The sequence below is a fragment of the Anaerobutyricum hallii DSM 3353 genome (assembly GCF_000173975.1).
Classification (GTDB): Bacteria; Bacillota; Clostridia; order Lachnospirales; family Lachnospiraceae; genus Anaerobutyricum; species Anaerobutyricum hallii.
On the sequence record NZ_ACEP01000090.1, the window covers coordinates 1 to 42,935 of the forward strand.

General features: G+C 39.1%; 32 protein-coding genes. 21 read left to right on the top strand and 11 right to left on the bottom strand.

The features are described 5' to 3' along the window. Positions 1-394 precede the first annotated feature (394 nt). From glmS to EUBHAL_RS08935, 4 genes are all read left to right on the top strand, one after another. Positions 395-2,236, top strand: coding sequence for a glutamine--fructose-6-phosphate transaminase (isomerizing) (glmS, locus tag EUBHAL_RS08920; RefSeq protein WP_005348269.1), 1,842 nt, complete (start codon positions 395-397; stop codon positions 2,234-2,236). Positions 2,237-2,488: 252 nt separating this feature from the next. Further along, positions 2,489-3,157, top strand: a complete 669-nt coding sequence (locus EUBHAL_RS08925) for a hypothetical protein (RefSeq protein ID WP_005348272.1) — start codon at positions 2,489-2,491, stop codon at positions 3,155-3,157. Between the two features lie 285 nt (positions 3,158-3,442). Then, on the top strand, positions 3,443-3,847 hold the full coding sequence (locus tag EUBHAL_RS08930) for a hypothetical protein (protein WP_147363015.1): 405 nt from the start codon (positions 3,443-3,445) through the stop codon (positions 3,845-3,847). 7 nt (positions 3,848-3,854) lie between these two features. Beyond that, on the top strand, positions 3,855-4,067 hold the full coding sequence (locus EUBHAL_RS08935) for a helix-turn-helix domain-containing protein (protein ID WP_005348280.1): 213 nt from the start codon (positions 3,855-3,857) through the stop codon (positions 4,065-4,067). 509 nt (positions 4,068-4,576) lie between these two features. On the opposite strand, the gene EUBHAL_RS08940 is transcribed toward EUBHAL_RS08935, so the two are convergent. Together EUBHAL_RS08940 and EUBHAL_RS17250 are read right to left on the bottom strand one after the other, a co-directional pair. Continuing rightward, complete coding sequence (locus EUBHAL_RS08940; protein ID WP_005348287.1) at positions 4,577-6,259, bottom strand: phospho-sugar mutase; 1,683 nt, start codon at positions 6,257-6,259, stop codon at positions 4,577-4,579. Between the two features lie 443 nt (positions 6,260-6,702). Next, positions 6,703-6,750, bottom strand: coding sequence for a hypothetical protein (locus tag EUBHAL_RS17250; RefSeq protein ID WP_353963082.1), 48 nt, complete (start codon positions 6,748-6,750; stop codon positions 6,703-6,705). On the opposite strand from EUBHAL_RS17250, the gene EUBHAL_RS17395 reads away from it, so the two are divergent. Continuing rightward, on the top strand, positions 6,739-6,840 hold the full coding sequence (locus EUBHAL_RS17395; protein WP_465220318.1) for a DUF6783 domain-containing protein: 102 nt from the start codon (positions 6,739-6,741) through the stop codon (positions 6,838-6,840). The genes EUBHAL_RS17250 and EUBHAL_RS17395 overlap by 12 nt on opposite strands. Here EUBHAL_RS17395 and EUBHAL_RS17255 read toward each other — a convergent pair. Further along, on the bottom strand, positions 6,828-6,881 hold the full coding sequence (locus EUBHAL_RS17255) for a hypothetical protein (protein WP_334294554.1): 54 nt from the start codon (positions 6,879-6,881) through the stop codon (positions 6,828-6,830). The two genes, EUBHAL_RS17395 and EUBHAL_RS17255, sit on opposite strands and share 13 nt — an antisense overlap. Here EUBHAL_RS17255 and EUBHAL_RS16860 point away from each other — a divergent pair. The 4 genes from EUBHAL_RS16860 to EUBHAL_RS08955 all read left to right on the top strand — a co-directional run bounded on the left by EUBHAL_RS16860 (position 6,858) and on the right by EUBHAL_RS08955 (position 9,978). Continuing rightward, positions 6,858-6,914, top strand: coding sequence for a DUF6783 domain-containing protein (locus EUBHAL_RS16860; RefSeq protein ID WP_334290891.1), 57 nt, complete (start codon positions 6,858-6,860; stop codon positions 6,912-6,914). The two genes, EUBHAL_RS17255 and EUBHAL_RS16860, sit on opposite strands and share 24 nt — an antisense overlap. Positions 6,915-7,077: 163 nt before the next feature. Continuing rightward, positions 7,078-7,824: a peptidylprolyl isomerase gene (locus EUBHAL_RS08945; protein WP_005348289.1), complete on the top strand. Its 747-nt coding sequence runs from the start codon at positions 7,078-7,080 to the stop codon at positions 7,822-7,824. 245 nt (positions 7,825-8,069) lie between these two features. Further along, entirely contained in the window at positions 8,070-8,939 is an 870-nt protein-coding gene (fba, locus tag EUBHAL_RS08950) for a class II fructose-1,6-bisphosphate aldolase (RefSeq protein WP_005348292.1), read from the top strand. A 517-nt stretch (positions 8,940-9,456) separates the two neighbouring features. Beyond that, entirely contained in the window at positions 9,457-9,978 is a 522-nt protein-coding gene (locus EUBHAL_RS08955) for a DUF6548 family protein (protein ID WP_005348296.1), read from the top strand. A gap of 177 nt (positions 9,979-10,155) precedes the next feature. Here the strand turns inward: EUBHAL_RS08955 and malQ are convergent, their stop codons facing one another. The 5 genes from malQ to EUBHAL_RS08980 all read right to left on the bottom strand — a co-directional run bounded on the left by malQ (position 10,156) and on the right by EUBHAL_RS08980 (position 15,935). Then, positions 10,156-11,637, bottom strand: coding sequence for a 4-alpha-glucanotransferase (malQ, locus tag EUBHAL_RS08960; RefSeq protein ID WP_005348298.1), 1,482 nt, complete (start codon positions 11,635-11,637; stop codon positions 10,156-10,158). Between the two features lie 117 nt (positions 11,638-11,754). Beyond that, positions 11,755-12,771, bottom strand: a complete 1,017-nt coding sequence (locus EUBHAL_RS08965) for a LacI family DNA-binding transcriptional regulator (protein WP_005348300.1) — start codon at positions 12,769-12,771, stop codon at positions 11,755-11,757. A 35-nt stretch (positions 12,772-12,806) separates the two neighbouring features. Then, positions 12,807-13,640, bottom strand: coding sequence for a carbohydrate ABC transporter permease (locus EUBHAL_RS08970; protein ID WP_005348302.1), 834 nt, complete (start codon positions 13,638-13,640; stop codon positions 12,807-12,809). Further along, positions 13,640-14,482, bottom strand: a complete 843-nt coding sequence (locus EUBHAL_RS08975; RefSeq protein WP_005348304.1) for a carbohydrate ABC transporter permease — start codon at positions 14,480-14,482, stop codon at positions 13,640-13,642. Before EUBHAL_RS08975 ends, EUBHAL_RS08970 begins: the two co-directional genes overlap by 1 nt. A gap of 133 nt (positions 14,483-14,615) precedes the next feature. Then, a complete protein-coding gene (locus EUBHAL_RS08980) occupies positions 14,616-15,935 on the bottom strand; it encodes an ABC transporter substrate-binding protein (protein WP_005348305.1) in 1,320 nt (439 codons plus the stop codon). Between the two features lie 493 nt (positions 15,936-16,428). Between EUBHAL_RS08980 and EUBHAL_RS08985 the strand changes: the two genes are divergently transcribed. The 4 genes from EUBHAL_RS08985 (at position 16,429) to EUBHAL_RS14845 (ending at position 21,140) form a co-directional block, all read left to right on the top strand. Then, positions 16,429-17,598: an ABC transporter ATP-binding protein gene (locus EUBHAL_RS08985; RefSeq protein WP_005348307.1), complete on the top strand. Its 1,170-nt coding sequence runs from the start codon at positions 16,429-16,431 to the stop codon at positions 17,596-17,598. Between the two features lie 314 nt (positions 17,599-17,912). Further along, positions 17,913-19,214, top strand: coding sequence for a transaldolase family protein (locus EUBHAL_RS08990; RefSeq protein WP_005348311.1), 1,302 nt, complete (start codon positions 17,913-17,915; stop codon positions 19,212-19,214). 67 nt (positions 19,215-19,281) lie between these two features. Beyond that, positions 19,282-19,929 carry an HAD family hydrolase gene (locus EUBHAL_RS08995; RefSeq protein ID WP_049940651.1) on the top strand — a complete coding sequence of 216 codons (648 nt, stop codon included), beginning with the start codon at positions 19,282-19,284 and terminating at the stop codon, positions 19,927-19,929. Positions 19,930-20,282: 353 nt separating this feature from the next. Next, positions 20,283-21,140: a DUF6070 family protein gene (locus EUBHAL_RS14845; protein ID WP_005348315.1), complete on the top strand. Its 858-nt coding sequence runs from the start codon at positions 20,283-20,285 to the stop codon at positions 21,138-21,140. Between the two features lie 440 nt (positions 21,141-21,580). On the opposite strand, the gene EUBHAL_RS09005 is transcribed toward EUBHAL_RS14845, so the two are convergent. The 3 genes from EUBHAL_RS09005 to EUBHAL_RS09015 form a co-directional block, all read right to left on the bottom strand. Beyond that, positions 21,581-23,338 carry a [FeFe] hydrogenase, group A gene (locus EUBHAL_RS09005; RefSeq protein ID WP_005348317.1) on the bottom strand — a complete coding sequence of 586 codons (1,758 nt, stop codon included), beginning with the start codon at positions 23,336-23,338 and terminating at the stop codon, positions 21,581-21,583. Beyond that, positions 23,332-25,173, bottom strand: coding sequence for an NAD(P)-binding protein (locus EUBHAL_RS09010; protein ID WP_044922798.1), 1,842 nt, complete (start codon positions 25,171-25,173; stop codon positions 23,332-23,334). Before EUBHAL_RS09010 ends, EUBHAL_RS09005 begins: the two co-directional genes overlap by 7 nt. Positions 25,174-25,466: 293 nt before the next feature. Beyond that, positions 25,467-26,036 carry a biotin transporter BioY gene (locus tag EUBHAL_RS09015; RefSeq protein WP_044922801.1) on the bottom strand — a complete coding sequence of 190 codons (570 nt, stop codon included), beginning with the start codon at positions 26,034-26,036 and terminating at the stop codon, positions 25,467-25,469. A 263-nt stretch (positions 26,037-26,299) separates the two neighbouring features. On the opposite strand from EUBHAL_RS09015, the gene EUBHAL_RS09020 reads away from it, so the two are divergent. From EUBHAL_RS09020 to glgA, 8 genes are all read left to right on the top strand, one after another. Next, the gene (locus EUBHAL_RS09020) at positions 26,300-35,707 is read left to right on the top strand and encodes an InlB B-repeat-containing protein (RefSeq protein ID WP_044922804.1); all 9,408 of its coding nucleotides are present in this window, start codon (positions 26,300-26,302) and stop codon (positions 35,705-35,707) included. A gap of 231 nt (positions 35,708-35,938) precedes the next feature. Then, the gene (locus EUBHAL_RS09025; RefSeq protein ID WP_022169467.1) at positions 35,939-36,598 is read left to right on the top strand and encodes a CpXC domain-containing protein; all 660 of its coding nucleotides are present in this window, start codon (positions 35,939-35,941) and stop codon (positions 36,596-36,598) included. Positions 36,599-36,733: 135 nt separating this feature from the next. Further along, complete coding sequence (rpmE, locus tag EUBHAL_RS09030) at positions 36,734-36,940, top strand: 50S ribosomal protein L31 (protein WP_022169468.1); 207 nt, start codon at positions 36,734-36,736, stop codon at positions 36,938-36,940. A gap of 149 nt (positions 36,941-37,089) precedes the next feature. Next, positions 37,090-38,031: a DUF1385 domain-containing protein gene (locus tag EUBHAL_RS09035; protein ID WP_022169469.1), complete on the top strand. Its 942-nt coding sequence runs from the start codon at positions 37,090-37,092 to the stop codon at positions 38,029-38,031. Positions 38,032-38,033: 2 nt separating this feature from the next. Then, entirely contained in the window at positions 38,034-38,927 is an 894-nt protein-coding gene (gene prmC, locus EUBHAL_RS09040; RefSeq protein WP_005348346.1) for a peptide chain release factor N(5)-glutamine methyltransferase, read from the top strand. 238 nt (positions 38,928-39,165) lie between these two features. Continuing rightward, positions 39,166-40,245 (top strand): peptide chain release factor 1, encoded by a 1,080-nt coding sequence (gene prfA, locus EUBHAL_RS09045; RefSeq protein ID WP_005348348.1) that lies wholly within the window; start codon positions 39,166-39,168, stop codon positions 40,243-40,245. Between the two features lie 5 nt (positions 40,246-40,250). Next, positions 40,251-41,321: a histidinol-phosphate transaminase gene (gene hisC, locus EUBHAL_RS09050; RefSeq protein WP_005348349.1), complete on the top strand. Its 1,071-nt coding sequence runs from the start codon at positions 40,251-40,253 to the stop codon at positions 41,319-41,321. 71 nt (positions 41,322-41,392) lie between these two features. Beyond that, positions 41,393-42,844, top strand: coding sequence for a glycogen synthase GlgA (glgA, locus tag EUBHAL_RS09055; RefSeq protein WP_005348359.1), 1,452 nt, complete (start codon positions 41,393-41,395; stop codon positions 42,842-42,844). The last annotated feature ends 91 nt before the right edge of the window (positions 42,845-42,935 follow it).

Consider the following 42,935-nt stretch of genomic DNA (forward strand, 5'->3'; position numbering starts at 1 on the left):
AGGGAGGATGTCACTTAAACGGGTAAAAGTTATATGGTTGTTGTGAGTCTGTAATATGTTAAGTAATTTGGAATAAAAATAAGCAGAGGGAATAAGTTTTAATATTAGAAAAGTAGCTATTCAGAGAAAAGCAGTATTTATTAAAAAGGGATTACGGGCAAACTGCAAGTACTCTGAATAGCTGCATATATAACAATTGTAGAAATCCGACAGAACAAAGAAGAAAATAAATTAAAACCGGATACTAACCTAATAAAAATAACAAACTGTTTCCGAAAAAATCAGGAAAGTGAATTGGCGCGTAAAATCTTGCCTTTTCCCGATAGCCATGCTACACTTAAGGATGAAAAATTTAAATTGTTTCAATCATTTTAACTTTTAAAGGAGATTATATATGTGTGGAATTGTTGGATACACTGGTAGAGAGGCGGCAGCGCCAATTGTACTGAATGGTTTATCAAAACTGGAGTACAGGGGATATGATTCAGCCGGAGTAGCTGTTTTCAATGAAGCTGAGAATGACATAGACATTGTAAAGACAAAGGGACGTCTTAAGAATCTGTTAGAGAAGACAGACAGCGGAAAAGCGATGCCAGGTGGATGTGGTATTGGTCATACCCGTTGGGCAACACATGGCGCACCTTCTGAGAAGAACGCGCATCCTCATTGTAGTGATGACAAGATGGTTGTTATGGTTCATAACGGAATCATTGAGAACTATCAGGAATTAAAAGACCATCTCACACAGAAAGGTTATACTTTCTATTCTGAGACAGATACAGAAGTAGCAGTGAAGCTTATCGCTTATTACTATGAGAAGACAGATCATAACCCATTAGAAAGTATGTCAAGAGCATTACTTCGTGTTCGTGGTTCTTTCGCACTGGGTATTATGTTCAAAGATCGTCCAGGTGTTGTTTACGCAGCACGAAAAGACAGTCCATTAATCGTTGGACAGAATGAAGGTGGAGCATTTATCGCATCTGACGTTCCTGCTATCCTTTCTTACACAAGAAATGTATACTATCTTGATAACATGGAGATGGCAGAACTTCACGAAGACAGCATCCGTTTCTTTAACATGAACGGTGACGAGATTGAAAAAGAAATGGTTAACATTAAGTGGGATGCAGAAGCAGCGGAAAAAGGCGGTTTCGAGCATTTCATGATGAAAGAGATTCATGAGCAGCCAAAGGCACTCAAAGATACAATCAATACATATGTAAAAGACGGTAAGATTGATTTAAGTTCTGTCGGTATTTCACCAGAAGAATTTGCACAGTATCATAGAATTTGTATCGTAGCCTGCGGTTCTGCTTATCATGTTGGTATTGCAGCCAAATATGTGATGGAAGACCTCACAGGATTAATAGTAGACGTAGATTTCGCTTCTGAATTCCGTTACCGTAATCCAAAGCTTTCCCAAGATACATTAGTTGTCATTATTTCACAGTCAGGAGAGACAGCAGATAGCCTTGCAGCACTGCGTCTTACAAAAGAAATGGGAGTAAAGACATTAGCAATCGTTAATGTAGTTGGTTCCAGTATTGCAAGAGAAGCAGACCACGTTATGTACACTTTAGCCGGACCTGAAATTGCCGTTGCTACCACTAAGGCATACAGCACACAGTTAATTTGTATGTATATCCTCTCCATGTACGCTGCACAGGTAAGAGGAGAGATTGAAGAATCTACCCTCAATAGCATGCTCAAAGAGATCGTGCTCCTTCCAGAAAAGGTTGCAAGCATCTTAGCAGATAAAGAACGAATTCAGTGGTTCGCTAATAAATTTGCATCCGCACACGATGTATTCTTTATCGGTCGTGGACTTGATTACGCAATCTGTCAGGAAGGAAGCCTGAAGATGAAAGAAGTCAGCTATGTACATTCCGAAGCTTATGCAGCAGGTGAGTTAAAACACGGAACCATCAGCCTGATTGAAGATGGAACACTTGTAATCGGTGTTCTTACTCAGAGTCACCTTTGCGAGAAGACACTGAGTAACATGCAGGAAGTAAAGAGCCGTGGCGCATACCTGATGGGTGTTGCAGAGAACGGAAGTTACTACCTTGAAGACATGGTAGACTTTGTTGTATATGTGCCTAAGACAGATCCGCATTTTACAACGACACTCGCAATTATTCCATTACAGTTAATGGGATATTATGTAAGCGTTGCAAGAGGACTTGATGTTGATAAACCTAGAAACCTTGCAAAGAGTGTTACTGTAGAATAATTCTGGGTTACTGCAGGCAGGGAGAGACGCTCCCAAAAAGAGAAGATATCCTATATTTGTGACTCTATCACTGTGGGTTGAATGTTTGCCTTCGGGTTTACATTCAATCCTCGCTATAAGGCCACAAATATAGGATATCTTCTCTTTTTGGGAGCTGTTTTTGGTTTAGAGCGTGTTTGAAAAACCATTCCTCTAAGAGGGGGTCTGCTTTCCTGTGGCAAATTTTATATTTTAAAGGATAAGGAGATTATTATGGAGATAAAAACATTTCATGGATTTGAAGATTTCTGTGTAGAGAAGTTTGAAAATACTGATGAGTGGTATTACGGTATTTATCCAACGTGGATGTCTAATGTGGAAGTAGCGGAGGAATGTGGAAAAGGAAGAGAGTATGCTGGAAGTAAGTTATGCTTTTTTAATAAAACTGGCAAGGCATATGAGTCGATAAAACAGGAGAAAAATGTGTATCTGGAGGCTCCTGTGTATGACAAGGCAAGCAATTCTTTTGGGATTTTGAGATATGATTTTAATAAAAGAATCCTTCAGGCGATTGCCTATAAACCAGATGAAGAAAGTGTTGAAGTAATCGAAGAAATTTCGCTTTCGGAAATTGATGACTTAATGAATATCAGATTAATTGAAAGCCCCTTTATGATTGTACGAAATAGTATGGAAGAAAATGCCATAGAATTTTTGGCTCCGAAACGAAAAATATATCTGGAAGAAAATGAAAGCATTGAGTTTGTAGAAAACGAGAAAATGTATAGTTCTAAATGGAATGAGGATTTACTGGATGTATTGAATTATGGATATGGAGAAGAGGTCATCGTAAGAGATTTAGAGACAGGAAAGATTCTGGAAAGGTATAAAGGATATCTGAACAGAATGCCAGATGGGACAGCATGGCTTATGACAGAATAGAGTTGGAAAAAGTAAGTTTTAACTTGGTTATATCAATAAATTTATATGGAAAAGAGAAAATTAGATGTAGGTAAAGAATGCTTCTGGGTAAAATCAGAGGCATTTTTGAATATAAGATAGAAGATAAGTTTAAAATTTTAAATGGAATTAAGTTTTGCGCTGTTTTTAGGAAATTAAGCGAGAATTTCCGCCAATTCAGTTGCTGAGTAGTTCACCAATTTTTGAAGTAGGATAAGCTTAAAAAATAAATTGAGAATTTCCGGAAATTTGATTTTCGGCTCTGTTTTGTCTATAGGAGCATTAGTAGTGTTTACTGTGATACAGATTGATAGGCCTGACATTGTAACAACAGAAATGAAAAAGCTATCTTTATCATCACAGGAACCTTTTACGTTGTTTATATGCTTGCTTATTAATTGTATTAGTTTGTTTTTGGTAGCCAGGTTTACAAAGCAGATTTTTGAATGGATAGAGCTAAGTGAATCTCCATTTATCCCCCAAATATCAAATCAGATTAATAAAATATCGGCAGCGTTATTTGTTTATATTATTGTCCCAACTGGTTCAGTTAATGAAATTAATCTTTCTTCTGTAGTATTGGGAATTGTGATTGTGCTTGTTTTGTATTGCCTTTCGGCAGTATTCAAATATGGATGTAGTTTACAGAAAGAAGTAGATGGGATGTTGTAGGTGAAGTATGGCAATTATATTGAGATTAGACAGGGTAATGGCAGATAGAAAGATTAATTTAAAAGATTTATCTGAGCAGATAGGAATCGCCAATGTAAATTTGTCGAAGATTAAAACCGGAAAAGTAAGCGCAATTCGATTTTCGACGTTGAATGCTATTTGTAAAGCATTGGATTGCCAGCCTGGAGATATCTTAGAATATCAGGAGGATGAGGACTGATTTGTTAAGTTGGTATATATACGAGCTGGCGAAACAGATGAATCCTCACTCTCTGTAATATAAAGGAGAAAATTTATGAAAAAATATCTAAATAGAATCTACACAATACTCTTAATTATCCTTTGTGTAGTTTTATGTGTTTTACAAATACAGGCAGGGACATTATTGAGTACAGGTACAATAATAAGATTTGTGATTATATTTATAGCATATGGTCTGGGAATGGCATATAAGAAAAAATCCTGATTTGTGAGTCTGTAAAACAGACGAACTCCCGAAGATAAATGGTGTGCATCCCCATCAAATCTTTCTCAAAATAAATTCTGAGTTTGCATAGGCATCCAAAGACAGCTCACAGTAAATAAAAGAACCTATATTTGTGGCTTCGGAGCAAGGTTTGGATACGAGCGTGTATAAGCGAGTATTCCAACCGCCGCGACTAAAGTCACAAATATAGGTTCTTTTATTTACTGCGAGCGTCTCTTTGACTGCGGCAAATAAGAATTTAACTACTTAAACAGTGGAGCCAATGCAGCAGCTAATTCATCCTTTGTTGCCTGAGCGTCTGCAAGATCCTTTCCAAGTGTAGTAAAATATGTCTTAATCTTAGGTTCTGTACCAGATGGACGAACAACAACAGTTGCGCCATTATCAAGACCGTATGTAAGTACGTTAGCAGCTGGAAGTCCAGTAGCCTCTGCATTCTTATAATCTGTTACGCTGACAACCTTCTTATCTCCGATAGATGTAGGTGGGTTATCACGAAGTCCCTGCATGATTCCAGACATCTTATCCATACCTGTAAGACCTGGGAATTCAAAACTGTCTACAACATTTAAGTAACGGCCATATTCAGCATAGATTTCTTCGAGTCTTTCTTTGATGGAGCTTCCGATGCTTCTGTAGTAAGCAGCCATTTCACAGATGAGCATGGAGCTGATTACAGCATCTTTATCACGAACGTAAGGTCCAGCTAAGTAACCGTAACTCTCTTCGAAACCGAAGATGAAGCGGTCTACTTCTCCAGCAGCTTCTAAGGAAGCAATCTGGTCACCGATCCATTTAAATCCTGTAAGTACACTTCTCATCTCTACACCGTAATGAGCAGCAACAGCGTCTGCAAGTGGTGTGGAAACGATGGATTTCACTGCGACAGCCTTCTCAGGAAGTGTGCCTAATTCTTTGCGGCCTGCACAGATGTAGTCAAGAAGCAGAACACCCATCTCATTACCTGTTACAAGTTCATAAGAACCGTCTGGACACTTCATAGCAATACCAACACGGTCTGCATCAGGGTCAGTAGCGAGCATAAGATCTGCACCAGATTCTTTTGCAAGATCAAGACCAAGCTTTAATGCTTCAAAAATCTCTGGATTAGGATAACTGCATGTTGTGAAATATCCGTTAGGATATTCCTGTTCAGGAACGATAGTGATATCTGTGATACCGATGTCATTTAATACTCTTGTTACAGGAACAAGACCAGAACCGTTCAGTGGACTGTATACTAACTTAAGACCAGCAGTCTTGCAAAGACCTGGACGAACCTGACGTGCTTCGATAGCTTCATAGAACGCATTCTTACAATCATCTCCTACAAAACGGATGAGTCCCTGCTCAACACCTTCTGCGAAAGAAATGTATTTTGCCCCGGTAAGAACATCAGTCTTCTGAATCTCATCGTATACGATAGCGGCTGCATCATCAGTCATCTGGCATCCGTCAGGACCGTAAGCTTTGTAACCGTTATACTTAGCTGGGTTGTGAGATGCGGTAACCATGATACCTGCGTTACACTCATAGTAACGTGTAGCAAAAGAAAGTGCTGGAACAGGCATTAATGCATCGTAAATGCGAACTTTAATTCCATTAGCGGCGAGAACGGCAGCAGCAGTCTTGGCAAAAACATCACTCTTAATACGGCTGTCATAGCTGATAGCAACTGTCTGGTTGCCACCCTGTGTTTTGACCCAGTTGGCGAGACCCTGTGTAGCCTGACGTACTACATAGATGTTCATACGGTTTGTTCCAGCTCCGAGAACACCTCTGAGACCAGCAGTTCCGAACTTCAGTGCAACTGCAAAACGGTCTTTAATCTCGTCATCATTTCCCTCGATGCCGGCAAGCTCAGGATGAAGATCACTATCTTCTAAGTCAGCAGCAAGCCAGCGTTTGTACTCGTCTAAATACATATTGTAACTCCTTCCAATGTTAAATGTTAGTGCTTTAAAAAGCTCGTTTTATGTATCTAATTTTACCATATCAGGTACTATTTATCAAGATGAAATTATGTATACTTTTGGAAAAGAACACGAATCATTACAGATAAAAAGAGAAAATGAATTGTACAGAAATACCATTGTCGTATATTTGAGAAAAATGTAATTTTTTCTTTACTTTGTAGTGGGAATCAAAAATATTTTTGCAGAAATTCAAAGAAATAGTTCGCAAACATAAGCCGTTCTGTGTTATTATATACAATATGTGACATTTGTGGTATCACGGAAGTCACAAATTAAAAAGAAAAGGAGAGTCCTTCTTATTTTAATAGTATAATGAAGTTTCATAAGGCAGATATTTAGAGAACGGTACATTAGAGAATCAGAGATATACTTGAGAAGTGTATATAGACGTATCATTGTTGAAAATTTTGAATGAAGTTAGAGCGTGTTTGAAAAATCATTCCAGCAATCTGCACACCTCAATTTATGGTATATTTTGCCTTCATTTGGTTGACGTAGCCCATTACGCCGCTTTCATTCAGTTGACGTAGCCCGCTACGCCGCCCTCATTCAGGTAAAATCTCCCACAAATTGTGATGCACATCTTGCAGAAAGCATTTTTTAAACACGCTCTAGCGATACCTCATAAGTATATGTAAAGCATGCAGATCTTACAATAAAAAAGAAATCGTTTTGTTGTGATATTGTATGTTGAACGCTCATAGACAGTAATTTGTCTGCTTTTAATTTTATTTTAAAACTCTATTAGTATAGAAGGTACAGGAATCATGTCAGAGAAAATTATTGCAGTTTCCGCAGGAAGAGAAATCACAGAAACAGAATTTAATGAATTTTTAAGCAAGCTTCCAGAACAGCAGCAGGCTTATGTAGCAACAGAAGAAGGAAGAAAGCAGGCATTAACTCAGTATGCAAACTACTTCTTATTCGAAAAACTTGGATATGACAAAAAGTATGACCAGGACGAAGCTTTCCTTGCTACAATGGAAGCTGTTAAGAGAGAACTTTTAGGACAGTACGCTTTAACTCAGGAGATTAAAGATATCCAGGCAACACAGGAAGAATGTGAAGCATACTATAATGAGCATAAAGCAATGTTCGTAAAAGAAGCAAAAGCTACAGCAAAACACATTCTTACAGCAACAGAAGAAGAAAGTAAGAAAGTATTAGAAGAAATCGAGAGCGGTGTAAAAACATTTGAAGACGCTGCAAAAGAATATTCTACATGCCCATCTAAAGCACAGGGCGGAAGCCTTGGAACATTTGGCCGTGGACAGATGGTGAAAGAATTTGACGAAGCTGTATTTACTGCAGAAGTAGGCAAAGTAATCGGACCAGTAAAAACAGATTTCGGATATCACTTAATTCGTGTAGATGAGCTTACAGGTGGAGAACAGTCTGAATTTGCAGAAGTATATCCACAGATCATGCAGCAGCTCACAACAGAAAAACAGAACAAAAAGTATATGGCAGTACGTCAGGAAATGATCGAAAAATACGGTCTTGAATTTAAGTAAAAATTTAATATAATAATATAGGAAATCCCGTTCTGACAGGAATAAATCACCAGTAATTACCTGATTATTCAGGCTTCGTGAATTGCTGACGGTGGATTGAGATAATGATAATAATAAGATTATTGCAAAATTATCTTTATTTTTTTCTGAACTGGGGTTATAATAGGTTCGTATAACTTAGGGCGATGCTACCATACATCGACAACTGCGCAAGCAGATATTTATATTTATGGAGGTTAATAATTATGGCATTAGTATCAGCAAAAGAGATGCTTCAGAAAGCAAAAGCAGGACATTATGCAGTAGGACAGTTCAACATCAACAACCTTGAGTGGACAAAAGCAATCCTGTTAACAGCAGAAGAATGTAAATCCCCAGTTATTTTAGGTGTATCCGAAGGTGCGGGCAAATATATGACAGGATACAAAACTGTTGTAGGTATGGTAAACGGAATGTTAGAAGAGTTAAACATTACAGTACCAGTAGCACTTCATCTTGACCACGGTTCATATGAAGGAGCTAAGAAGTGTATCGAAGCTGGATTCTCCAGCATCATGTTTGATGGTTCTCATCTTCCATTCGAAGAGAACGTTGAAAAGACAAAAGAATTAGTAGCAATCTGTAACGAAAAAGGAATGTCTATCGAAGCAGAAGTTGGTTCTATCGGTGGAGAAGAAGATGGCGTTGTAGGAATGGGCGAATGTGCAGATCCTCAGGAATGTAAAGCTATCGCTGATCTTGGTGTAACAATGTTAGCAGCAGGTATCGGTAACATCCACGGAAAATACCCAGAAAACTGGGCTGGATTACAGTTCGACGTATTAGATGACATCCAGAAATTAACTGGAGAAATGCCTCTCGTATTACACGGTGGTACAGGAATCCCAGAAGATATGATTAAAAAAGCTATTTCCCTTGGCGTTTCTAAGATTAACGTAAACACAGAATGCCAGATTTCTTTCGCAGAAGCTACACGTAAATATATCGAAGCAGGCAAAGACTTAGAAGGAAAAGGATTTGACCCTCGTAAGTTATTAGCTCCTGGTGCAGAAGCAATCAAAGCTACTGTAAAAGAAAAGATGGAAATCTTCGGTTCTATCGGAAAAGCTGAATAATTATAGAATGTAATTGAGCTACTATAGAAATTATGGTAGTAACTATACTTCAAAAGAAAAAGGACTCTACCGATGGCGTGGTATCGTTTTTGGAAGATATACGGATATATCTTTCTTTATTCTACTACGTTTGTGAGGTAGAGTTCTTTTTTGTTTAGAATATTTCATTAAGAATAAATTATAAGTATTGTTGAATATGGGACAATATGGAAATATAATGTTTATGGTATCTTCATTCTCGTCAGGGAAAATAATAAATTGATATTAGAAAAGTTCTTTATTATTTAAAAGGAGTTAACTATTAAAATTGACAGCTCTTTAAGAAATATATACTGTATTATTTATGAGGAGAGATAAAGATGTGGCAATGGCTTTTCATGTAGAGTATAGTGAAAATAAGATTGATTAAAGACAAATTCTGTACAAGGAGAATTGCTGGTTAAAAAACTTGGAAGTCTTTGAGCAGTATAAAATGTATTACGGAGAATTTTCTGATAGAATAGAAGAAAGGTAAGAAATGACTAATTTAAATAATGATTTTATGGAATCTTATAAACATCTGGATAAAATATGTAAAGAAATTTTTAATAGTGAGAAAGGTGTTACTACATATATAGATACGATGAAAGAAGTAAATGATGGAAATAGATATGTCCCTTTATGGAATAAAACGCTATATAAGTTAAAACATTATAGACATATTAGAAATAATTATGTACATGAGGTTGGAACATCACAATATGATATTTGTACAAGAGACGATATAGAGTGGTTAAATAATTTTTATAAAGAAATTATGAAAACTACAGACCCTTTGGCTCGGTACAGGAGAGAAAAGAGTTCATATAAAGCTGTCGAGGATGTTAAATATATCAGATATACGGAAGGAGGAGAAGGGGAGCAACTACAATATCAGAATGTAAACTCTAAGAGCGATGATGGTGAAGGTTTACGACTTTTAAACATTATTTTAAAGTTTCTTATAATAATGGGAATCAATTTAGCTGTGGTTTTGTTTATAATGCTTATGATAAGTTAATGGAAGATAAAACTAAATTTGATTCTTCAATTTAGCAATAGAAAAAAACTGTGTAAAATAAAAAAATTTTATTTAAAGAATTGATGAAAAAACAGAAAAATAAAAGTATAAGTTAGAGACTGCTGGTACAGATTCTACCTTATACTTTTTATTTTTCGTCTGTTTTCTTCAATTCAATTAATTCAGTCGATCATATATTTTGGTTTCTTCATAGAGCCAGTCTGCCAGTTCATTATTATAATCTCCCGGCAGGCATCGCCATGTCCAGTTTCCGCCCAGCGTAGAAGGTGTATTCATCCTGCCTTCCACTCCAAGTCCAAGAAAATCCTGCATCTGCATAATCGCAGTATTGGCAACACTTGCCCAGGCACAACGCATCATACCAATATGATAACCTTCTTCTTTTGTAAGACGGAGGTAACGAATAGCATTGTTTTGGAATTCTTCCGGAGCGGTTTCAAACCAGCCAAGAATGGTATCATTATCGTGTGTTCCTGTGTATACAACGCAATTATTTGGATAACAGTGTGGAAGATAACCAGAACCAGTATCTCTGCTGTCAAAGGCAAATTCGAGGACTTTCATTCCTGGAAATCCAGTAGATGCCAAAAGCTGTTTTACGGAGTCTGTTAAGAATCCGAGATCTTCTGCAATGATAGGAAGTTTACCAAGTTTGTTCTCAATCGTAGTGAATAAATCCATGCCAGGACCTGGTTTCCAATATCCATTTTTGGCGGTGGAATCACCGTATGGAATGGCATAGTATTCATCAAATCCGCGGAAGTGGTCGATGCGGATCACATCGTAGATTTTTGACTGGTAAGCAATGCGGTTTACCCACCATTGATATCCAGTTTCTTTCATGTAGTCCCAGTTGAAAAGAGGGTTGCCCCAAAGCTGGCCGTCAGCGGAAAATCCGTCGGGTGGGCATCCGGCAACTTCGATTGGACAAAGGTTTTCATCAAGCTGGAATTCTTCCGGGTGTGCCCAAACGTCAGCACTGTCGTAAGAAACATAAATAGGAAGATCACCAATAATTTTTATATTATTTTCTTCTGCATATGCTTTTAATTTGTCCCATTGATAGAAAAACAAAAACTGAACCTTTTTCCAGAACAGGATTTCATCGGTAAGTTCCTGGCGGATGGCTTCCAGAGAATCTTTTTCTCTTTTCTGGAGAGTTTCCGGCCACTCCTGCCAGGATTGACCGCCGTAGTAATCTTTAATCGACATATACAATGCATAATCATTTAACCAGACGTTCTGTTCTTTACAGAAAGTCTGAAAACGTTCAGAAAGTACCCCGGATATGCGGGAACATGCTATTCTTAAGATAGAAAATTTATGGCTGTAGAGCAGGCTGTAATCTACTCTTGCTGGATTATCACCCCAGGAAATAGAAGCATATTCTTCTTCCTGTAATAGTCCTTCTTTTTTTAAGTCATCAAAGTCAATCATATATGGATTGCCGGCATAGGAGGAGAAGGACTGGTAAGGGGAATCCCCATATCCTGTTGGACATATCGGAAGTATCTGCCAGTATGTCTGTCCGGCACGATGTAAAAATTGTATAAAATCACGCGCACACTGTCCCAGTGTTCCAACCCCGTAAGGAGAAGGGAGGGAAGTGATTGGCATTAATATTCCTGCGGTTCTCATAAGAGACCTCCCGTTTTGTTTATATTTTTATTGTAATGTTAAACATAGTGCTACACTATCTTTTATTGTTTTATGAAATTGCTATAGTGTTCTGTCTTTTGAATTGGAAAATAATATTTATTTATCTCCGTTCAATTCCATAACACTTTCACCTTCAATCAAATGAAATGGTGTTGTTTTATGTGTTGCATGATAAGGATAATTAATTCGCTGCAGCATCAGGTCAACTCCCTTTTTAGCGAGCTGTGTTGTGTCCTGTTGTACAGTTGTAAGGCGGGGTACGCAGTATCTGGAAAGTGCGATACCATCATATCCAACGATGGAAATGTCTTCTGGTACTCTTTTTCCCATGTCATAGATTGCACGCATTGTTCCAAGGGCAATTAGATCACTCATTGCAAAAATAGCAGTGATAGCAGTATTACGGTTTAAAAGCCGCATAGCTGCCTGATAGCCCTCTTCCATGGAGAAGCGGCAAGGCTCATATTGCAGTCGCTGGTTAAATGAAAGTTTGCTGTTTTTAAATCCCCATTTTGCACCGGTAAATCTGCGGAAACTGATTTCTGTTTCGGTCAGATTACCGCCGACCACACCAATAGAGGTATGTCCCTTTTTAGCAAGATACTCAATGACGGACTGGGCAGCTTGTTCATCACAGGTTGTCACAGAAGAAAGATTGTCAAAGTCCAGATCACTGCTGTTGTTGGTCAATAAAAGGCAGGGGATGTGGATGTGTGCAAAATCTTCTTTAAAATATTCTAAGTTACCACCTAAGAAAACGATTCCCTTTGGGTTGCGGTCGCGGCAAAGCTGGATCGCATAGTTTACTTCATTGGCGTCTTCATCTATATAATAGGTAGAAACATTTTCTCCATTCTTTAAGAAGAGAGACTGCATCTGTTCTACAATGTCAGCAAATAGCAGGTTAGAAGTTCCTTTTACAATAAGAATCACAGAGGAACTGGACTGCATTTTCAGATGTCGGGCATTACTGTTTGGCTGGAAATTATTTTCTTCAATCACGCTCAATATTTTCTTTCTGGCCTTTTCGCTGACATCTGGGTGATTATTTAAAACCCGGGATACGGTTCCAATACCGTATCCCGATAAACGAGCAATATCTTTGATTGTCATACGCATTACCTTCCAAATAAATGATATGTAATATATTACCCTTTAACTGCTCCGGCCGCAACACCTTTAATAATATATTTCTGGCAGCTTAAGTAGAATACAATAACAGGGATAACTGCCATAATCAGGCATGCCATGATGGCACCCATATCTACTCGTCCATAACTTCCCTTCATGTACTGGATGATGATGGAGATGGTTTTGTATTTCTTAATATCAAGAATCAGGTATGGAAGAAGGAAGTCGTTCCAGATCCACATTGCTTCAAGAATACCTACAGAAATATAAGTTGGTTTCATAATTGGAAGGACAACAGAGAAGAAAGTACGGATAGGATTACATCCGTCAATCATAGCTGCTTCCTCGATTTCAACAGGGATAGACTTTACAAAGCCGCAGAACATAAATACGGCAAGTCCGGCACCAAACCCCAGATAAACAATAATGAGTCCCCATGGAGTATTTAATCCAAGTGTATCAGCAGTTCCTGATAAAGTGAACATAACCATCTGGAAAGGAATTACCATGGAAAATACGCATAAAAGGTAAATTAATTTTGTAATCTTGTTTTGTACGCGGGTAATGTACCATGCACACATGGAACAGCATACGAGGATAACGATAACAGAGAGAACGGTAATAAATACGGTCCAGCCTACTGCTTTGATAAAGTCGTATTTTGAGATACTGGTTAAATAGTTCTCAAGACCTACATAACTTTTTTCATTTGGAAGTTTAAATGGCTCTAAACTGATGAATGCTTTCTTTTTAAAGGAGTTCATCAAAACGATTAAAATTGGTGAGACAAATAATATGGAAATAAGGGTAAAAAATATAGTTGCAAAAATACCACTTGTTTTATTTTTCATTATTGCTGTACCTCCTTGCTCTTAGTAGCATAAAGCTGAATCATACCGATAGCGACAACGATGATAAAGAAGATAACCGCTTTTGCCTGACCGACACCTTCATATCCGACACGGCCGTAGAAGGTATCGTAAATATTCAGTGCCATCATTTCTGTCTGATGCATCGGTTCACCGCCTGTCAGGGACAGGTTCTGGTCAAAGAGTTTAAATGAGTTTGTAATTGTTAAAAATGTACAGATTGTAATAGAAGGCATCATGTTTGGAATCGTAACATGAATGAGACGCTGCCATTTATTTGCTCCGTCAATCATGGCAGCCTCATTTAAGGAGCCTGGGATTGCCTGAAGTCCGGCGATGTAAACAATCATCATGTAACCAATCTGCTGCCAGCATATTAAAATGACAAGACCCCAGAAACCAAGCTTTGCACTTAATTTCAGTGCCAGGTCAAATTTTTCAAAAATACCATCAAAGATTAACTGCCAGATATAACCGAGTACGATACCACCGATTAAGTTAGGCATAAAGAATATAGTACGGAAAATGTTTGTGCCTTTGATTTTCTGTGTCAGTGCAAGTGCGATAGCAAAGGCAAGAACGTTGATTAAAACTAAAGTTACAACAGCAAAAACTGCTGTAAAGCCAAATGCATGAGTAAATGTATTGTCTTTAAATGCTTCTACATAATTAGATAAGCCCACGAAAGAGGCATCTCTGATTGTAGTAAATTTGCAAAATGATAAGTAAATACCTTCGATGAAAGGAACGATGAAGCCGATGATAAATGCTGCGAATGTAGGAAGTACAAAAATCGGCCAGTATTTTTTAATGGACTTTTCCATAGTAGCAATAGCCTCCTTAAAAAATACAGGGAGGACGGTATGTCCACCCTGTATCTGAGATATGTTTATAAGTTTTTGTTTTAATTTGTTTCGAACTGTTTCAAATAGAGGAGTTTAAACTTGTTATAAAAAGTTATTTTGTAGCGGCAGCGGCTTCTTTAGCCCATCCGTCAACAAATGCATTCTGTACTAACTTCCAGTTTGCGTCTGTCTGATCTGCTGCATAAGTAGTAAGTGCAGAACCTAAGTCGTTCTTCCACTGTTCAGATGGCATTGTGGAGAATGTCCAGTCTACAGGAGTATAACCTTTTTCCATGTAGTCGTTTGCGATGTTAACCAGTGGGTTTTCAGATTTTAAGTTGTTTTTGAAAGGAATAACGAATCCCATTCCGTCTGCGCTGCACATCATCTTTGTACCTTCTTCAGAAGTTACGCACCAGTTTATGAAATCAAGTGTTGCCTGAATATCTTCTTTGCTTGCATTTTTATTTACACACCAGTAATTCTCTGTACCAGTACAAAGTCCCTGTTTCTCTTCGCCAGGAGCACCAATATAAATAGGAAGCATTCCAAGATTATCATTTCCGATATCAGCGATATCACCATATGCCCATGTACCATTCTGATAGAATACAGCCTGCTCTGTTGTGAATTCAGCTACAGCGTCATCACCAGTCTTCTTGCTTAACTGTTTTGCATCACATGTTCCATTGTTGATGTATAAATCCCAGATGTTACGGTAGTTATCAAGATAAGTACCTTTGATTGCTTTTGTATCTGTGATTCCGTCTTTCTGGTATTCATAGTAAATAGGAAGGTTTGCAAGATGTGTTTTAAATCTCCAGTCAGAAGAACCGTCCATACCAGCGGAAGTAAATGCGGAGAATCCTAATTCATCTTTTCTCTTTGTGATATCTTCAGCAACTTTCTTTAAATCTGCGAAAGATTTGATATCATTCTGTGTGTAACCAGCTTTTTTAAGAAGTGCTTTGTTGTAGATTAAACCGTAAGTTTCTGTACAGTAACCAACACCTGCGATTTCATCGCCGTTCTTTAATTCAAACTTATCACTTGTAAGTTCATTTAAAATATCAGAACCTGTTAAATCGTAGCAGTAATCTTTCCATGAAGCAAGACCTACAGGACCGTTAACCTGGAAAAGAGTAGGAGCTTCGGATTTACCCATCTCACTCTTTAAAGTAGTTTCGTACTGGTTTGCTGCTGCTGTTACTACTGTAACTGGAACACCAGTTTCGTCTGTGTATTCTTTTGCAAGTTCCTGCCACTGTTCATCTGCTTCTGGTTTGAAGTTAAGATAGTAAACAGAACCTTTGGATGAGTCCTTATCAGAAGATGCTTTCTTATCGGAACTTCCGCCGCCACATCCGGTGAGCATGGAACAAGCCATGATTGTTGCTAAGCCTGCTGCAAGTAATCGTTTCATTTTTCTCATAATAATGAATCCTCCTTTTTAAATATCCTTGCGTGTCTTGCGACTTAAGAGTATGTAACTATGTACTGGAACCGTTTTCGGAAATGTTTCCAGTCGCTTGATAAGCATATTATATAACTTATATGAGTAGAATTACAAGTATTTTTTGTCGAATAGAAAAAAATTGTTAAAAGTGATTGAAAAACATAACAAAAATTATACATATTGAACAAAGAACTTGACTGCAAAATGAATTTTTTTTAAAAGGGTATGGACAAACTAAAAAAAGTAGTGTATACTCAGCCTTAAATTACAGGGAAATCCTGTAAATTAAAATTTTTATTCCCCCCTGAACCGTCTCACTCCACTTTCTGAACGGTCAGGGCAAAGAGAAGGAGGATAACCGTCAGACTTGCGGTGCGGCAGTGTGGAGACCTGTCGTAATGTGGCGCGGAAGTAATCGCCGGCTGCGAGGTGATATCGTGCGGAGGCAGTATCACTAAAGTCTAAGAATATGGCAGAGGTAACATTAAAACATATTAAGAAAGTTTACCCAAACACAGAGAAGAAGAGCAAAAAGGGCCAGAAGAAGAGCAATCTTATGGTTACAGACGAAGGCGTATTAGCAGTTCAGGACTTCAATCTTGACATCAAGGACCGCGAATTCATCGTATTAGTAGGTCCATCCGGATGTGGTAAGTCCACAACACTTCGTATGGTAGCCGGCCTCGAAGAAATCAGTGGAGGAGAACTCCTCATTGATGGAAAGAGAATGAATGATGTAGCTCCAAAGGGTCGTGATATCGCTATGGTATTCCAGAGCTATGCGCTGTATCCACATATGACAGTTCGCGAGAACATGGAATTCCCATTAAAACTTCGCAAGATGCCAAAAGACGAGATGAATAAGAGAGTGGACGAAGTGGCAGAAATTCTTGATATTACACAGTATCTTGACCGTAAGCCAAAGGCATTATCCGGTGGACAGCGTCAGAGAGTTGCCATTGGTCGTGCGATTGTAAGAGAACCGAAAGTTCTTTTAATGGATGAGCCTTTATCAAACTTAGATGCCAAGCTTCGTAACCAGATGAGAGCAGAGCTTATCAAGCTCCGTCAGAGAATTGATACAACATTTATTTATGTAACACATGACCAGACAGAAGCCATGACACTTGGTGACCGTATCGTTATCATGAAGGATGGAATCGTACAGCAGGTCGGAACTCCACAGGAAGTATTTGACCATCCAGCGAACATCTTTGTAGCAGGCTTTATCGGTATGCCACAGATGAATATGTTTGATGCGAAACTCGTAGAACAGTCTGGGAAATACAGTGTAGAATTAGGTGGTGTTTCCATTATACTTTCCGAAGAAAAACAGGCAGCACTCGCTAAAAATAACGTAAAATCACAGGAAATCACCCTTGGAATCCGTCCAGAGCACATCGCTTTAGCTCAGCCAGGCAAAGATGCCATCACAGGCAAAGTGGACGTATCCGAGATGATGGGAAGTGCGATTCATTTACATGTCAATGCCTGTGGAAGAGATACCATTATCATCGTACAGACGATGGATTTAACAGGTGGAGAAGATTTATCAATCGGAAGTGAAATCTCTTTCGCATTTGGCGGAAATGCAGTCCATGTGTTCAATAAAGAAACAGGGGAGAATTTAGAATTCTGATTTGCTGAGGACTGTGTTTTGGATGGGGAGAAAAATAGAATTCACTTTTTTCTCTAAGTCTCTCCTATGAATCCCACGAAGTTGCCAGCAAACACACTATAAAGACAGATAAAGCATATTTTTGCGGCCTTGGAGCGAGTGTTCAACACTCGCTCCGAGGCCGCAAAATATGCTTTATCTGTCTTTATAGTGTATGTGTTCATTTTTTAACTCCATAAATTCAATATTGACATGTATATACAAGTATGATAATATAAAATCAACATGAAGCTCAGTTATTTAAAATCAAATTTTTATTATAGGAGGAGAAAAGTATGTTAAATGTAACGTTAGATTCCCTTGGATTAGAAACCGTACGCGGAGATGAGAGTTTTGTTTCGAGAGTACAGGATATGCCAGTTAGTAAAGAAGAGTTTTTCGATTTAACAAAAATGGCAAAGTACGTAGGTGTAACAGAACAGTTTAAGGATGTTATCAACACATTCCATACACCGGAAGGGGAAACTCCTGCAGGTTTTAAGCGAGAGCTTGTGATGGAAAAAGACGGTGTTGTAAAGGTTGATCTGGTAAGAGATATTTCTTATGATAAGAATGGTATATTAAGACCAACAAATGTATTGTTTTCTGCCGACAGTGCGAATCCATATGAAGTGGAACCAATCAGCCCTTTAATTTCCAATTTGACCTGTAACCCGGGAATCATTTACGATTTATTTATTAATAATCCAAAGGCTAATGTTGGAAATAAATATAAGAACCGTGATGAAGTTATGGCAGAAATCGGAAGAGTACTTGGTCCGGGATGTGATATCAGTGTGGAGCTGAACAATCCTTTTGAGCAGGATTTCAATAAGATTCTTGAAGAGGCAGAAAAATTTAGAGAAATGTTTTCTAGATATCGTGTAGTTATTAAAGTCCCTCATACAGGAGCCGTTACACCACAGAATGTAACCCAGCTTCTCAGTGAAAATAAAAAACTTGACAAGAGACCGGATCAGGTTGGAACAGAAGATGCACTTCGCGGGCATAATCTTGCATTGAAACTGCATGAACATGGATTCCGTGTAAACTTTACATTAATGTTTGAGCCGTTTCAGACTATGCTGGCAATGCAGGCAAGACCATACTTTATCAATACATTTTTAAGACATCGTCTTTTACAGTCTCAAAATATTAAAAAATATGTTGATATGTATGAAGTTTCAAAGGATAATAAGATTTTAGAGACATTAAAAGACTACTTTATCTCCTGTGATTATTATACAGAAGCAGATAGGGATATGGCATTGGCAGATGTTCTTGCATTTGGTAAAGATCTTCTTAAATACAGACATTTTGAAGATAAGCAGGGTCAGGATGGATTAGATGGTATGCGTCATAATCTGCGCGTATTAAAGAACTCCAATCTAAAAGACACACGTCTTATTGTATGTTCTATGGAAGGCCCTTACAACTATCCGGATATTGATAAACTCCTTACAGAACCAGAATTCCAGGATATGAATCACAAAGTCGTAATTACAGCAGAACCAAATTATCTTGCAAGATTTACATCTACGAATCAGGTAATCAGCTATCAGAGAAGATTTATGAATGCTGCAAATGGACAGAGCTAAATAGAAATCATATTTTTTTAAAATAAGATGTATATACATGACTGGATATATAGAAGAGGGAAAAAGTATGGGGAAGGCAGTTATTTTTGATTTAGATGGTACATTATTAAATACTTTAGATGATCTTGAAGATAGTGTAAATCATACCTTAAACTATTTTAAATACCCGAAACGAACAAAAGCAGAAGTAAGAAGCTTCATAGGCGGTGGCGCAAAAGCCTTAATAAAAAAATCTTTGCCAGAAAATGTAACTGCAGAAAAATACGAAGAAGTATTATCCTATTTTCAAGCTTATTATAAAAAGAACGCTGATAAAAAAACAGGTCTTTATCCAGGGGTAAAAAAGCTGGTAAATAAGCTTTCTGATGAAAATTATTCTATAGGAGTTGTTTCTGCGAAAGGTGATATTGTAGTAAAAGAATTGGTAGAATCATTTTTAGGAGACAAAGTAAATGAGACTTTGGGAGAAAAAGAAGGCATAAAAAGAAAACCAGCCCCGGATTCTATCTTAATCATGATGGATACGCTAAAATGCAAACCAGAAGAAACTATTTACGTTGGAGACTCTGAAGTGGATGTGGAAGCAGCCGCCAATGCGGGAATTAGATGTGCTTCTGTCACATGGGGATTCCGCGATAAGGAAGACCTTGAGAAGATTAATCCATTGTATATAGCGGATAATGTACAGGAACTCTATGAATTAATAAAGGGATAATTCTGAGTTGCCGCAGGTAAAGTAGACGCACCCAAAGAGAGAAGATACCCTATATTTGTGACTCTATCACTGTGGGTTGAATGTTTGCTTACAGGCTCACATTCAATCCTCGTTCTAAGGCCACAAATATAGGGTATCTTCTCTCTTTGGGTGCTGTCTTTGGCTGTTGAAGTAAATTCAGAATTGGGAGTTTTAATTTCGTAAATCAGGTAAAAATTTAAATTTCTTTCGGCGTCTCCTTTGTCATTCAGCAAATCAGAATCTTATGGTAATTTTCATGAAATTAGAAATTTGCTTTTACCCCCGTAGCCTTGCTAAAATTATGTTTATGAAAAAAATCACGGGAGGCTGTAATGAGGGTTATGAGGAATAAGAATGATTGGATGCAAAAGAAGAGCATTATTATTATTATATTAGTGGTTCTTTTATTAGTAGCAATTTTAGCTGTGGCGGCAGAACTTGGAATGAAGAGTGGTGGCAGGCCGAATAAAATAATAGAAAAAATTACGAATGGAAATAATAATGAAGATAATTCTAATTCGGATTCCAATAATATGAAAGAGAAAGATAGCGAGAAAGAATTCGAGGATGATACGAACAGTGAATTGAATACGGGATATGGCTATGAGATGGATGTACTTTCTGATAAGAATAATTCAACGGAGGAAAAGACTGTCTATGAAAAAGGCTATGATCTTCCAGTAGATAAGCAGGAAGATAAAACAGCAAAAAAAGAATTACATGAGATGATGCAGGCTGTCTGGCCTATTTATGATAAAAGCGAAAAGGGTGATACCAGCAATGTAGTATTACCGAGTAAGACTATAAAAAAGATATTAGATAAAATAGAAAGCTGTTCTGTTCCGGCATTTTTTAGCGGAAGAGAAGAACATATGCGGAATGCAGATAAATTTGATGGATTTTTAAAGAATGCACAAAAAGGAGAAAAGGATAGTATCATAGTATATGAAGTTCACGAAGATGGCGGTGTTGGACGGAATAAATATATATTTGATGGACAAAATATGTATGTTTTATATGTCGGCTCCGTCTGGAACAATGATGAAGATGTAATCAGTATTGACACAACATATACGAGAATAAAAGAATGGAACTACACAAAAGATGGCTGGTTTACTGGAGAATTCTGCGTACCAGAACCACCGGAAAGATCTGAAACGGTAGATGGAAGGTTTAGGATTCTGGTTTAATTCAGTAAACAGATAGACGAAGCCAGGAAGCAAACGAATCTATATTTATGACTTTAGTCGCGGCGTGTTGAATGCTCGCTTTCGCGCTCGCATCCAACACTTGCTCCGAGGTCATAAATATAGATTCGTTTGCTTCCTGGCTTCTGTGCTATGGCGGTTGGAGTGAATTAAACCTAGAAACGGAGAGAATTTGAGGAAGAAGAGTATAAAGTCTAAGCCCATCTGGTGAATCCTCAAATCTCTCCCCAACGATAAATGGTAATAATTTCCTCTCTAGCCAAAGCACAGCTCTCTGGAAGATAAATAAAGCATATTTGTGACCTCGGAGCAAAGGTTGGATGCGAGCGCGAAAGCGAGCATTCAACCTGCAGCGACTAAAGTCGCAAATATGCTTTATTTATCTTCCAGAGGGCGTCAACTTTGCCTGCGGCACCCCCTATTTATCGTTTCTTCAACTTTGGAGCCAACGGCATATCCCACCCATGATGGTCAGTATGCAGCAGCTTATGAGACATACGAGAAAGAGGTTTCTCCAGATACTCTTCATAAGTCTTTAACACTTCCGGATTCTCATGCGAGAAACGACGTTCGTTCTGGGAATCAAGGAAGTAGAGGTTCTTGGAGCGAATCTCAGCCATTTCCTTCCCTTCGTGGATTGGCTGTCCACCACCGCCTACGCAGCCGCCAGGGCAGGCCATAACTTCTACAAAGTGGTAGAATACTTCACCGCGGCGAACGGCTTCGATTAACTTTCTTGCGTTGCCAAGTCCACTTACTACGGCAACTTTAACTTCTGTGCCGTTGATGTCGATAGCAGCTTCTTTCCAGCCGTCCATTCCTCGTACACCGTGGAATGCATCTGGGTCAGGGTTCTGTCCTGTTGCAAGATAATAGCAGCTTCTTAAGGCAGCTTCCATAACACCACCGGTTGTTCCGAAGATTACGGCAGCACCAGTTCCTTCTCCGCAAGGAGAGTCGAAGCGGTCTTCTGGAAGTCCGTAAACATCAATGTTGAGGGACTTCATATAGTCAACGAATTCGCGTGTATTTAATACAACGTCAACGTCAGGACCAGTTCCTGTACTGTCCATAGTAGGAAGTGCACATTCGGCCTTCTTTGCGATACATGGCATGATGGAAACGCTGAAAATGTTTTCAGGATCTTCATGAATCTTATCAGCAAAGTAGTTCTTGATGATGGCTCCCTGCATCTGTTGAGGAGACTTTGCAGTGGAAAGGCAGTCTACCATGTCAGGATACTGGGATTTTAAGAAACGAACCCAGCCAGGACAGCAGGAGGTAAACATTGGCCACTGGTAGTCTTCTTTATGTTTCAGTCGTTCTAAGAACTCGCTTCCTTCTTCCATAATAGTAAGATCGGCAGCGTAAGTTGTATCAAATACATAATCAAATCCCATCAGACGAAGTGCACCGGCAAGTCGTTCTGGGGAAGCAAACTTACGGGAAAGCTTGAAGGCTTCAGCCCATGCGGTACGAACGGCAGGAGCAACCTGAACAACTGTAGTTTTTCTTCTTGTATTTAACATACCGTTCTGAGAGAATACCGGACGTTTATCGTCACGGCCTGACAGAGCAGCAACTGGACAATGAGTGATACACTGTCCGCAAAGAGCACAGTCGGCTTCTTTAATATTTCTTCCAAGAGATACATTAACGGTGGTACGGGAACCAGTTTTGGCGATATCCCATACTTTTAAAGACTGTACTTTATCACAAATTTGGATACAGCGCATACATTTGATACATTTGCTCTCGTCACGGATAAGAGGAAAGTCCATGGGCCACTTCTCTTCTGTAATGTGTTGTTTGAAAGTACCACTTCCGAATTCAAGGTCGTTGGCAACTTTCTGAAGCTGACAGTTTCCGCTTCGAACACAGGTAGGGCAGAAGCAGTTGTGCTGTGAGAGAATCAGCTTAATATTGATTCGGCGGGCATCACGTACTTTTGGGGAGTTTGTGTAAATCTCCATTCCTTCTTTTACTGTATTGTTACAGGAAGTGACGAGCCTTTCGATACCTTTTATTTCCACAACGCAGACACGGCAGGCACCGATTTCGTTGATATCTTTTAAATAACACAAAGTAGGGACAATCATTTTTGCCTCTCTGCAGGCTTCTAAAATCGTAGTTCCCTCTTCAACGGAGATAGGAACGTCATTTATCTTAATATTTACCATTCTTCAACTCGTCCTCCTTTAAATACTCCATAACCAAAACGGTCACAGCGCAGGCAGCGGTGTGCTTCCTGATTGGCCTCTTTGCAGGTCATGCCGTTCTCCACGATATTGAAATCCTTTTTACGTTCTGTAGTATTTCTTTCCATCATAGTAACACGTCCGCAAGGTGTCTTGTTCTCAATACGAGGTTCTGGAACAACAACGCCGCTTTCAATCTTATGATTGAATCCGAGGTAATTGTCGATGTTGGCAGCCGCTACTTTTCCGGCTGCGATAGCACGGATAACGGTAGCAGGTCCGGTTACACAGTCTCCGCCGGAAAATACACCATCTTTTTCCGCAATAGAGCTATCCTTCTGTGCTAAGAAGCGTCCACGCTTTGCAGGGATGCCTGCACGTTCAAATGGTTCAGAAACGATATCCTGTCCGATTGCAACGATAACAATATCACAAGGGATATGTATAGGTTCTCTTCCGGAATTTGCAGGAGAAGGACGACCGCCAGTAATCAGGCCGATAATCTTAGGGTCAGCAACCATAGCAGTTACATACCCTTTTTTATTTGTTTCGATTGCCTGAGGGGCATGGAGTTCAAGAATCTCTGCACCCTCTGCGATAGCAGCCTCGATTTCGTCCATGAGGGCAGTCATATCAGCCTTTCTGCGTCGGTACATAACACTAACGTTTTTAGCTCCAAGACGGATAGCAGAACGGGTAGCGTCCATAGCCACGTTACCACCGCCGACAACGATAACATTTTTGCCTGTAAAATCAGGTGGATTTCCATCTCCGATATCACGCAACATCTGAATAGCGGAAATAACACCCTTAGCATCTTCGCCAGGAATACCAAGCTTCTTATCTGTATGTGCACCGATAGAAATATAAACTGCATCGTAGTTTTCTTTTAACATCTTAAAGGAAATCTCTCCATCTCCATCACCGATGCAGGTATTCATCTTTGTCTCAACACCTGTAGCAAGAATGTTCTGAACATCTTCAGCAAGACGCTCTTTTGGGAGACGGTAGTTAGGAATACCATAGTAAAGCATTCCGCCGAGTTCTTTTCTCTGTTCAAAAACAGTACACTGATGTCCCATCTGCTGTAAATAGTAAGCAGCACTTAAACCAGAAGGACCGCCACCGATGATAGCAACTGTTTTACCAGTAGGTTCGCAGCATTCTGGAGGTGGCACAAGACCACAGTGGTCAGCGGCGTAACGCTTGAGCCCGCGGATATTTACCGCATCATCCACGAAGTTACGACGGCACTTTGTCTCACAAGGATGTTCACATACGAGTGCACAGGAAGTAACAAATGGGTTATCTTTACGGATTAACTTAACAGCATCTGCATAACGTTCATCTGCGATAAGAGAAATGTAACCAGGAACGTCAACACCGGCAGGACAAAGAGCAACACAAGGAACCGGCTGTTCCAGATGACAGGAACAATGTCCGTTCGTGATGTGTTCAATGAAATCTTCACGAAAACCTTCTAATCCTTTAAGAACCATTCTTCCGGCCTCATAACCAATGGCACAGTCGGCACTGTCATAAATGGCTTTTGCAGTACGTTCAATTAAACTAAGTGTTTCTAAAGTGGCTTTTCCATCCAGTACATCTTCTAACATATCTTCAAGAACGCCCAGGCCGATACGGCATGGAACGCATTTTCCACAAGTCTGTGCATGAAACAGCTTCAGGAAAGAAGCAGTCATATCAACAGGACACAGTCCGGGAGGACTGGCAATAATTCGGCGTTCCAGATCTTCGTATAGATTGTCAACGACTAACTGGGCCTTGCTTTTTTTTCTGACCTCAAGTCTACTCATAATCTCCTCCATTCACAGGGGTATTGCCCCGATAGCAAAAAATAGTCTCAATGACGCGATTATATCATATGAGAAAAAATTTGAAAAGAAATGATAATTTATTATCATTACAATAAAAATGTTATAATAATAACAATTTGCAAAAGAAAGCAGGAAGAGAGTATTAATTTATAAAAAAGACAGAAAAAACCACATCAAATGATAAAATATCATCGATAAATGTGGTTTTTCTTTGCATTTTCTTCAAAAATGTATAGCAAAATATTTTGAAAAAGTATTAGAAAAAATAGTGCTTACAAAAGAAAGCCGCCAGATTGTAATCTTTTTTTAACAATCGGTCCAGCAAGGACAACGAGAATGATTTTCACAAGGTCACCAGGGATATATGGAATTACTCCGGCAAGCAATGCCTGGTAAAAGGTAAGGTGTGCCTCGATGGCAAGCCATGCCGTACCAAAAATGTAAGCAACAATAGTACCGATGGCAAGACCGACAATCTGCATACCGTGGTTAGAAAACTTTTCAAAAGCAAATCCACAGATGATTGTCATTGGAATAAATCCGATCAGGTATCCGCCAGTAGGTCCTAAAAGCTTTGCAAAACCAGAACTAAAACCGGAGAAAACAGGGAGTCCTGCAATACCAATAAGAAGGTAGATCAGATAACTTATTGTTCCAAACTTCCAGCCAAGCAGACATACAGTCAGGTAAATTGCCAGATTTGTTAAAGAAATCGGAACGGGGCTGATCGGAATCGGGATGGAGAGTGGTCCTAAAATACAGGTGATGGCAGCCATAACAGCGATGAGTGCCATCTGGAATGTTGTAAAAGATTTTTTCTTTGTAGTAGTAATAGCAGACATGATAATTTCCTCTCTAAAATGTATTGTTAAAAATAAAACTGGCTCCATTATAAAAGAAGTAGAACGAATTGTCAACCATAAATAAAAAATAAGTTAACAATGCTTTTCTGATTGACAGGGAGCTGACTTTGGCCTTTCTTTCGCCACACAAGTAAATTTTTTTCAAAAAACTGGCATTCTGCACAAATATATTGACATTTTTTGCGCTTTTTTGTAAAAATAAAAATGGGACTAAAAGTATCAAAAAGAAAGGGAGAGAAAGTATGAAGCAACGATTTTTAAGTATTTTTCTTGCGTTAGCCTTAATCATTCCATTCTTTCCGCAGGTAACTTTACCAGCGAAAGCAGCGGAAACGACAGCAAAAACGCAGGATGAGAACAGTAATGAAAACACGGATGCTTTTGGAATCAAGATGGATACAACCATTGATACCAAAAAGGAAAAAGCGAATAACCCTTATGGAACAGAAGGCTGGGTAAATCTTTTTACCGTACCGGAACTGTTTGTTTCACAGGGGTATGATGGCTACAGAAGTTTTGAAACCTATAATTATAATAATGACAGAGATCATAAAGAAGGTTCCATTGGAAGCATAACAGACGGAACTCGGATAGGTAAAAAAGAGGAAGGGAACAAAAACGGATTTACCATTATGGATACGGCACCTGTCGATGCAGAGGGTGAAGGGCAGAAGCGCTATGTGGCTGTTCTTGGCTACTGGCTTGGAGGAAAGCGTCTGGAGCTTTATATTGCAGATAAAGACGGAAACAGAGTAAGTAATACTTATGCTATTGGAGGGGAAAAAACTCTTGATTATCTGGAACAAGCAGATGCATTTGAAGATACAGGATTTGTTTCTGTAGCAGCAGGCGATTTTAACGGAGATGGAAAGGATACAGTTATAGGCTATGCTCCGTTGATGGAATCGGATAGTGAACAGCCTCAGTTGTGGGAGTTCTCTATCGGAAGTAATATGCAGTTAGAGAAAACAGGAACTGTCTGCAATATATTTGATATTTTAGGTACAGGGAATATAGCAACAAAACATTCAAATAACGGAAAAGTATTCAGAAATACACCAGTTGTTCAGATGACAACAGCAGATACAGACAAAGATAGCGTAGATGAGCTTGTTGTCACAGCAGGAATGAATAATACGAAGGCGGATGTAAATAACCGCCAGTCGAGAATGTTTATTTATGATAATATCACAGAGGAAGAAAAGTCTTACTGGAATAAAACTTTTGAGTTAGATACCAAAGGATATAATAATGGTAATCAGAGACTCCGCTGGGCATCTTCTTCTGTAGGTAATCTTGTTATGACCGGCAGCGGTGCGGACTATCCGGAGATTATCACAGCAGGATGGGTAGATAAGAAAACAAATAAAGATGCAGATCTGACCCATGATATCGGTGCATATGTAACATCTTGTAGTAAAACAACTAAAAAAGGTAATTCTGCAATAGGAACGTATGCGAAAAGTGAAGTACCAGCAATAGGAAGTAATGGACAGCCACAGGTCAGTGGATTTACAAAGGATGGACATTACAGAGATGACGTGCAGTCCCTGGTCGTTGTAGATACCTTTGCTGCAGATGGTGTGAACGCAAAAGCCTCTGTACTGATTATGGATACGATATATACCTATGAAGCAGGGAAAGGTCTTAATGAGGAATACCGTACGGATTATTTTAATCACAGTGATAATGGAATTGGTACCTCTATCATTACAAATGGATTGGTACAGGATGCAGTATCCGGTAATTTTTCCGGCAATGAAGAAGGCAGGGAACAGATTGTATTTACAACCTGTCAGAAACGAGCATCAAAAAATCAATATTTCTATAAGACCTATACATACAAAAAGACAGGTAAATCTTTCTGGCAGTGTAACTCAACAGGATATCGTATTAGTAAGAAGGGGAATGCGTACACATCTTTATGTGCACCAGATATTGACTCAGACAGTACGATCGCAAGAATTAAAGACGTATCTTTAACATATACAGAGCCGGAAGTGCTTGCACTTCTTGAATCAACTCCATATTTTTCTGAGGTAGACGAGGGAGATATCGGCAATAGTGAAACAGCTTATGGTAAGGAGAATGGAGAGGGAACTTCTGTATCAACAGCAGAGGGACTTACCACGAATATCGTAGCTGGTTTTGAGTGGTCTGTTGATGATATCTGTGCCGGCTTTGTATGCGGTGCCGGCTTTGAGACGAGTGTAGAACAGGGATATACCTGGGAGACTGCTACGAGTACGACAAAGAAATTTTCCTTAAATTACTCCAATGATACGGGAGAAAATCAAGTTATTGTTTACAGAAGACCGGTTACAACATATCGGTATGAAATTAAAGGAACAAAAGATACGATGGTACTTGCGAGACAGGGTACTCTGCTGACAAGTATGCTTCCGGTGGATGAGTATAATGAGGCAGCTCAAAGCTATGAACTGGAAGAAATCGCAGATGGAACACTTGCCACACCGGGCAATCCATTCTCTTACCGTTCAAGTACAGCGGGTCTTAATAATGTGGCAGAAAGCAAAATAACTACCCAGTATGGAAAGGAAGGAACGGTAACACAGGAATTTTCAACAGAGACAGAACAGGAAAAGACATTTACCTATGACCTGAATGCTTCGTTTACTGCTTATGGACTTGTATTTGGAGTAAAAGCAGGAGGCGGTGCCGGTACAACTTATTCGGAATCGCAGTCTACGATTAATACAGAGGCGATTACAAAGACGGGTGCAGTTACAGGTAAACAGGTAGAAGGTTATGATTTTAACTGGAAATTTGCACATTGGACAACAAAGGTAAATGGTACAGAAATACCGGTTCTTGGTTATGTGCTTACGAATGTTATCGCACCTCCGTCTCCACCGGAAAATCTGGCAGTAGAGAGTGTAACATCTGATTCTGCGAAGATTACATGGGATGCAGGAGAAAGAGGAGCTGATGAATATCGTATTTATCAGATTTATTCTGATGGAAGTGATATTCGGATCGGAACAGTCGATGGAACAGAGAGTACATACGAAGTTACAGGATTAAAACCAGATACATCCTATACTTACGCGATTAAGGCTTATAAAGAAGGAAAGAAAGGGGATGCGATCTCCGGAGAATCTGTTTTCAGTGAGAAGCTTATTGTTACGACACTTCCGGAGAAGATGGGAACTGTCACCATCACTAATCCAGAAAATGCAAGTGTAAAGATTGGCGGAAGTGCTGTATTTAAGGCGGATTTATCCAGTACAGCTTCTGATTACAGAGCAACTAATTACAAATGGCAGCGAAGAGAAAAAGGTGGTAAATGGCAGACGATTGACGGAGCAAAATCCAGTAAGCTTACACTTAATGATCTTACAGAAGCAGATAATAATACAGAATATCGCTGTATTTTCCGCGTAAGTTACACAAGTGCCAGCTCTCTTATTGAATATTACAGTAAGGCAGCGACGCTTACAGTTGGTGAAACTGCAGTTGCCCCAGAACTTACGATAACCGGACATGATAATACGGGAAATGGAACACTTGCCAAACCGTATGCCGGCAAGTCCAATTATAATAAGAAGACAGGTACAACAACGCAAGAGATAAAGACAACAAAGAATATTACGATAGAAAAATCAGGTACGCAGCCGGAGTTAACAGTGTATACAGATGGAGACCAAACGGCTCCGAAGTATTACGGTGTTGGAAAAGATGAGAATGACAATATAGTATATTATCAGGTGGCTAAGACCGGCGATACGTACACTGCAGGTGATAAGATTACAGTTGCTGAAAAATATTCCTATACGAATCTAAACGGCGCTGCAGTTACGGATGTTCCGGCAGAATTTAACAGTGGAAAGGATTCTGTAACTGTAACGAAAAATGATGTTACTTATTATCTTCAGGCGAAGATTACCGGAAAACAGAGAGCAGGTATCAATACAGGAAGCAGTGGAGTTACATCAACAGACAGCCGTCTGGAATCTATGACAAGAATCACATATTACTGGAAGTCAAATAATGGATATTATACATATGATTCTTCTGCACCGAATACGCCTGGAAGTGCTGTGACTTTATCAGATGCCGATAAAAATGTATTATATGATGTTTACCACAAGGCAGATACGAAAGTTGTTGTTGGAAGAAATGAAACCTATACAGTAAGTGATACAAGTACAGTGAATGGAAAGCAGGAGACTACTTATGAAAATGAGAGTCAGTACGGATTTGCTCTTGTAACGATAAGTAGTGGCGAAACGACAACATATACAATCACTTCTATTCAGGAGGATGTAGAAGAAACTTACACAGTAGGAGATACAGAACTTGCTGGTTTTGATCCGGCGAAGCTTACGCTTGTGACAAAGCAGGTTATTAATACAGTAGAAACACCTGTATATACGACACAGGCTGGGGATAGCTTAACTCTTCGTGCAAAAGTAACAGAAAAGGACAACAGTAAGGCAGCGGCAGGTGCATCTGTAGAATTTAAGATTGTAAATACACAGACGAATGGAGTAGAGACAATCAGTGCAACGACAGATGCCAATGGTGCAGCATCCGCAAAATGGACAGCAGCTACGAGTGGTCTCTACAGCATTCAGGTAAATGTTCTTGCCAAATCCGGTTATACAGCATCGGCAACGAAGGCACAGTATTATAATGCAGGTGGAACGTACGAGACAAACACAACAGAATACCGTCTTGTATTATCCAGTGCAGGAAAGACTTTGACAGGAACCATGACCTATGGTGGAAGTGTTAGTTATGAGCTTCAGGAAAGAGCCATTACCGTTTCCTCAGATGCGGCAAAGGCACAGACTGTTGGGGAGTGGAAGAAGTCAGAAAAGACTAATCTTACTTATACGGTAGAAACAACAGAAAAAGACAGAAAGAAAGTGGATGAAGTTAAACAGCCATTATCAGTGGCAAGCTATAATTTCCGCGTTTATGATGGAGATACGATTGATCCACAGAAAGAACTTGCAGCGGCAGCTTTACAGGTAACAAAAGCAGCAGTAACAATTACACCGGAAATTAAAAATGGTGTAACCCCGTCTAGTGCTTCTGACATTACTTTAAAGGTGGAACCGGAAATTTTGGGAGTGAACCTTAATGATGTTCTTAATGTGAACTGTGGATATTTTACCGATAAAACAGCGACCGGTAAGTTTGATGTTATACTTTCCTACAAGACGGACAGCAATGGTGCGGTAACAGATAAAGTAAAAGCATTCCAGAATAATTACACAGCAGTATTTGAAAGTGCAAGCTTTACTGTAAAACCAGATAGTGCACAGGTGAAGTTTTCCTGTGGAGAAAATGGTACGATTGTTGGACGTTATGCGGATAACTGGTATCCGATGGCATCTGGAAGTAACCAGACCAAAGGAACGAGACTTCGTTTTGCAGTGGCACCAAACAGTGGCTATGGCGTAGCTAAGTGGATTATCAACGGAACGGATTACGCAGTAGATGCAAAGAATCTACCAGAGGGAATGCGTATTTCTGAAGACGGAAAGATCTTAGATGTAGCTTCATTTAATCCGGCATCACAGACCGCATCAACAAATCCAGGTCATACAAAAGACGGCGTTCTTACAGTAGAAGTGAGCTTCAAGAGTACTTCTCATGAGATTACTTACAATGTAGATGGTAAAGGAGGAACCTTAACAGCCGTTAATGAAAATGATAAGAAGATTAATTCTGGAACTAAGATTACACAGGGAAGCAAGGTGACATTTACCGCAGAACCAGAAGAAGGATATATCGTATCTGGCTGGAAAGTAGATGGAAAGACTTACAAATGGCAGGACAAAGACGAGGATTATCTTGGAACAACATTAGTTCTTGAAGATATTTCCAAGGATGAAAATGTAATAGTAAGCTTTAAGAAGAGCACAGCTTCCTACAAAGTAATTACCAGTGTAGCAGATGAAGATGGAAAGACCGATACTTCTCTTGCGAAGGTAACAGCAATAAACGCAGAGACAAAAGAAGCGGTAACAGATCTTACTTCTATTAAAGAAGGAACAACACTTACCTTTACAGCATCTGTAGCAGATAAGACAAATCATATGGTAAAACTGTGGCAGACAAGTAAGGATGGTAAGACCTGGGAAGATGCAGCGTTAAGCGGCGGAAGTAATACATTTACCCTTTACAATATCAGTGGAAATCTGTATATTCGTCCGGTGATTACCATCGCCCAGAAATACAGCTTAAAGTATAAGGTTGTATTAGATGACGGCAAACCTAGTGAGACAATAGTAACAGATAAAAAGATTGCAGAACTCACAGCGACAAGCAATGGTCAGGAAATTGCAAGTGGGGAAAGTCATTCCGCATATATTCCGATAGAATTTGCCCTCACTTTAAACAATGATTACTATGTCACTGGCTGGAGTAAGAACGTGAAGGCAAGCGAAGATTTATCAGGAGCAAGCCTTGACGCACTTGACAGCAATACAGAAGTCGTTGTTACTATCAAAGAAAAACCGGTTGTGACAATACCATCCGGTATCTCGAATGGAACTCTTACAGTAATCTACAAAGATGCCGCTAACAAAGATATATCGGTATCAAATGGAGATCATGTTCCAAATGGTACACAGTTGCTTGTTACATTAACACCGGAAAAAGGCTATGTCGTTGATGAGGATGCGTTAGGTGCATCAGTAGAAACAGAATATACCGATGAAGATAAATCTGGAAACACAACAGACACGAAGTCTTACAAGGTAGAGAATGTAATAGCTAATGTAACCGTAAAAGGAGCATTTAAAGCACTTGGAACACATAAAGTAACTTATGAACCTGTAATTGCTTCAGGTGAGAGTGCAAACGGAACCTTAACCGCAAAGGCAGATAGAAAGCAGATGGACATTTACAAGATTGACAAGCTTACTACTGGCGAAAAGGTATATGAAGGAAGTACACTGACATTTACGGCAGCACCAGATCAGGATTATTCTGTTCAGGAATGGCGCGTTAACGGTAAGGTCTTGAAAGAAGATGGAATCAAAGTTACAGATTCCACATTAACGATTGCAAATGTCGAAAAAGACTATACAGTAACCGTACAGTTTAAGAAGTCAGGAAGTGACACAACAATCGCTGCCGGAGCAAACGGAAAGATTGTCAGTGCAGTAGCAGGAAAGGTAGATCAGATTGCCAATATTGAAACTGGATTTGTCCTTGCTTCCGGAGCAACGGTAGATATTACAGCACAGCCGGATACTGGATATAAGGTAGGCTGCTGGAAAGTAAATGGAAAGGTTGTTGATGGACAGACAGGCAATACGTATACTTACACAGCTGATGAGAACGGCACAGGAGCCGCAATCACCGTACAGTTCGTACAGATTGATTATGCAGTAAGCTGGAGCGCAGTAAACGGTACAGTGAAAGCAGAGGATACATCAGGTACAGAATATGAAGGCAATAAAGCCGATATACGTGGCGGAAGTAAGGTGACATTTAGTGCAACACCAAAAGAAGCTTATAAAGTAAGCTGCTGGAAAGTAAATGGAAAGGTTGTAGACGGAGAAAATGCAAATACATTTACATTTACTGTTCCAAGTGGTGCAAAAGAGACACCAGAAGTTGCTTCTTATAAAGTAGAGGCAGTTTGTGAGAAAGACCAGTTTACATTAACTTATGCACAGCCTTCTAATGGAACGCTCACAGCAAGGGGAGCGGCAGGCGAAGTTGCAAGTGGCGATAAAGTAAATGGCGATGAAAAATATACATTTACTGTGAAACCGGATGCAGACTATATCGTTGAAAGCTGGAAAGTAGACGGTCAGGTAATTGACAGCCACAGCACTTCCTATGAAGTGACAGTAAAGAAGAATACAGAAGTTTCTGTACGGCTTGTTCCTGCGTCTTATAAAGTAACTTATAAAGTAAACAATGAGCAGGGTAAACTTCTTGTTGGTAAAGATACAGAGGAAAAGACCGATGGAGAAATTTCAGCAGCATATGGAACAAGTATCAAGTTTACTGCAGTATCCAATAAATTCTGTCATATCAAAGGCTGGAAGCTTGATGGAACAGAAGTCACAGATACGACAGAGGGAATAAGCATAAGTGCAGATGGTTCTGAACTGACTCTTTCCGAAGTTAAGAAAGAGCATAGTGTAGAAGCAATATTTGATGCAGCTACAATGTATGAAGTTTCTTACGAAGTTGATGAAACAAGTGAAGGTGTTGCTTCTAATGCAGGAACTCTTAATGCGAAAGCTGGCAACACAGACCTTAAGCTTAAAAAAGATCAGACAACCACAGTAGAAGGTGGAAAAACTCTTACATTTACGGCAGTTCCAGTGAGTGCAGACTTTATGGTAGCAGGCTGGTATGTGAATGGTAAGAAAGTAGAAAATGAACTTTCCAATACGTGTGTCATTGAAAAACTCGACAAGAAAGTACATGTAACTGTACAGTTTACACAGTATAAAGGATACGCACTTCCAGTCAGTGGTGAAGGCTATGCACTTTCTGAGATGAAGAGAACACCAGATGATACAACACCAGACACGGAAATCCGTGAAAATGGAACGCTTTCCTTCAAGGTAGCACCAGATACAGATAATAAATATATCCGTATTGATAAGCTGGTTATTAACGGATATGACTGCCTGGCTGATAAGCTTTCAGAAGGAAAAGAACAGCCAGAGAACTGTACCTTAGTAGAAGTACAAAAGAATGAGGATGGAAGTTATGTGATAACCGTTTCAGGAATCACAGGAGAAATCCAGACAGATATTACTGCCCACAAACATACCTTAAAGAAGGTGGATAAGGTAAATCCAACCTGTACAAAAGCAGGAAATAAGGAATACTGGATCTGTGAGGATGAAAATTGCAAGGAAATGTTCTTAGAAGAAGCAGCTATGAAGGCGGTACAGTGGAAAGATATTTTACTTCCGGCAACAGGTCACAACTATCAGAATGGTATTTGCAAGAACTGTGGAGCTAAAGATCCGACATATGTAGATATTCATCCAGGAACGCCAAAAGTAAAAGCAAAAGCGAAAGGTGATCGAAAGATTAAACTTAGCTGGAGCAAGGCAAAAGATGCACAGGGCTACATAGTATATCGCTATAATGCAAAGACAAGGAAATATGCTGTGATTGCTAATACAAAGAAGACTGCCTATACAGATAAGAAGCGTACGCCGGGAACGGTATACAGATATCTTGTAAAAGCATATGGTGTATCTTTGAATAAAAAAGTAATTTATGGACAGGTATCTAATTGTGCATCTGCTGTTACAAAGCCGCAGACTCCAAAGATTACATCTGTAAAGAAAGATGGAACGACAAAGGCAGCAATTCAGCTTAAAACAGAACGTAATGTTAAAGGATATCAACTCTATGAGTACATGTGGCAGACGAAGAAGTTTAAACTTGTTGGAAAGATTGAGGGTAAAAAATATTATAAGTATGACAGTAAAAAGAAGAAATTTACCCGCGATAGAAAGTCTAAAGTTGTACAAAATGCAAAGAAAAAGACAATTTCTGTAAAGATTACAACAAACAATGTAAACTTTAAACGTTACAGAAGATATCGTTTCAAAGTACGTTCTTATGTAAAGTATAATGGCAAGCAAATTTTCAGTAAGCTTTCTAAACAAAAGATTGTAACTCGTTAAACAGGAAATATGATCTGTGTTTAAACTAAAAGAGACTTCCCGGAAGGTTCGGATGCCTCCTCCTTCCGGGAAGTCCTTTTTGTCTTTACAAATAGATAAATATGTGGTTTGTGAGAAGCATATTCTTTCTTGACTGCATGGCAAAATCAGCCTATTATAAGAGTTAGAAAAGGCAGATATCTTTTTAATTTTTTTATAAATATATCTGCAGGTGTTGGAGGAAAATGTAGTATGGAAGGCAAAAGACTGACAAGTTATGCGATGGAAGAATTAGAATGTCCAAAGTGTGGGCATAAGCATTCCCTTAAAAAGTATAAGGTTATTAATGTAACAGAGAAGGCAAAATTAAAAGAAGAAATTATGAAGAACAGGCTGTACCAGTTTAGCTGTGAAGAATGTGAGTATATGGCACCGCTTACATATGACAGTTTATATGTGGATAGCCAAAGAAATATTATGATTTACATGGCACCGGTCATGAATGCAGAGATTAAAGCAGAGATTGCGGAGCTTGAACAGGAAAAGGGTATAGATAAACGTCTTGTAGATAATATTAATGATTTAAAAGAAAAGATTATGATTGCCGATAATCATTTAGATGATCGTGTGATTGAGATTATCAAAATCATGTATATTGACCAGATGAAAAAGGAAATGGAAGACGACACACTTTTGAATATTCTTTTTGATTATAATAGAGATAACTATTGTTTTTTAGTCTTTTTCCAGAAAAAAGGAATAGGGAAGATTCCGCTGACAAGAGAGTTTTACCGTCAGGTGGAGGACAAGTACAAAGATGCAATTAAAGAACATTCTATGGACAGCTTTATGAAAGTAGATATGGAATGGGCAGGAAAGATTCTTTTTAAAAACCACAATAAATTTAATTAAAAACAATTGATTAAAAAGAAGTAAAAAGTTCTTGCACTCTACATACTGTTATGGTATAATAAGAACGCTGTTTGAAATAAGATAACTATTGAATATAATTAATTAATGAAACATATATTGGAAGAGGTGAATAAGATGCGCGAGGGAATCCATCCAAATTACTATCAGGCAAAGGTTGTATGTAACTGCGGTAACGAATTCGTTACAGGTTCTACTAAAGAAGACATCCATGTAGAAATTTGTTCTAAATGTCATTCATTCTACACAGGACAGCAGAAAGCTGCTAAGGCTCGTGGACGTATTGACAAGTTCAATCGTAAATATGGCATGAATCAGAATTAATAACCGTAAGGTTTTAAATTAGGCGGCGGTGCAATGTATCACAGAGAATGTTGTGATGTTGTACCGTCGCCTAATTTTGGTTATACCAGATGTGAGATGACACACATCTTGCAGCAAGAATGCGAGGCATTCTTGAAAGGAGGTGCTCTTTGAAAAAGACAAGTATTGGAGGACAGGCAGTAATGGAAGGGGTCATGATGAAGAATCTTGACCGTTATGCAGTTGCTGTTCGGAAACCAGATCATGAAATAGAAGTAATGACGGACGAGTATAAAAGCCTGGGAAGTCGTTATGCGGTTCTTGGCTTACCAATCATACGTGGAGTTGTTAACTTTGGAGAGTCTTTATATATCGGATTAAAAACATTATCCTATTCTTCTTCTTTTTATGAGGAAGAGGATTATGAGCCGGGAAAAGTGGAACAGTTTTTTACAAAAATTTTTGGAGATAAGTTAGAAAGCGTTCTGATGGGAATCACAATGGTCATTTCTGTTATATTGGCGCTTGGAATTTTTATGGTACTTCCATTTTTCCTTACGAATCTGATGAAAGGATTTCTGCCATCTTACAGTATACGTACCCTGATTGAAGGAATCATACGTGTGGCATTATTTCTTATATATATATGGCTCATATCTAAAATGGAAGATATAAAGCGGGTGTTCATGTATCATGGTGCAGAACATAAGACGATTAACTGTCTGGAACACGGTGAAGATCTGACACCGGAAAATATTAAAAAGTATTCGAGGCTTCATAAGCGTTGTGGAACCAGTTTTCTGCTTATTGTTATGATTGTCAGCATTGTCGTATTTATGTTTATTCGTGTGGACAGCTTAGTATGGAAGTTTGTGCTGAGAATCCTTCTCGTTCCGGTTGTGGCAGGTATTTCTTATGAATTTATTCGTCTGGCAGGAAGAAGCGATTCGAAGATTGTGAATACGTTAAGTAAACCAGGATTGTACTTGCAGTATTTTACAACAAGAGAGCCAGATGAGGAAATGATGGAAGTTGCAATTAAGGCAGTAGAAGGCGTTTTTGACTGGAGAGAGTATCTTCGGGCAATGCATAACGGCGAACTGGAGGATTAGCTATGACAATCCGGGAAGTTTTAATAAATATACGAGAACGACTGCAAAATGCAGGGATTGAAGATTTTGAATATGAAAGCTGGGCATTTCTTGACTGGAAACTTCATATCGACAGAGCTGAATTTTATATGAACCCGAATGGGGAGGTAAAGGAAGAACTTTTAGCAGAGTTAGAAAGTGTTCTGAAACAAAGAGAGCAGCGAGTGCCTTTGCAGTATCTTATGGGTGAATGCGAATTTATGGGATATGATTTCTATGTGGATGAACGAGTGCTGATTCCGAGACAGGATACGGAATGTCTGGTGGAACTGGCGGTGGAAGATATTCGGAATAGAAAGACACAGAACCGATGTGAGTCTAATAATACAGCAGATCAGAAAAATGAACAGAAAGTCAAAGTGCTGGATTTATGCACTGGAAGCGGCTGTATCGGCATTTCTGTAGCAAAGCTTTGCCCGGATACCGAAGTGACTCTTGCAGATATTTCTGAGGGGGCGTTATCTGTAGCAAAAAAGAATGCACAGAACCTGGATGCAGGTGTTACCTTAATCAAAGGCAATCTTTTCGAAAATATCGAAGGCAGATTCGATTACATTTTATCGAATCCACCGTATATCCCATCAGAAGTAATCGAAGGCTTGATGCCAGAAGTAAAAGAACACGAACCGCGACTCGCCCTTGATGGCGAAGCAGATGGTCTTAGCTTTTACCGAGAAATTATAAATGAGGCGCCTGATTACCTGAATCCAGATGGACGAATTTATTTTGAAATCGGGGCAGAACAGGGAGAAGACTTAACCCATCTTATGAACGAGAGAGGATTTTCCGAAGTAAAAGTGCATAAAGATCTTGCAGGACTTGACCGAATCGTGACGGGCATATATAGTAGGAAGTAATTGCTATAATAATCTGATTTAAAATAGATATGCAGTTTGGGTAACAGTGAAATATGATAAAAGATATAACTATTTAAGAACACATAAAAATAAAATCTGGATAGTCATTTAAAGTTTAAGAAAATGTAAATCTGGAACATAGATGGTTATCAAGGTATAAGAAGGCACAGCAATAAACTTGAATGGTTATGAATAAAAGTTATAGTTATAAAAGCGCAAGAAAACAGGAGGAATAAAGATGTTTGATAAATTAGAGGATCTTGTAAAACGTCTCGATGAGGTTATGCAGGAACTTAGTGAACCAGATGTAGTTAGCGACCAGAATCGATTCCGCAATCTGATGAAAGAGCAAAATGAGCTGGCTCCTATCGTAGAAAAATATAAAGAATATAAAGAAGCAAAACAGACAATCGAAGACAGTGTAGAGATGCTTGAGGAAGAACACGATGAGGAAATGCGTGAGCTTCTGAAAGAGGAATTATCTGAAGCAAAGAAGAATGTAGAGCAGTATGAAGAGGAATTAAAGGTTCTCCTTCTTCCAAAAGACCCTAACGATGATAAGAACGTTATCGTTGAGATTCGTGCCGGTGCCGGTGGGGATGAGGCTGCATTATTTGCTGCTGAGATTTATCGTATGTACAAAAACTATGCCGAATCTAAACGTTGGAAAACAGAGTTCATTGATGTGAATGAGAACGGTATCGGAGGATTCAAAGAAGTTTCCTTTATGATTAATGGCCAGGGCGCATATTCCCGCCTGAAGTACGAGAGTGGAGTTCACCGTGTACAGCGTATCCCTGCAACAGAGTCCGGCGGACGTATCCATACTTCTACAATCACAGTAGCAATCATGCCAGAAGCAGAAGAAGTAGATGTACAGCTTGATATGAACGATTGCCGATTCGATGTATTCCGTGCTTCAGGAAATGGTGGTCAGTGTGTAAATACAACCGACTCCGCTGTTCGATTAACACATATCCCAACAGGTATCGTTATTTCCTGTCAGGATGAGAAATCACAGCTTAAGAACAAAGATAAGGCAATTAAAGTACTTCGTGCCCGTCTGTATGATTTAGAGCAGTCTAAAGCACATGATGCAGAGGCAGAACTTCGTAAGAGCCAGATTGGTACTGGTGACCGTGCAGAGAAGATTCGTACTTACAACTTCCCACAGGGACGTGTAACAGACCACAGAATCAAGTTAACCCTCCATCGTCTCGATGACATTTTAAATGGTGACCTCGATGAAATTATCGACAGCTTAACAGCAGCAGATCAGGCAGCAAAATTAAGCAAATTACAGGAAATGGAGCGTTAAAAATTATGCAGGAGTGGAAGAAAAATATCAGACAGGTTGTTCCTTATGTACCAGGTGAACAGCCAAAAAAAGCAAATGTAATAAAGTTAAATACCAATGAGAATCCTTATCCGCCTTCACCGAAGGTAAAAGAACAGTGTGCAAAAATCTGTGCTGAAACAGAAGAACTGCGTCTTTATCCAGATCCGACAGCTGGAATGTTAGTAGAGGCAATCGCAAAATATAAGGGATTAGACAGCAGTCAGGTCTTTGTCGGAGTTGGCTCCGATGATGTACTCGCCATGGCTTTTCTTACATTTTTTAATAGCGAAAGGCCGATATTTTTCCCGGATATCACTTACTCATTCTATGATGTTTGGGCTGATTTATTCAAGATTCCATATGATAAAAAGCCATTAGATGAGAACTTTATGATTAAAAAAGATGACTACTACTGGAAAAACGGTGGAGTCGTATTCCCGAATCCAAACGCACCGACAGGTGTGTTAATGCCACTTGATGAGATTGAGGACATTATCTCTCATAATCAGGATGTTATTGTTATCGTTGATGAAGCCTATGTAGACTTTGGAGGACACAGCGCACAGGAACTTCTCTCCAAATACGAGAATCTCTTAGTTGTGCAGACATTTTCCAAGTCCCGTTCCATGGCAGGAATGCGTATCGGTTACGCAATGGGTTCTGCAGAATTAATCAAGGCTTTAAATGATGTGAAATATTCCTTCAACTCCTACACAATGAACCGCACGTCCATCCTTCTTGGAACTGCATCCATCGAGGATGATGTGTATTTTAAAGAAACTGTAGAAAAAATTGTAAACACAAGAGAATGGTTCAAAGCAGAGATGAAAAAACTCGGCTTCACCTTCCCGGATTCCAAGGCAAACTTCCTTTTCGCTTCCCATCCGAAAGTACCTGCAAAGGAAATCTTTGAAGCAGCCAGAGAAAAAGATATTTATGTGCGTTACTTTGATAAGCCTCGCATTAATAACTATCTGCGAATCACAATCGGAACAGATGAGGAAATGGAAAAGTTCTTAAAATTCTTAACATCTTTTCTGAAAATCCAGAAATAAACATGGTATTATGATGAAATATATTGTAAAATATAAGTATTACAATATAAGACAATACAGGGAGGATTACTATGAAAAAGATTCTGTTTGCAGCTTCTGAATGCGTACCTTTTATGAAAACAGGCGGACTCGCAGACGTAGTAGGAGCATTACCAAAGGAATTTGACAAAAATGAGTGGGATGTACGTGTTGTAATGCCAAATTACCGCGGAATCCCAGAAGAGTACCGGAACAATTTTGAGTATGTTACTCATTTTTATATGGGAGTAGGGCCATACATTCCAAACGTATATGTGGGCATTATGAAGTACGTTTACAATGGCATTACTTATTACTTTGTTGATAACTTAGATTACTTTGGAGCAATGGAGCCATATTCCGATACAAGAACTGACGTAGAAAAATTTACTTTCTTCTGTAAAGCAGTTCTTTCTATCCTTCCAGTTATTGATTTCCGCCCAGATTTGATTCACTGTCATGACTGGCAGACAGGATTAATTCCAGTTTACTTAAAGACAGAATTTGCGGCAAACCCATTCTTCTGGGGTATTAAGACAATGATGACAATTCATAATCTTCGTTTCCAGGGTGTATGGGATATCAATACAATGAAAGGTTTAAGCGGACTTCCAGATTATCTCTTTACACCAGATAAGTTAGAGTTCAAAAAAGATGCGAACATGCTCAAAGGTGGAATCGTTTATTCCGACTTTGTCACAACCGTAAGTAACACTTACGCACAGGAGATTCAGACAGCATACTATGGCGAAGGATTAGACGGATTGTTAAGTGCACGCAACCAGAGCCTTTTTGGCATTGTAAATGGTGTCGATTACTCCTTATATGATCCGTCAAATGATGTAAAGCTCTATCGGAACTATTCAGAATATAACCATCGGGAGGGAAAGGCTGCGAATAAAGCAGAACTCCAGAAACAGCTTGGCCTTGAAGTGAATCCGAACAAATACATGATCGGACTCATTTCCCGTCTGACAGACCAGAAAGGTCTCGATCTTGTACGCTACGCAATGGATCGTCTCATTGATGATAATACACAGATTGTCGTAATCGGAACCGGTGATCCTTCATACGAGGAAATGTTCCGTTACTATGCATGGTGTAACTCTGATAAAGTTTCTGCTAACATCCTCTATTCCGATGATTTAGCACATAAACTGTATGCGGCAGCAGATGCTTTCTTAATGCCATCCTTATTCGAACCATGCGGATTAACACAGATTATCGCTTTCCATTACGGAACGATTCCAATTGTCCGCGAGACAGGTGGATTAAAAGATACCGTTATACCTCTGAATGAATTCGAGGATACCGGAGACGGATTCTCCTTCAGCAACTACAATGGAGATGAACTCATTAATACAGTAAACTACAGTAAGTACATTTACTTTGAACAGCCAGAAATTTGGGATCATATGATAACGAGAGCAATGGAGAAGAATCTTTCATGGGGAGTTTCGAAGAGACGGTATGAAGAACTGTATAATACGCTGATTGGACGATAGATAAACAGACGCCGCTGGTAAAAAGAAGTAGTAGTAGGATTGCCAGAAGAACTTGCGAGAAGACCCCTAAAAAATTTATTGATTTTATTCC

Excerpts from the sequence above, each read along its gene's own strand:
- glmS (WP_005348269.1), top strand. The coding sequence starts at position 395 with ATGTGTGGAATTGTTGGATACACTGGTAGAGAGGCGGCAGCGCCAATT.
- EUBHAL_RS08925 (WP_005348272.1), top strand. The coding sequence starts at position 2,489 with ATGGAGATAAAAACATTTCATGGATTTGAAGATTTCTGTGTAGAGAAG.
- EUBHAL_RS08935 (WP_005348280.1), top strand. The coding sequence starts at position 3,855 with ATGGCAATTATATTGAGATTAGACAGGGTAATGGCAGATAGAAAGATT.
- EUBHAL_RS08940 (WP_005348287.1), bottom strand. The coding sequence starts at position 6,259 with ATGTATTTAGACGAGTACAAACGCTGGCTTGCTGCTGACTTAGAAGAT.
- EUBHAL_RS08945 (WP_005348289.1), top strand. The coding sequence starts at position 7,078 with ATGTCAGAGAAAATTATTGCAGTTTCCGCAGGAAGAGAAATCACAGAA.
- fba (WP_005348292.1), top strand. The coding sequence starts at position 8,070 with ATGGCATTAGTATCAGCAAAAGAGATGCTTCAGAAAGCAAAAGCAGGA.
- EUBHAL_RS08955 (WP_005348296.1), top strand. The coding sequence starts at position 9,457 with ATGACTAATTTAAATAATGATTTTATGGAATCTTATAAACATCTGGAT.
- malQ (WP_005348298.1), bottom strand. The coding sequence starts at position 11,637 with ATGAGAACCGCAGGAATATTAATGCCAATCACTTCCCTCCCTTCTCCT.
- EUBHAL_RS08965 (WP_005348300.1), bottom strand. The coding sequence starts at position 12,771 with ATGACAATCAAAGATATTGCTCGTTTATCGGGATACGGTATTGGAACC.
- EUBHAL_RS08970 (WP_005348302.1), bottom strand. The coding sequence starts at position 13,640 with ATGAAAAATAAAACAAGTGGTATTTTTGCAACTATATTTTTTACCCTT.
- EUBHAL_RS08975 (WP_005348304.1), bottom strand. The coding sequence starts at position 14,482 with ATGGAAAAGTCCATTAAAAAATACTGGCCGATTTTTGTACTTCCTACA.
- EUBHAL_RS08980 (WP_005348305.1), bottom strand. The coding sequence starts at position 15,935 with ATGAGAAAAATGAAACGATTACTTGCAGCAGGCTTAGCAACAATCATG.
- EUBHAL_RS08985 (WP_005348307.1), top strand. The coding sequence starts at position 16,429 with ATGGCAGAGGTAACATTAAAACATATTAAGAAAGTTTACCCAAACACA.
- EUBHAL_RS08990 (WP_005348311.1), top strand. The coding sequence starts at position 17,913 with ATGTTAAATGTAACGTTAGATTCCCTTGGATTAGAAACCGTACGCGGA.
- EUBHAL_RS08995 (WP_049940651.1), top strand. The coding sequence starts at position 19,282 with ATGGGGAAGGCAGTTATTTTTGATTTAGATGGTACATTATTAAATACT.
- EUBHAL_RS14845 (WP_005348315.1), top strand. The coding sequence starts at position 20,283 with ATGAGGGTTATGAGGAATAAGAATGATTGGATGCAAAAGAAGAGCATT.
- EUBHAL_RS09005 (WP_005348317.1), bottom strand. The coding sequence starts at position 23,338 with ATGGTAAATATTAAGATAAATGACGTTCCTATCTCCGTTGAAGAGGGA.
- EUBHAL_RS09010 (WP_044922798.1), bottom strand. The coding sequence starts at position 25,173 with ATGAGTAGACTTGAGGTCAGAAAAAAAAGCAAGGCCCAGTTAGTCGTT.
- EUBHAL_RS09015 (WP_044922801.1), bottom strand. The coding sequence starts at position 26,036 with ATGTCTGCTATTACTACTACAAAGAAAAAATCTTTTACAACATTCCAG.
- EUBHAL_RS09020 (WP_044922804.1), top strand. The coding sequence starts at position 26,300 with ATGAAGCAACGATTTTTAAGTATTTTTCTTGCGTTAGCCTTAATCATT.
- EUBHAL_RS09025 (WP_022169467.1), top strand. The coding sequence starts at position 35,939 with ATGGAAGGCAAAAGACTGACAAGTTATGCGATGGAAGAATTAGAATGT.
- rpmE (WP_022169468.1), top strand. The coding sequence starts at position 36,734 with ATGCGCGAGGGAATCCATCCAAATTACTATCAGGCAAAGGTTGTATGT.
- prmC (WP_005348346.1), top strand. The coding sequence starts at position 38,034 with ATGACAATCCGGGAAGTTTTAATAAATATACGAGAACGACTGCAAAAT.
- prfA (WP_005348348.1), top strand. The coding sequence starts at position 39,166 with ATGTTTGATAAATTAGAGGATCTTGTAAAACGTCTCGATGAGGTTATG.
- hisC (WP_005348349.1), top strand. The coding sequence starts at position 40,251 with ATGCAGGAGTGGAAGAAAAATATCAGACAGGTTGTTCCTTATGTACCA.
- glgA (WP_005348359.1), top strand. The coding sequence starts at position 41,393 with ATGAAAAAGATTCTGTTTGCAGCTTCTGAATGCGTACCTTTTATGAAA.